Below are 57,671 nucleotides of genomic sequence, written 5' to 3' on the forward strand. Positions count from 1 at the left end.
TATGAACTATAACTACTGTTGTATTCATAAGCAAAGGACGCATGAAAAACTTTCGTTTTTTCACACGCCCTTTTTTATATTCCTATTTATTTCTGAAGATGATATCATGTCTTCCCGGTCCATTAGAAACCATTGTGATCGGATATCCGATTTCTTTTTCGATAAACTCAATGTAGTTTCTGCAGTTCTCCGGAAGATCTTCGTATTTCTTGATTCCTCTGATGTCGCATTTCCATCCCGGAAGTGTCTTGAATACTGGTTTTGCTTTCTCAAGAAGATGTGTTGTCGGGAATTCTGTTGTAACTTCTCCGTCAATCTCGTATCCTACACATACCGGAATTTCATCCAGGTATCCAAGTACATCAACAACAGTAAATGCTACATCTGTAGCTCCCTGCATACGGCATCCATATTTGGATGCTACACAGTCAAACCATCCCATACGTCTCGGGCGACCGGTTGTTGCGCCGAATTCCCCGCCGTCTCCACCGCGTCTTCTAAGTTCATCTGCTTCTTCGCCAAAAATCTCACTTACAAAGGCACCTGCTCCTACTGCACTTGAGTATGCTTTACATACTGTAACGATCTGTTTGATCTCATACGGCGGGATTCCAGCACCGATCGCACCATAAGCTGCCAGTGTAGAAGAAGAAGTTACCATTGGGTAAATTCCATGATCCGGATCCTTTAATGTTCCAAGCTGTCCTTCAAGAAGGATTTCTTTTCCTTCCTTGAGGGCTTCGTCAAGATACAGAGAAACGTTACATACATACGGTGCTACCATTTCTTTGTATTCCATCAGTTCGTTATATAAATCATCAGGATTGATTAACGGTTTGTGATAAAGGTGTTCCAGCATAACATTCTTCTGCTCTGCTACACGATTTACCTTTTCTCTAAGTTCAGCTTCGTCTTCAAAAAGCTCGCTGATCTGGAAACCGATCTTTGCATACTTGTCTGAATAGAACGGTGCAATACCAGACTTTGTAGATCCGAACGACTTTCCGCCCAGTCTCTCTTCCTCATATGCATCAAAATTCTTGTGATAAGACATCACCATCTGTGCACGGTCTGACACCAGAATCTTCGGCATCGGAACATCTCTGTCAATGATTGACTGGATTTCCTTGAAAAGAACCGGGATATCTACAGCGACACCATTGCCGATGATACTGGTTGTATGTCCGTAGAAAACTCCTGACGGTAATGTATGAAGAGCGAATTTGCCGTAATCATTGATAATTGTATGTCCGGCATTTGCTCCACCCTGGAAACGAATGATAATATCTGCTTTTTCGGCAAGCATATCTGTGATCTTACCTTTTCCTTCGTCTCCCCAGTTCGCACCTACTACTGCTTTAACCATAATAAATCCTCCTGCGTGTTCTTGGCTATCTGTGAAATATCTCCACAGTGTCATCCCTCTTTTCATCGGGATAACTCCTACTTATAAATATAATCAATGTCCCTTATAAAGACACCGATTGAATTATACTACATTTCAAATAAAAAGTACACTCTTATTTTCAGCTACTTCCCGAAAATTCCGCATTTTTCTTGATTTTACTGCTCTCTGAGTGTTTTCCTACATCAGCGGTGCCACAATTCTTAAAACCTGACCATATATTTTCACAAAAGTGCTCCGGTTTCTGACCTCCGTCATCGTCACCTTCTGGCATTTTGCAAGGGTCTCCTGGAAATCTTTTTCAATATCACGCACCACCGGATTGCGGTAAATGAAAACACCGCATTCAAAATGCAGATAAAGACTACGGTAATCCAGATTGATACTGCCTACTGTCGCCGTATCATCGTCTGAAGTAAATACTTTCGCATGGACAAATCCAGGCGTATATTCATAGATCTCTACCCCGCCTGCGATCAGTTCCTCATAATAAGTCTTCGCAAGATAAAATGCATACGGCTTATCCGGAATATGTGGCATAATAATCTGCACTTCTATTCCACCTTTTGCAGCTCTTGTCAGCGCATCAATCATCTCATTGTCCAGGATCAGATACGGTGTCATAATATGCACATACTTCTTGGCATGATTCAGGATGTGAAAATACACTTCTTCTCCTACATTCTCATGGTCAAACGGACTGTCTCCATATGGGATGATGTAACCGTCTTTGCGGCTGAACCCCGGCTGCTTTTCTGTCAGATACTTTGCATAATCCTCCGGCTGTCTCTCCGTAATATTCCACATCTGCAGGAACATCATGGTAAAACTCTGCACGGCATCGCCTTCGATTTTGATCGCTGTATCTTTCCAGTGTCCGAACCGGACTTTCTTGTTGATATATTCATCTGCCAGATTGACACCTCCGGTAAATGCAACCTTTCCGTCAACCACACAGATTTTCCGGTGATCCCGGTTATTCTGGCTGGTAGAAAGGATGGGTACGATCGGTCCAAATTCCTTGCACTGGATTCCATATTCCCTGAGCTGCTTCGGATACTCATACGGCAAAAGGCTGATACTGCAGGTTCCGTCATACATCAGGCGTACTTCCACGCCCTCTTTCACCTTTTTACGCAGGACCTCCAGGACAGTGTCCCACACATATCCTTCTCCGATAATAAAATATTCCATGAAAATAAATTTTTCTGCCTTATTCAATTCCTCGATCAGAATCGGAAATTTGTCATCTCCCAGTGGAAAATACTGTGCCTGTGAGTTCCCATAAGTCGGAAATCCCACCTGGTTATAAAGAAAATGTGACAGATTGGCATTCGCAACCCTTCCACCTTTCATCGCATGGACAACATATTCATTCTGCTGCATATAAGGTTCAGTCTCCACTCGAAGCTTCTCCAGTCTGGCACCCAGATATTTGGTTCCGATCCCTGCTTTTGTAAACAGATAAAATCCAACTCCAACCACCGGGACAAGGAACACAAACAGGATCCACGTCATCTTAAACGCCGGATTCCCTTTTTCATTAAAAATATAAATCGCTGTAATAAAGGAGAGAAGGGACATCACTCCGTTCATATAGGTACTGTAATTTCCCAGATATGTAAAAGTGAGGACCATAATACCAATCTGAAGAAGGATTAGTAAAAGAATAATTGCAGTATGGCTGTACACTGCACCAAATAATTTGTTCTTGGCACGTTCTTTGACTGTCTTACTGGTATCATGGTATTTTGTAATTTCTCTCATGCGCGGTCTTCCTCTCTTTAGATACTATTGTATATCGTAACACAATTTTTATTCTTTCACAACATTCCCGCTGCTTATAATCGTACAACACTTCCTTATTTTTGTTGTTTTTCTGGTTCTTTTATAAATATTTTACTTTCCCTTTTCAAATAAAAGTATTACAATAAAATTATTCATGTATACTATATTTCATGACGAACTATCTCATCTGCCATATCTGACAGGACGAGATCAAGAAAGGAGCAGCAACATGGCTAAAAATTTTGGTAAAATCCTGCTCGGACTGACTGCCGCAGGCGCAGCTGGTGCCGGTGCATATTACTGGTTAAAGAACCGACATAATGAAGAACCGGAAGACGAGTTCGATGACTCTTTTGAAGAGGATGATTTTGAACTGGATGATGATCTTGGCGAAGTGCCTGAGCGTGGTTACACAACTCTTACGCCAACATCTGCAAAAGAAGAAGCTTCTGAAGAGCCTGTAGAAAAAAATAAAGATGCAGAAACCGAATCAGAAAAAGCAGCTTCCCAGACGCAGGAAGATGATTCCGAAGAATCCGCCCCTGCTTCTGAAGAAATTTAAAAAAGCACTTTTCTTGCAGATTATCATTTTCTGCATAAAACAAAACCCGGAAGAAAATTTATTTTTCTTACCGGGTCTTTTATTACCATTCCGTTATTTTGGAAGTCTAAACGAACTCTTCAGCGAAACGATTCTGTTAAATACCAGATGTTCTTTAGACGAATCATGAAAATCCACGCAGAAATATCCCTGACGTACAAACTGGAAGCTTTCATATGCTTTTGCATCTGCAAAGTTTGATTCTACAAAGATTTCTTTCTCTGTAAGAGAATTCGGATTCAGGTTCAGGGAACCGTCTTCTTTATTGTAGACACCCTTTTCTTCGTCGATCAGATTCTCATACAGTCTTACGGTTGCCGGAAGTGCTGTACTTGCCTCTACCCAGTGGATCGTTCCTTTTACTTTTCTTCCTGTGAATCCGGAACCGCTCTTTGTCTCCGGATCATAAGTACAATGTACAACAGTTACATTACCATCTTCATCCTTTTCAAATCCTGTACAAGTTACAAAGTAAGCATTCATCAGACGTACTTCGTTGCCTGGGAACAGACGGAAATATTTCTTCGGAGGCTCTTCCATAAAGTCTTCTCTCTCAATATAAAGCTCTCTTCCAAATGGAAGCTGACGGCTTCCAAGTTCTTCATTCTCAAGATTATTCGGTGCATCCAGATATTCAATCTGTCCTTCCGGATAGTTATCGATCACAAGCTTGATCGGATCAAGAACTGCCATCATACGTGCTCTCTTAAGCTTCAGATCCTCACGGATGCAGTACTCGAGCATTGCATAATCTACAGAGCTCTGTGCTTTGGAAACTCCACACAGGTCAACGAACATCTTGATAGATTCCGGTGTGAATCCACGGCGCCGAAGTGCTGCGATAGAAACCAGTCTCGGATCATCCCATCCGTCTACGATCTTATCTTCTACAAGTTTCTTGATGTAACGCTTTCCTGTAACTACGTTCGTCAGGTATAATTTTGCAAATTCGATCTGACGCGGTGGATTTGCAAATTCACATTCTCTTACTACCCAGTCATAAAGCGGTCTGTGATCTTCAAATTCCAGTGTACAGATAGAATGAGTGATTCCTTCGATTGCATCCTCGATCGGATGTGCAAAGTCATACATCGGGTAGATGCACCACTTATCACCGGTATTATGATGTGTCATACGGGCTACACGGTAGAGGATCGGATCTCTCATATTGATATTCGGTGATGCCATATCTATCTTCGCACGGAGAACCTTCTCTCCGTCTGCATACTTGCCTGCACGCATATTTTCAAAAAGCTCCAGGTTCTCTTCCACACTTCTGTCACGGTACGGGCTGTCCTTTCCCGGCTCTGTCAGAGTTCCTCTGTACTCACGGATCTGATCCGCTGTCAGGTCACAGACATAAGCTTTTCCTTTCTTGATCAGTTTGATTGCATACTCATACATCTGATCAAAATAATCAGATGCAAAGTAAAGGTGATCTCCCCAGTCAGCACCCAGCCATTTGATGTCGGCTTTGATGGATTCTACGAACTCTGTCTTTTCCTTTGTCGGGTTGGTATCGTCAAAACGCATATGGAATGTTCCGTTATATTTCTGTGCAAGTCCGTAGTTTAAAAGGATAGACTTTGCATGTCCGATGTGAAGGTATCCATTCGGTTCCGGTGGAAAACGGGTACATACATGATCGTATACGCCTTCTGCAAGATCTTTTTCAATTTCCTGTTCTATAAAATTCTTTGATACAGCTTCTTCTGCCATTGAAGTTCCTCCTCGCATCTCTCTATTACTTCATAATCTGCCATTATATGGCAGTCTTTTTCTTGTCATGCATCTCAATCATTGTCCTGTGGACAGTTTTGATTCATGTCCTTTAGTTTATCACACTTTCCACACACGGACAAGTGAAAAAAAAGCAGACATTGTACCTTCCAACCGGAAATACAACTCTGCTTCTTAAATATATAAGCTGCCTAGCGGAATCGAACCGCCGACCTCCGCCTTACCAAGGCGACGCTCTACCGACTGAGCCAAGGCAGCCTGCGCATTTTCGCGACTCATTTAATATAGCATATCACTGCTTTGCTTGTCAACAATTTTAAAACTATATTTTTACTTTTTTTCAGACCGGCGCATTTCTTCCAGAAGCTGGCGTGCTTTCGCTTTGATCCGCTGCAGGGCATTGTCGATCGTCTTCGGACTTTTGTCCATAAATTCTGCAATATTCATATATTCCATTCCCTGCAAATGAAGATACAGCACCTTTCGCTCCAGCTTACTTAATTTTTCTTTCAGTTCCTCTTCAAATGCATTCGTATACTCTTCTCCAAGAATCATCAGCTCCGGATTACTCTCTTTCCCTGCTTCGATCGTATCTACTATAGAAAGCCCGTTCTCCTCCGGATTGTCACTGGCAGATGCGTAAATCGACACATAGGAATTGAGCGGCAGATGTTTTTTCCGCTGTGAAGCCTTAATCGCCGTATACATCTGGCGTGACACACAAAGTCCGGCAAAACTTGAAAAGCTTGCACCTTCTTTCGGATCATAATCCTGCACCGCTTTAAAAAGACCGATCATCCCCTCCTGGATCAGATCGTCATTTTCTCCGCCCCACAGATACATGGCACGCGCTTGTTTGCGTACCATGTCTTTGTATTTTTCCATCAGATAATCCGTGATCTCGGTCTTACCTTCCCGAAGCAGTTCAATCAGCTGCTCATCCGTCATTTTCCCCAGATCCATTTTCATTCTCCGATTTTCCTAACTCATGCGCTGACGCACGATCTCATAGGCAAGGACACCTGCTGCCACAGACGCATTCAGGGAGTCAATATCTCCCTTCATCGGAATGGCTGCCGTCATATCACAGGTTTCTTTTACCAGACGTCCAACACCTTCGCCTTCGTTTCCGATCACCAGACCAATCGGTCCTTTCAGATTCACGCGATACATCACATCCCCATTCATATCTGCACAGACGAACCAGAGTCCCTTTTCTTTCAGTTCTTCCATGGTTTTCACCAGATTGGTAACTTTTGCTACCGGTGTGTAATTCAGCGCACCTGCTGATGTCTTTGCAACGGTTGCAGTAAGACCTGCTGCGCGGTGCTTCGGAATGATCACACCATGCGCACCTGCAAGATTGGCAGTACGGATGATCGCGCCGAGATTATGTGGATCCTCAATATTGTCCAGAAGGATCAGAAAAGGATCTTCCCCTTTCTGTTTTGCAAGCTCCAGCATATCTTCCACCTGCGCATACTCGTAAGCCGCTGCCTGTGCAATGACCCCCTGATGTCTTCCGGTCTCTGAAATCTGGTTCAGACGTTCTTTGGTTACAAAATTCAGGATCGTATCATGCTTTTTTGCTTCTCTTACGATACTTCTGATCGGTCCGTCCTGACATCCGTCAAGAATATATACTTTGTCAATCGGTTTCCCGGAGCGAAATGCTTCCATTACTGCATTTCTTCCCTCGATCTGCTGACTGTTCATCTTTTTTTCTTCCATTCTATTTCTCCTGCTTCTTTTCTTCTTCGCATTCGCTTAAGTGATCCAGACCGATCTTGATCAGATCTGCCATTCTTTTCCATTCTCTTTTCAGGTAAAGCCATCCCATCAACGCTTCAAATCCGGTTGCACGTCGGTAATCGGTCAGTGACTGGTTCTTTGCCGGCGATACTGATTTAGCATTTCGGCCTCTTCTGTAAACAGCATGCTCTTCTTCAGTAAGCAATGGCTGAAGGACACGCATCATCTCTGACTGGGCAGACGCCTGCACCATACTGCTTGTCTCCTGATGTAATTTTTTTACCTGTTTATTTCCTTCGCTGATCACCTTTGTCTTGATGATCAGATCATAAATGCTGTCCCCTATATAAGCCAGGGTAAGAGGTGAATAGCCTTCCGGCTCCACCTCTTTCATCTCAAGCACTTCTTTTATATAGTCAGCAATTTCAAATTCTACGCTTTTTTCCATTGTACTCCTTCTCTGGTATCCTTCAGGATAATTCCCTTTTCCAGAAGCTCGTCACGGATCGCATCGGCTCTTGCAAAATCTTTTGCTTTTCTTGCTGCCTGACGCTCTTCGATCAATTTCTCAATATCTGCATCCAGAAGTTCTTCCTTCTTATCCAGGATCAGTCCAAGAACATCACCGAGTTTTACGATTCTGTCCAGTAATCCCCGGAGATATTCCTTTGAGCTTTCTGCTGTCGCAGTGGTATTTGCATATTTTACAAGTTCAAAGATTGCTGCGATTGCGTCTGCTGTATTGAAATCATCATCCATTGCTTTTTCAAATTCTTCTACATATGCATCAGTTTTTGAAAATGCTTCTTTTTCTTCGGCACTCATCTCTTCTGCTGCCACTGAAGCGATAAGATGTTTCAGATTATCGGTTGCATTGAGAATTCTCTCCAGACCGTTCTTGGATGCTTCCATCAGCTCTGCACTGAAGTTCAGCGGGCTTCTGTAATGTGCGCTCAGCATGAAGAAACGAAGCACCTGGAGATCATACTGCTCGCTGATCTCTCTTACCGTACGGAAGTTTCCGAGTGATTTTGACATCTTGCGGTTGTCAATGTTCAGGAATGCATTGTGCATCCAGTATCTTGCAAATTCTTTACCGTTAGCGGCTTCACTCTGTGCGATTTCATTTTCATGATGTGGGAATATCAGATCTTCTCCACCTGCATGGATATCAATCTGTTCACCAAGATATTTCCTCGACATCACAGAACACTCAATATGCCATCCCGGACGTCCATCTGACCAAGGTGACTTCCAGAAAGGTTCTCCTTCTTTTTTCGGCTTCCAGAGTACGAAATCCAGCGGATCTTCTTTTTCATCCTCACCGCTTACCAGAAGAGAACGTCCACCGGAACGGAGATCATCCAGATTCTTGTGGGATAATTTTCCATAGTCTTTGAATTTTCTTGTGCTGAAATAAACGGTCCCGTTCTTTTCATAAGCATAACCCTTGTCGATCAGTTCAGAGATCATCTCTACCATACCGCAGATCTCCTCTGTAGCAAGCGGATGCTTGGTTGCAGGTTTTACATTCATTCCTGCCATATCTTTTTTGCACTCTGCAATATAGCGCTGTGAAATTTCCTGCGCGGATACCTGTTCTTCAATTGCCTTTTTGATGATCTTGTCATCCACATCTGTGAAGTTCGATACATAATTGACATCGTATCCTTTGTATTCAAAATAACGGCGGACGGTATCAAATACGATCATCGGTCTTGCATTACCGATATGGATGTAATTGTATACGGTCGGTCCGCAGACATACATTCTTACCTTTCCTTCTTCCAGAGGAACGAATTCTTCTTTCTTTTTCGTAAGTGTGTTAAATACTTTCATAAAGCTACTCCTTCTTTTTTCTATGCTTCCTCGATTATTTTTTCTTTCGCGAGTTTTTCTTTCAATGCTTTCAGCTCTTTCTTCAGACGGATATTGTCAGTCTGAAGCTGACGGATATCATTCAATACCGGATCTGGCAGATGGATCTGATCCAGGTCAGCACTCGGAACTTTCTGGTCACCCATGCGTACAATTCTTCCCGGGACACCGACAACGGTACAGTTCGGAGGTACTTCCTCGATAACAACAGATCCTGCTCCGATCTTGGAATTCTTTCCGATCGTAAAGGAACCGATGACCTTCGCACCGGCACTGACCATGACGTTGTCTTCCAGCGTTGGATGGCGCTTGCCCTGCTCTTTTCCTGTACCACCCAGGGTTACCCCCTGATACAGTGTAATATTATCGCCCAGGATTGCAGTCTCGCCGATGATAACGCCGCTTCCATGGTCGATGAAAAGTCCTTTTCCAATGGTTGCTCCCGGATGGATCTCGATTCCTGTTTTTCTTACACCACGCTGCGATACCCAGCGCGCCAGAAAATAATGCTTTTTCAGATACAGCTTATGTGCAATCCTGTAATGAAGCATTACCTTAAAACTTGGATACAGAAGTACTTCTATATCCGATTTGATTGCCGGATCTCGTTCTTTTACTACTTTGATTTCTTCTTTGATATAGGAAATAACTCCCATTTCATTCACCTCTGATTTGGAATTTCCTGTGAAATTAAAAAACTCCGTCTCAAAAAGAGACGAAGTTTCCGCGGTTCCACTCTAAATTAAAAGCAGTTATCCTGCTTTTCTCTCACGGCCTGTAACGTCTGCCACACGTACCCGGCTACTTGTAAAATCTTCACTTTCACGTTCGCCCGGTCAACTCCCGAATGCACTTCATCATCCCTGCTCCCGGATCTGCTTTCAGCCGATGACAGATCCTCTCTGATGGAACTCTGAGGATAACTACTCTTTTCGTTCTCCGTCTTTTCAGTTTTATTCATATCTAGTACATATAGTATGCGATTTTTTCTTTTTTGTCAACCCGCTTATCAGACAATCTCGTTGATAAAAACAGGAGAAAACGGCATCAATTTACTGATTTCTTCTTTGAATTCTGCTGAAAAGATCTCCTTTTCTTCCTCTTCAATCTTTTCCAGCTCTTTATAGCCAAATACAATCGATGTAAGCGCATCAATACTGATCTTCTGCACAGCATCATCTTTGCCGGTGTGTGCTGTCCTTGTCCGGACTACAAGATGTTCTTCATTGCCTTTTAGCATAAACAGACGGTTATTCTCCCGGATAATCGGATCATACAGAACAAACTCCAGATCCATCTCTTCTTTGCACACCATTGAAGACAGAAGACTTTCTACATTCAAAAGCCGTGCCATGATCAACGGTTTTTTCTTTTCTTCTTTTTTGAGGATGACTCCTGCCTTATCAAAAACATCTTCATATCCCTTTCGGATCAATGGTTCTCTTACTGCAAGCCCATCTTCTTCATCAAAAACAAGGATTCCTCGCATCTCTCCATCCTGCTCTGCGATCAGGATTCCGCCTTTTTCACTTTCCTCTTCCTTCAAAAGGCGCATATAATAAGCTGCATCCCGCTTGGTATATACCTGTATTTTCTGTTTTTCCAGAACTTCTTCCGCAAAATCCCCCAGCTTTTTACAGTCTTTTTCCTCTGCCTTTCTGAGTCTCACGCCGGAATCGTTCTGCAATTCCACGATCTTCTGTATTGTCAGTTCTTCCCCGTCTGTTCCTTTTGCACTCCACACATCGGCTGCATAAATAAACCGGTAATTATGTGGATAGTAAATTTTCTCACTTGCGGGCATCAGGAAAAAGAATGGCATTTTTTGCTGATACAGATCTCTTGCTGTCTTGCTTAATAATTCTGCCATATAACCTCTGTGCCGATAAAGAGGCTCTGTTGCAACTGCAACAATGTATCTGCTCTCTACTGCCTTTTTCCCCATCTGTATTACATAAGGATTCAGCTGCATCATCGCCCGGATATCGTGATCTGTCTCAATCACATAGATTTCGTTATTCTTCGTCTTTTCTGTGTAATAATAGTCCAGAAATTCTTTCGTATCTTCTGTAAATACCTGTTCCCACAGTGTTCTTGTAAGCCCACGTTCTTCCGGCTTCAGTTTTTTCAGTATCTTCATTTTACTTTTTCGCCGTGCCTTTCTATTCAGACTTGATCTACATCTGTCTTGCTGCACAACCTCCACAGCCTGCGCAGCCACCTGCAGGTGCTGCTACGTCTACACTGCTGAAATTAGTCAGTTTTTCGATTGCACAGATTGCCTGGGAAGAAATTCCTTCCCCACTTCCGGTAAATCCAAGACCTTCTTCCGTCGTTGCCTTGACATTTACCTGATTCGTTTCAATATGCAGTGCTTCTGCAATATTCTTTTCCATCTGCTCGATATGTGGGCGCATCTTCGGTCTCTGCGCAATGATCGTCGCATCAATATTCTCAATTACATACATATGATCATCCAGCAGCTTTCCTACATGCTCCAGAAGCTTAATACTGGAAATTCCTTTGTATGCAGGATCTGTATCCGGAAAATGCTTTCCGATATCTCCAAGTGATGCCGCCCCAAGCAGGGCATCCATGATTGCATGCAGAAGTACGTCTGCATCCGAATGTCCAAGAAGCCCCTTTTCGTATGGGATCTCCACCCCACCAAGGATCAGCTTTCTTCCTTCTGTCAGTTTATGAACATCATATCCCATTCCAACACGCATCTTCTACACTTCTCCTTCCTGTCTGGCATCTGCTTTTTTGTCGCTCTTTTCTTCCGGCACATCTTCTGCTTTCTTATCTTCTTTTTCCTCCACAGTTTTCTTTTCTTCGTCTTTTACCGCTTCTGTATCATCTTCTGCTTTCTTTTTCTCTTTTTCAACGTCTTCCGCTTTTTCTTCAGCAGCTGTTTCTTTCCTTTCCTCTTTATCCGCAGACTTCTCTTCTTTTGTATCAGCTCCTACATGAACGTCTGCAACTCCTTTCCCTGAAGAAACCTTTTTTGCCGCTTCTTCGTCATCTTCGTTTTCTTCTGCCCCTGCAGTTGTACCCTGAATTTCTGCCTTTGTCTCTTTTACGATTGTTCTTATATTCCAGATAATCGTAGCCAGTCCAAACAGTGCAAAAAATACTCCGACCAGAATAAAAAGGATCTGGTTTTTCGGTTCTCCGACAATTGTGTCCTGCACAAGTGAAATGCCGGTATATACCAGATATGCGCCGATTGCAGCCATGATGATCTGCTTTGTCTTAGATGTCATATGAAAATTCCTCCGTTTTGTCGTAATCTAGGGATATTTTATCACATCTTGGGGGGATTGCATAGGTTTTGTTGGGATACAGACGAAATGGAGCGGGTTCAGAGGGGACGCAGGAGGAGAAAACGGCAGCGCTTGGGAGCGACTGCCTGGGAAATGTTGAGTTTAAGCACCTATGCAATTGGGGATTTATCAATGGCTTTTGTATTGGAGGGGTACTTTGTTGGGAAATTTTAAGGCAATGGATCGCTTGTAGTTTAATATTTGTGAATTTTATAGTTTGAGTATAAAAGTTGGAATATGGCAAATGATATTCAGCGTTTTCATGAATGATAATATAGATATAACGCAAAAAGAAGCCCCACACAAGGACTCCTTCTTGTAGTAGCGGGAACTGGATTTGAACCAGCGACACCGCGGGTATGAACCGCGTGCTCTAGCCAACTGAGCTATCCCGCCATATAATATGTTTTTGTGCCAGCTCTTCAGAGCCGTGTGCATCGCACGAAGTGCTCGTCACATTTCGCGTTCAATGTTTTCGACTTTAAAAAACTTTCTCGCGAAATGGGACCAATAGGGCTCGAACCTATGACCCTCTGCTTGTAAGGCAGATGCTCTCCCAGCTGAGCTATGATCCCATGTGTTCGTCCGTTTTACAACCGACTTCGTTATTATACAATTATCTACTTCTAAATGTCAACTATTTTTTTCATTTTTTTGTTTTATTTTTACCATTTTTCATTCGATACCATTGAACAGACAAGCGCCGGAAAAAGAATCGTTTGGATTCTTTTTCCAGCGACCGCCCACACAACCTATATCATTCAACATTTTCGCATAAATCAGAAAAATCTCCGGATTGCTCCGAAGATCTTTCTGATTATATTTTACATAGAGGATATGTCTTATACAATTCCCTGAGCCTGCATTGCGTCTACAACTTTTTCAAATCCGGCAATGTTAGCACCTACTACATAGTTTCCTTCTGCTCCATAACGTTTTGCTGCGTCTGCTGCGTTATGGCAGATATTTACCATGATGTTCTGAAGTTTTGCATCAACTTCTTCGAATGTCCAGCTGAGACGTTCGCTGTTCTGTGACATCTCAAGTGCTGATGTAGCAACACCACCTGCATTAGAAGCTTTACCAGGTGCGAATATTACACCGTTCTCCTGCAGATACTGTGTAGCTTCCAGTGTGGTAGGCATGTTAGCTCCTTCTGCTACTGCAATGCATCCGTTTGCAACAAGCTGTTTTGCATCTTCAAGATGAAGTTCGTTCTGTGTTGCGCAAGGAAGAGCGATATCAACTTTTACTGACCATACACCGCGTCCTTCATGATATTCTGAATTTGGACGGTAATTCTTGTATTCTGTAAGTCTTGCTCTCTTCACTTCTTTGATTTCTTTCAGTGCTGCAACATCGATTCCTTCCGGATCATAAACCCATCCTGTAGAGTCGCTGCATGTTACAACTTTTGCACCCAGCTGCTGTGCTTTTTCAATTGCGTAAATAGCAACGTTACCGGCTCCGGAAACAGCAACTGTCTTGCCAGCGATGTCTTTTCCTGCAAGTTTGAGCATTTCGCGTGTAAAATACAGAAGTCCGTATCCTGTAGCTTCTGTACGTGCAAGGGATCCACCATAGCTGAGTCCTTTACCTGTAAGAACACCTTCTGATAATCCACGGATTCTCTTGTACTGTCCGTACATATATCCGATCTCTCTTGCACCTGTTCCGATATCTCCGGCCGGTACATCTGTGTCTGCTCCGATATATTTGCAAAGCTCTGTCATAAAGCTCTGGCAGAATGCCATAACTTCACGATCTGATTTTCCTTTCGGATCGAAATCTGATCCACCTTTACCTCCACCGATCGGAAGACCTGTCAGAGAGTTTTTGAAGATCTGTTCGAATCCAAGGAATTTGATAATTCCGATATTTACTGAAGGATGAAGACGCAATCCTCCTTTATATGGTCCAATTGCACTGTTAAACTGTACACGGTATCCTGTATTAACCTGAACCTGACCTTTATCATCTACCCACGGTACGCGGAATTTGATCTGTCTTTCCGGCTCAACGAGTCTTTCAAGAAGAGCGTCTCTTCTGTATTCTTCTTCATGAGCTTCTACAACTGCACGAAGAGATTCCAGAACCTCTTTTACTGCCTGATGAAATTCTGGTTCATCTGGGTTTTTCTTTACTACAAGTTCAATTACTTCATCAACATAAGACATACTACTCAATACCTCCTGAATGTTCTTTTACAAAAATGTGACTTTGCACACTTCTTTGCTAAAAAAAGAGGGACAAACAAATGTCTGTCCCTCCGGAACACCTTTGTTCTTTAACAGAGTAAAGCATTCAGGCGCCTGTGTCAAGATTTTTTTTCATATTTTTCAATTTTTATGAATTTCCACTACATTTTTGTTTCAAATACAGCTGATTTTCATTTTTTTTCTTGATACTTCTTCTCTTTTTTGCAAGTTCGTGTCGACAATCTTGCATTTTCGTCTCATTCGAAGCATTTTATGCCAGATTTCCCGTCTTATTTGAAATATTTCACACCGGATTCAAAGATCTTCATATCCTGCTCACCATAAATATTGATTGCCACGGAATCTGCACGACGTTCTGAATGTGCCATCTTACCAAGCACACGGCCATCCGGACTTGTGATACCTTCAATTGCGCGATAAGAGCCATTGACGTTCCATTCTTCGTCCATAGATACATTTCCATCAAGGTCACAGTACTGTGTTGCAACCTGTCCGTTTGCAAAGAGCTTGTCAAGCCATTCTTCACTTGCAACAAAACGTCCCTCTCCGTGGGATGCCGGATTGGTATAAACTCCGCCAAGCTCTGCCCCCTGCAGCCATGGTGACTTGTTGGTAACAACTTTCGTGTAAACCATCTTGGAAATATGGCGTCCGATGGTATTGTAGGTCAGTGTCGGAGAATCCGGTGTCTGTCCCACAACTTCTCCGTAAGGAACCAGACCAAGTTTAACCAATGTCTGGAATCCGTTACAAATACCAAGTACAAGACCATCTCTTTCGTTCAGAAGTTTTTCTACTGCTTCTTTGAGTTTTGCATTCTGGAATGCAGTTGCAAAGAATTTTGCTGAACCATCCGGTTCGTCACCGGCTGAGAATCCGCCCGGGAACATGATGATCTGGGATTTTGCAATTTCTTTTTCAAATGTATTCACAGAATCTACGATATCTGCTGCATCCATGTTACGGAATACTTTTGTGATGACCTTTGCACCTGCTCTTTCAAATGCTTTTGCACTGTCATACTCACAGTTTGTTCCCGGGAATACCGGAATAAATACAGTCGGCTGTGCAATCTTGTGTCCGCAGATCACAATGTCTTTTGTATCATACAGCGGAGATTCTACCTTTTCGTCAGAAGCTTCGTCAGATACCGTACGGAATACCTGTTCCAGAGTTCCTGTCCATGCATCTTCTGCTTCTTTCAGTGTGATTTCTGTATCTCCAAATGCGAATTTCGCATCATCTGTCACTTCACCGATCACAGTGTAAGAGATGGAGAGTTCTCCTACCTTGTCTGCCGGAACTTCTGCTACGATATCACCGAATGCAGGTGCAAAAAGTTCTCTTGCATCCATGCTGTGTTCGATCTTCACACCCATTCCGTTACCGAATGCCATCTTGCTGACAGCTGCGATCACTCCATGACGGTCAAGTGCGTAAGCAGATACGATCTTTCCGTTATGGATATCATCAGCGAACTTACCGTATTGATCCATTACCTGTTCATATACCGGCAGCTCGTATTCATCTTTTTCAATCTTCATCCATACAAGCTTATTACCTGCTTTTTTCAGTTCCGGAGTAATGATATCTCCTTCTTTGGCAATGTCAACTGCAAAGGATACCAGTGTCGGCGGTACATCGATATGTTCAAATGTTCCGGACATGCTGTCCTTTCCTCCGATTGACGGAAGTCCGTAAGCAATCTGTGCCTTATATGCACCAAGCAGTGCTGCAAATGGCTGACTCCATCTTTCCGGATCCTCTGTCATTCTGCGGAAATATTCCTGGAATGTAAAACGGATCTTGCTGTAATCTCCACCACAAGCCACGATCTTAGCCATAGACTCTGTGACAGCATAGACAGCTCCGTGATACGGACTCCAGCTTGACAGATACGGATCAAATCCATAACTCATCATCGTAACGGTATCGCATTTACCATGCATAACCGGAAGCTTTGCAACCATACTCTGTGTCTCTGTCATCTGGTATTTTCCACCGTGAGGCATGAAAACCGAGCCTGCTCCTATGGATCCGTCGAACATCTCAACCAGACCTTTCTGCGAGCATACATTCAGATCTTTCAGAGTATCCAGCCATTTTTCTTTTACATCGCCAACCTCAACCTGTTTCTTAAGGATGGTATCTTCTCTTGAAGGAATATCAACTTTAACCGTTGTCTCCTGGTGTGCACCGTTAGTGTTCAGGAAGGCACGGGAAATATTTACAATCTCTTTTCCTCTCCATGAAAGAACAAGTCTCGGATCTTCGGTAACAACTGCAACCTTTACCGCCTCAAGATTCTCTTCTTTTGCATAGCCAAGGAATTCATCTACATCCTTCGGATCTACCACAACAGCCATACGCTCCTGGGATTCAGAAATTGCAATCTCTGTTCCGTCAAGACCTGCATATTTTTTCGGTACTTTGTCCAGATTGATCTGAAGACCATCTGCAAGTTCTCCGATTGCAACAGATACTCCGCCTGCTCCGAAGTCATTACACTTCTTGATCAGCTTGCTGACTTCTTCTCTGCGGAACATTCTCTGGATTTTACGTTCAGTCGGCGCATTACCCTTCTGAACCTCAGCTCCACATGTCTCGATGGATTCTTCGGTATGAACTTTGGAAGAACCGGTTGCTCCACCACAGCCATCACGTCCGGTACGTCCGCCAAGAAGAATGATGATATCTCCCGGATCCGAATTTTCACGGATAACTGCACGTCTCGGAGCAGCACCCATAACCGCACCGATCTCCATTCTCTTTGCCACATAATCCGGATGATAGATCTCTTTTACCAGTCCGGTTGCAAGTCCGATCTGATTACCATATGAGCTGTATCCATGTGCTGCACTACGCACCAGTTTCTTCTGCGGCAGTTTTCCTTTCATCGTCTCTTTTACAGATACGGTCGGATCTGCTGCACCGGTTACACGCATTGCCTGGTATACATAAGTACGTCCTGACAGCGGGTCACGGATTGCTCCACCAAGGCAGGTAGCTGCACCACCAAATGGTTCGATCTCGGTCGGATGGTTGTGCGTCTCGTTCTTGAAGTTGACAAGCCACTCTTCTTCCACACCATCTACTTCAACCGGGACAACGATACTGCAGGCATTGATCTCATCGGATTCTTCCTGATCCTGAAGTTTGCCTTCTTTTTTCAGCTTCCGCATTGCCATCAGTGCAAGATCCATCAGGCATACAAATTTGTCTTCGCGTCCTTTAAAGATCTCACTGTGTGTCTGAAGGTATTCTTTATAAGTATCTTCCATCGGCTTTCTGTAATCGCCATCACCGAAGGATACTTCTGTAAGTTCTGTTGAAAATGTAGTATGACGGCAGTGGTCAGACCAGTAAGTATCCAGAACACGGATCTCTGTCATAGATGGATCTCTGTGTTCCTCCCCTTTGAAATAATTCTGGATGTGCTGGAAATCCTTGAATGTCATAGCAAGTCCAAGAGAACTGTATAACTCTTTCAGTTCCGCTTCCGGCATATCTTTGAATCCGTCAAAAATCTTTACATCTGCAGGTTCCTCGAATTTCGTAACCAGTGTCTCCGGTTTTTCAAGTCCTGTCTCTCTGGAATCCACCGGATTGATGCAGTGCGCCTTGATAGCTTCCATCTCTTCTTCGCTGATCTCACCTTCGATCACATAAGTGGTCGCTGTCTTGATAACCGGCAGCTCATCCTCTTTGATAAACTGTACGCACTGAACAGCAGAATCTGCTCTCTGGTCAAACTGTCCAGGAAGAAATTCTACAGAAAAAATGTGGTCACTTTCTTCGCGCGGGAAGTCCTCTCTGTAAAGCACATCTACCGGTGGTTCTGCAAACACACCGTTGCATGCTCTTTCAAATGTTGCATCAGAAAGATTTTCCACATCATAGCGGATCAGTACACGTACATTCTTCACCGTCTTAATTCCAAGATAACTCTTCACCTCATGGCGAAGTTCTTTAGCCTGTACTGCAAATTCTGGTTTTTTCTCCACATATACACGTTTTACGCCCATAATTTCCTCCATTAGCTTTGGTAGTAATATTGAAACCGCATGCCTTGATCCGGCATAACGGCAGTTTCCTCGATTTTTATTTTACCACATCACCTTTTATAAGTACAATAAATATAACTAAATCTTTTTATAAGTATATCTTATTTATTACAATTACCGTGAACCGCATCTCTTATTTATCTTTTTCTGAACAATACTGCAGACAAGAGATATGATTAAAAACACAGCAAAAATACTTCCGATCCTCATCACCATATCATAGAAAAAGCCCTCCGGAAGCATCCGGATCATATAGTCTTCTGCCGGATCAAGGATCCATAGGTTATTACTGAAGAAAATATGATGAAAGATCACAAAATATTTGTTAAAGTCTCTTGAAAACAGAAATCCTGCCACCGCGGTAAGTGCCAGAAATACCGCCAGCACCCGCTGATACATCTGCGGGATCAGCCTCTTCCAGTCTGCTTTCATAAGCACAAGTGCCGCCATTGAAAAAAGCAGTACGATGATCGCTCCCCTCCGGATTGCAAGTCCGCCAAGAAAAAGCCCCTGCACATCTGCCATATGAAGCCGGTCCTTCTCATTGAAAAAATCCTGTATATTTCCTTCCACTTCCGTCTCAATACTCAGTTTCTTCTCGTTGCCCCGCAAATAAGACATCATGAATTTTGTCACCTTCATGATATCCGGCATCTCCATATAAAGTTCATCCGCTACCTTATATTTTTCATATTCTTTTTCATAAAAATTCCAGTCTCCGTATGCACCGATCTCAAAACTGCTGATCAGCAGGATCACGATCAGTGAAATACTCGGCAAAATCGCCAGGATTTTATGCAGCCATTTCTTTTTTGCCATCCTTTTTCTCCTTCTCTTTTTTGTCTATAGTTTAGCAACCCTGTCTTCATTTGTCAAAAATGGTTTTCTCTTGAAATTTTATTTTTTATCACTTATAATACTAATAGGTTTTATAAGGAGGACTAATAATGGATATCAACTATGAATTATATAAAGTATTTTATTATGTTGCAGACACACTCAGCTTTTCTGAGGCTTCCAAGCAGCTCTTTATTTCACAGTCCGCTGTCAGCCAGTCCATTAAAGCACTGGAAAAGAAACTGGATCAGGTTCTTTTCATCCGAAGCACAAAAAAAGTTCAGCTCACCCCGGAAGGTGAGATCCTTCTGCGTCATATCGAACCGGCGATCAATCTGATCAAGCGCGGGGAATCCCAGATCATGGAAACAGCCTCTACTGGCGGTCAGATCCGCATCGGTGCCAGCGACACCATCTGCCGGTATTTTCTGGTCCCTTATCTGGAACGTTTCCACAAAGCTTTCCCTAACGCACATATAAAAGTGACCAATGCCACTTCGATCAAGTGTACGGAACTTCTGGAGAACGGTCAGGTAGATCTCATTGTCGCTAACTATCCGAACGTTTACCTTGGCAGTCTTGCCTCCTTCCGAAAGATCCGTGATTTTCACGATGTCTTTATCGCAAACCAGTCCTTTGCGGAACTGCAGGGGAAAAAGCTTTCCCTCAAAGAACTGCAACGTTATCCGATCATCATGCTGGACAGAAAAAGTACAACCAGTGAATTTCTGCATTCTCTCTTCCAGCAGCATCAGTTGGATCTGGTTCCTGAAATCGAGCTGAGCAGCAACGATCTTCTGATCGATCTCGCACGGATCGGACTTGGCATCGCTTTTATTCCGGACTACTGTGTACCAAAGAATTCCGACCAGCTCTTTGTCGTCCAGACCGAAGAACAACTTCCAAAGCGTCAGCTGGTTGCCGCATGGAACGGACATGTTCCGGTTTCACGCGCGACACAGGCATTTCTGGATTACTTTAATGCATAAAAAGTTTCTTAATTATCCGTCTGTTTTTCCCAGAACAGACGGATTTTTTCTTCCACAATGTCTAACCGGCATCTTTCACAGTCCGCCCATTCTTTCGGGAAAATCTCTTTCCCCTTCTCCCTCTGAAAACGCTCATCCAGAAGAAGTATCACTCCGCGGTCATCCTCTGTTCGGATCACCCTTCCTGCCGCCTGCAAAACCTTGTTCATCCCCGGATACCGGTAAGCATAGTCAAACCCGTAAAGTCCCTTCTGGTCAAAATAGCTTTTCAGGATTTCCCGCTCATTGCACACCTGCGGCAGCCCTGTTCCGATGATCAGTGTCCCGATCAGCTTCTCATTTGTCAGATCGATTCCTTCTGAGAAAATCCCGCCAAGAACTCCAAAACCGATCAGACTTTTCTCTCTTCCCATTTCAAATGCACGCAGGAAATTTTCCCGTTCTTCTTCATCCATGTGCTTCTGCTGAATAACCAGTTCCATCTCTTCTTCATCTGATGCAAGAAGCTGTGTAAATTCCTGATACACATCTTCCATAAACTGGTAAGACGGGAAAAAGATCAGATAATTCCCCATTTTTGCTTTCACTACCCGGAAAATGTATGTCGCATATCGTTGATACATTTCCCTGGAACGCATGGTGTAACGGGTACTCACATCCACACCATTCATAAGCAGTCTCTTCTTTGTATCAAACGAAGAATCAATGTAGACCGCATAGTTGTCTTTTTCCGTACTCAGAAGTCTTTTGTAATACTGGATTGGCAGAAGTGTTGCCGAAAAGAATACAGCACTGTTCCCCTTATCCAGACATTTCTGCAGATTTGCCGCCGGGTTAACACAAAACAACTTCAGAACAAATCTTCCATTCTCCTGATACTCCGTATAGATGACATAGTTCTCATCCAACCCATCATATATATTCAGGAAAGACCTCACTTGAAAATAAAAATCCAATACGGTTTCCCGGACTTCTTTATCCACACATTCCTCGAGATACCGGTCTGTCTCAGATAGTACATTCATAAGCTGGATTCCAAAATGCGAAATATTGTCCAGCACCTTATAGTTTTCACACTCTTTTTTCATTGCCAGAAGAATCTTATTACATGCCTCCAGTCTTTTTGCAAACCGCGGTGCTTCTCCCTTTACCAGTTTCTTCACCGCAAGAAAGTCCTCCTTGCATAACTCTGCACTGTACATCTGCCGTCCACGTTCTACCAGATTGTGTGCCTCATCGATCAGAAACAAATATCCTCCAGCGCCACCTTCTGCAAAGAAACGCCTGAGCCGGGCATCCGGGTCAAACACATAATTATAATCGCAGATCACACCATCCACCCAGGTCGACACATCCAGTGCCATTTCAAATGGACAGACCTTATGCTTTCTTGCCTGCGCTTCCAACACTTCCCGGCTCATCACATCTTCCTGCATCAAAAGCTCATAGACCGCGTCATTTACCCGGTCAAAATGCCCTTTGGCATATGGGCAGTCATCCGGATTGCAGCTTGTCTCCTCACAGAAACAGATTTTTTCTTTTGCCGTTAAAGTGATCACCTTGAACTTCAGATTCTGTTCCCGTAAGGTTTTGAATGCCTGCTCCGCCACCGTCCGGGTGATTGTCTTTGCCGTCAGATAAAAAATCTTCTCACCCAGTTCTTCTCCAACCGCTTTCACTGCCGGAAATACCGTTGAAATCGTCTTCCCCACTCCGGTTGGTGCCTGGATGAACAACTTTTTCTTCCGAAGAATCGTCCGGTAAACAGATACCGCAAGCTCTCTCTGCCCTTTACGATATGGAAACGGAAATTCAATCCCTTTAATAGATGCATTTCTTGCCTTTCTCCATTCAATCTGGAACTTTGCCCATTTTTTATACTGTCGAATCACTTCATCGAACCAGACTTTCAGTTCGTTACTCTGATAAGAATACTGAAACCTTTTCACCTCTTCCGTCTCCATCTGGCAATAGGTCATCTGTACCCCGATCTCATCCACCCCTTCCTGTTCTGCTACCATGCTGGCATAACATTTTGCCTGTGCCAGATGAATGCCTGACGGTTCCTGCACCCGGTCAAGTTCCCGCAGAACACCCTTGATCTCATCTACCATGACCTGCTCTTTTGTATGAATCAGTCCGTCGGCACGTCCTTCTATTTTCAAAATAAACCCATCACAGACGATCTCTGTCTTAAGAGGTACCTCCGCCTGATAATCCGATCCCATCTGTCTCTGGATCTTCCGGTGAATCCGACTTCCCATCTGCATATTCTCCGGATCTTGTCCGCCTCCTGTTCGATTGTCAATATCCCCTTCTCTTAAAATAAACTCCACAAGGTTTCGCACCGAAATCCGGATCACCGGGAGATTCTCGTCCATGTTCTTTCTGCCTCCGCTTTTTGCTACTTGTTATCATACCATAAACACATGTTCCTTGCCAATTGTATCCGTCCTGTCATGATATGGCTTTTCACATTTTCCGTGCCTCTATAGCTAAAAAGCCCCGGCGATCATCACCTCGCCGGAGCTTTCTTCTTAATTGAACTTGTCAATGATGTTTTTAAGATACTGGTTGTCTGCCTCATAGAACTTCTCCTGTTCTACAATCTCGGCAAGTTTCGGATCGATCGGCATCTTTCCGAGTACTTCTACCCCAAGTTTTTCTGCAATCTCGTCAATGTGGCTTTCCCCAAATACAGATATTTTCTTTCCACAGTCCGGACATTCCAGATAACTGTAGTTTTCCACCAGTCCGAGAACCGGTATGTTCATCTTCTTTGCCATATTGTAAGCTTTCTCTACGATCATCTGTACCAGATCCTGTGGCGAAGTCACGATCACAACGCCGTCTACCGGAAGTGACTGGAATACCGTAAGAGGAACATCCCCTGTTCCCGGTGGCATATCAACAAATAAGAAATCCAGATCTCCCCACATTACATCAGTCCAGAACTGGGTTACTACTCCTGCGATCACCGGTCCTCTCCAGATGACAGGATCTGATTCGTGTTCCAGAAGCAGATTAACCGACATGATCTTCGTGCCATCTTTTGCAACGCACGGGAACATTCCCGCCTCGCTTCCGACTGCACTTCCATGCACTCCATACATCTTCGGGATAGATGGTCCTGTGATATCCGCATCCAGAATACCAACTGAATATCCCTGCTGTACCATCATACGTGCAAGAGATGCTGTCACCATTGATTTGCCGACTCCACCTTTACCGCTGACTACTCCAATTACTTTTTTTACCTGTGAATACGGATTTGCCGGTGCTTTCAGATCTTTCTTCGCACTGCTGCATGAACCCGCATGTGCACAGGAAGAACATGATTCCGGCGAACATCCGCTGCTTTTTTCTTCTGCCATAATGCCAAACCTCCTACTTTTTCAGGATATCTCTCTATCCTATTCTTCCACTGCTGCGATCACTTCAATTTCGCAAAGAAGGTTCTTCGGAAGTGTCTTAACAGCAACACAGCTTCTGGCTGGTTTTGATGTGAAATATTTTGCATAAACTTCGTTAAATGCGGAAAAATCTCCCATATCAGCAAGGAAACAGGTTGTCTTTAATACTTTGTCAAAAGAAGTTCCTGCTTCTTCAAGGATTGCTCCGATGTTCTTGCATACCTGGTCAGCCTGTCCTTCGATAGTATCAGCTTCTACAGTATCTGTAGCCGGATTGATCGCAATCTGTCCTGCCGAATAAAGAATTCCCCCATGTACATATCCCTGGGAATATGGTCCAAGTGCTTTTGGTGCTTTTTCTGTTGATACTAATCTCATGTTGCAAATCTCCTTTTCAAATATATTCTTTCTCTAGCATATCACATCTACCTCAAAATTCCAAATTTATTTTCGCATACAATGTTATGCCAGCTCTGCTTTTTCTCTCGTCACATTCTGAATCCATTTATAGCTTCGGTAGCGCATGACTGTGATCGGTACTTTGATCACCTCATCACTCATCAGAAGGATATAAACAACCTGCACCGGCGCATGAAAGACAAAGGCAGCGATCATACCCAGCAGAATAGAGCATCCCCACATGGTAGACACATCCAGGATCAGACCAAACCTGGTATCTCCTCCTGCCCGGAATACACCCACCACAAGGGTCGTATTGATCGCCTGGCAGAGTGTAAAGTAAGACATAACAAAAAACATAAAATAAAGATACCCCTGCGCTTCCTGTGAGAGTGTCATCACATGATTTGCAATCGGAGCAGCTATCAGAATGATGCCGCCTCCTACCGCACCGGTAATAATACTCAGCCACAAAAATCTTTTTCCATACTCTTTTGCCAGATGAAACTCTTTTGCACCGATGGTCTTACCAAGATAAATGGCAGTCGCATTGGATACACCAAAGGCAACCACCGTTGCCAGCTGTCTTGCGACCTGAGCAACAGAATTTGCTGCCACCGCTGCACTTCCCAGATGACCGATCACTGCTGTATTCGCAGTAGAACCAAGTCCCCACATCATTTCATTCAAGATCACCGGACTCGCATAAATCAGAAAGTCTTTTAGAAGCACCTTGTCGATCTTACGCATATAGACCGGGTGAAATCTAACGTCATGGTTTTTTACTTTTGCATACCAGATTACAATGATAAGTTCTACGATCCTTGCTGTCAGAGTTCCGATTGCCGCACCCATAATTCCCATCTTCGGTAAACCAAATAAGCCAAAAATAAGAAGCGCATTTACCAGGACATTACAAATTAGTGACGCGCTGTAGACAACCGTTGCAATCACAACCTGCTCGATACTCCGCATAATGTAAAGATAGACCTGCGTTGCCGCCATCAGGACATAGGAAAGCGCCACGATCCGCAAATATTTCACACCTTCTGCGATCACGGCCGGGTCACTGGTATAGATATGAAGCAGCACTTCCGGAATGATTTCCGCAACAATGGTAAAAAGAGCTGCACAGCTGACACCGATGGTCATTCCCATTCCAAGGATTTTTTCAATCGTCTGTGTATCTTTCTTTCCCCAGTACTGTGCGGTCAAAACCGTTGCACCTGATGTTGTACCGAAAAGGATCAGTGTCATGACAAACTGTATCTGCCCTGCAAGGGATGCACCTGAAAGAACTTTTTCGCTGACTCTTCCAAGCATCAGCACGTCTGCCGCCGTCACACCCACATTGATCAGATTCTGAAGTGCCATTGGGATTACAAGTGCGAACACTTGTCTGTAAAATTTTCTCTTATTTATTTCCATCTTATTTTCCTGCTGCTTTCCGAAAAATCTGGTATACATCTTCGGCAGTAAGTTCTTTGATTTTTGAAAGTTTTACAGTATCATTTAATGTCGCAGCCATAGCAAGTTCCCGCAGATCTTCCTCTGATACTTCTCCGATCTCCAGTTCCTTTAAATTTGTCGGCATATGAATCTCACGGAAATATTCTACCGTCCGGCGAATTCCCTCTTTTGCGGCTTTCGCCACATCTTCTTCCTCTACGCCCCATACTTTTTTTGCGTAATGCGCAAATCTTTCTTCATCGTTTTTATAGACATATTCTGCCCAGGATTCCCAGACAGCTGAAAGGGTTGCACCATGCGCCTTATCATATTTTGCACCAAGTGCATGTCCGAGCTTATGTACAGAAAAATCTTTTGCTCTTCCGAGACCTGTCAGACCATTATGTGAAAGACTTCCTGCCCACATGATTTCACTCATGGCATCGTAGTCTGTCGGATTCTCCAGACCTTTCTTTCCATTTTCAATCACAACCCGCAGAACTCCCTCTGCAATCTCATCTGTCATCTGATTTCTCGTATTCGAAATAAAATAACGTTCCAGCGTATGCATCATGATATCTACGACTCCACATGCAATCTGATATTTTGGAAGCGTATAGGTAAGAACCGGATTCATGATCGCAAACTTCGGGCGGTTCAGGCCGGTGCTGATTCCTCCCTTTTTCCCTGTTTCTTCGTTTGTCAGAACTGCGGAATCGCTTGTTTCACTTCCTGCTGCCGCAATCGTAAGTACGCATCCTACCGGTGTCGATCTGGTAAGTATGATTTCACCTCCCCAGATTTCCTCCAGAGACCAGTCCGGGTTTGCCACACCATGGGCGATCGCCTTTGCTGTATCAATAGAACTTCCACCGCCTACTGCAAGAAGAAAATCCGCACCGAACTCAATTGCTTTCTCAACGCCTTCCTGTGCATATGCCATCCGGGGATTTGGCTTTACTCCGCCAAATTCCGCATAAGCAAGTCCTTCTTTTTCCAGTGCTTCTTCTATCTGCGCAAGAAGTCCGCTTTTTTTTACACTTCCACCGCCATATACGATAAATACACGGCTTCCGCCCCATTTCTTAACTTCTTTCCCAACTTCTGCCTGTGTGTTTTCTCCAAACAGGATTTCTGTCGGGGTATACTGTATAAATTTTTGCATTTTACCTCTCTCCTTAAAAAAATCCGAACCGTTCAATAAAGATTGCGGTTCGGACTAAATCTTTCAGTCTTATCTTATAACCATACTTTTCCGGTATGTTCGCCATTGATTACATAGTATACTGCATAATCTTCCGGTTTTACATAAAGCTCAATACTCTTGATCTCGGAAATTTTATGTTTCTGTTTTGTCCAGTCTTTTTTTACTGAAGCAATCATATCTTTTGTGTTTACTTCTTTTTCACCATACTGAAGAACAACTTCTGTTTTGATTTCTTTCTTTGCCGCAGATTTTTTTGCTGTTGTTTTTGGTGCTGCTTTCTTTACTTCTTTTGTAACTTTCTCTGCAGTTTTCTTCACTTCTTTTGCAGCTTTTTCAGCTGTTTCTTCTACTGTTTTTTTCACTTCTCCTGCAGCTTTTTTTACTTCCTGCGCTTTCTTTTCAACAGTAGCCTTTACTTCTTTCGGCTGTGCTTCTTTTTTAGCAGTTTCTTTTACTTCTTCTACTTTTTCGCTGACTTTATCTTCTGCTGCTTTAACTGCTGTTTTTACTTCTTCTTTAGTTTCTGCCGTTGCCTTTACCTCTGCTGCCTTTGTTTCTTTTATCTGTTTTTTCAGTGCCATATTGGTTTGCCCTCCTTAACCGCTAAGCCTTACTATTTTAAATCCGCAAAACTGACAATACGCTGTGTTATCATTTGCTCTTTGACATTATAGCATACTAAATGAAAAAAGTCACATTTTTTCATTTAATTTTACATGCCTCCGTGTTATACTATAAAAAGGACGAGAAAAGGAGGTACGTGTTATGGGTATTTTATTAGTAGCACTGATCGGTGTAGCAATCATCGCCGCTGTCGTTGTTGCTTCTTTCACTGCCGTTCTCGGAGGTGTCATCGGAGGAGAACTGGAAGACGAAGAAGAATAGTAAAAAAGTGGCTGCGAAAAACTCAATCGGGTTTTTCGCAGCCACCTTTTTATTATTCTTCAAATGTTTCTTTTAACTTATCCATGAACCCTTTTTTCTTAGCTTTACCCTTCGATTCAGAAGCCGGCTCTTCCTGGTTCAGTGTATTTCCTGTCAACTGATCAAAATGTCTAAGCACTTCTTTGGCTTCCGGACTTAATTTTTCCGGGGTCTGAATAACCAGCGTCACATAATGATCACCTCTGACCTGAGGATTTCTCAAAGAAGGTACCCCTTTTCCTTTCAGGCGTACTTTTGTATCAGTCTTAGTTCCCGGTTTTACGGTATAGATCACATCACCATCAACCGTCTTGATTCGCACATCACCACCAAGTGCTGCCTGCGCAAACGAAATTGGTGCAGTTGAGAAAATATGAACATCCTGTCTCTGGAAGATTGGATGTCTGGAAACCGTAACTTCTACCAGAAGGTCTCCCCTCGGTCCGCCATTCACACCTGGTTCACCTTTCTCACGGATTCTTACGCTCTGACCATTGTCAATACCTGCCGGGATTGTGACTTTGATCTTCTTGCGGCTTGAAGTATAGCCTGTTCCACCACAGTCCGGACATTTCTCACGAATGATCTTACCTGTTCCATGACAGTCCGGACAGGTCTGCACATTCTGCACCGTTCCGAAGAACGACTGTGATGTATAAACAACCTGACCTTTTCCACCACATTTTGAACAAGTCTCCGGACTTGTTCCCGGTTTTGCTCCTGTTCCGTTACACTTTGTACATGGATCTTTCAGAACGATATCCAGTTCCTTCTCGCATCCAAAAATTGCTTCCTCAAATGTAATCCGGACACCTTTACGGATATTGGCGCCTTTCATCGGACCATTGTTCGCACGTCCGCCTCTTCTGCCACCGCCAAACAGATCACCGAAGATATCACCAAAAATATCACCAAAGTCTGCCCCGTTAAAATCAAAACCGCCATATCCACCGGCTCCGCCTGCACCGCCTTCAAACGCTGCATGACCAAACTGATCGTACTGACGCCGTTTGTCTGCATCACTCAGAACAGCATAGGCTTCAGAAGCCTCCTTGAACTTCTTTTCGGCTTCTGCATCTCCTGGATTCATATCCGGGTGATATTTTTTCGCCAAAGCTCTGTATGCTTTTTTCAGAGTCGCATCATCCGCATCTCGTGATACGCCCAGGATCTCATAATAATCCCTTTTTGCCTCTGCCATAATCCTACCTCACTTAGATATTTCTCAAAGTATTTTAATACAGAATGTACCCTGGCACATTCTCATGCCCGCGCCGGCTCTCTGCAACATCTTCTTTGCACATGCAGTTCACCTAACCGGAGGCTTTTTATGTCATAAAAAACTATTTTTATTTATGATACATGAAATCTGCAAGACGGTATAATGCCGCCTTGCAGTTTCTCATCTTATCTTACGGATTAAACTTCTTTGTAATCTCCGTCAACTACGTCATCTCCGTTAAATCCTTCCGGAGCCGGTCCTGCTTCTGGTGCAGGTCCAGCCTGTGGTCCTGCCTGACCAGCCTGTGGTCCTGCCTGACCAGCCTGTGCGCCTGCCTGTTCGTAAACCTTTGTGAACAGTTTCTGAGCGCTTTCCATCAGTTTTTCTTTTCCTGCTTTGATTTCTGCAACCTGAGCATCTGTAAGTTCTTCTGTATTCGCTTTTGCAAGCAGATCTTTCAGAGCCTGTACGTCAGCTTCTACTGCTGCTTTGTCTGCTGCATCGATCTTATCTCCAACTTCGCCAAGTGCTTTTTCTGTCTGGAATACCATAGCGTCGGCATCGTTCTTAGCATCGATTGCTTCTTTACGTTTCTTATCCTGAGCTTCAAATTCTGCAGCTTCTTTTACAGCTTTGTCGATATCTGCATCAGACATATTAGATCCTGCTGTAATTGTGATGTGCTGTTCTTTTCCTGTTCCCAGATCTTTTGCAGATACATTTACGATACCGTTTGCATCAATATCGAATGTAACTTCGATCTGTGGGATTCCACGTGGAGCCGGCGGAATTCCATCCAGTCTGAACTGTCCGAGGGACTTGTTATCTCTTGCAAACTGTCTTTCACCCTGTACAACATTGATATCAACGGCTGTCTGGTTATCAGCTGCTGTAGAGAAGATCTGGCTCTTCTTTGTCGGGATTGTTGTGTTTCTCTCGATCAGTCTTGTAGCTACACCACCCATTGTTTCGATAGAAAGTGAAAGTGGAGTTACATCAAGAAGAAGGATGTCGCCTGCACCTGCATCTCCTGCAAGCTTACCACCCTGGATAGAAGCACCAAGTGCTACACATTCATCCGGGTTAAGAGATTTACTTGGTTCTTTTCCTGTCAGACGTTTTACTTCTTCCTGAACTGCCGGGATACGTGTAGATCCACCAACAAGAAGTACCTGACCTAAGTCTGCTGCTGTAAGTCCTGCATCAGAAAGTGCACGTCTTACCGGTTCCTGTGTCTTTTCTACAAGGTCACGTGTCAGTTCATCGAATTTAGCTCTTGTAAGAGTCATATCAAAATGCTTCGGTCCTTCAGCTGTTGCTGTGATGAACGGAAGGTTGATGTTTGTTGTTGTTGCAGAAGAAAGTTCTTTCTTTGCTTTTTCAGCTGCTTCTTTCAGTCTCTGAAGTGCCATTCTGTCTGTTGACAGGTCTACGCCTTCTTTTGCCTTGAAATCTGCAAGCATATAATCTGTGATCTTCTGGTCGAAGTCATCTCCACCAAGTCTGTTGTTACCAGCTGTAGAAAGAACTTCGATAACGCCGTCACCGATCTCGATAACAGATACATCAAATGTACCACCGCCAAGGTCGTATACCATGATCTTCTGTTCTTTTTCATTGTCAAGTCCATATGCAAGAGCTGCTGCTGTAGGCTCGTTGATGATACGTTTTACATCAAGACCTGCAATCTTACCTGCATCTTTTGTAGCCTGACGCTGAGCATCGTTGAAGTAAGCCGGAACAGTGATAACTGCTTCCGTAACTTTTTCTCCAAGATATCCTTCTGCATCTGCTTTCAATTTCTGAAGGATCATAGCTGAAATTTCCTGTGGAGAATATTTCTTTCCATCGATGTCTACTTTATGATCTGTACCCATCTCACGCTTGATAGATGAGATTGTCTTTTCTGCATTTGTTACTGCCTGACGTTTTGCAGGTTCACCTACAAGACGTTCTCCTGTCTTTGTAAATGCTACTACAGATGGTGTAGTTCTTGCTCCTTCTGTATTTGCGATTACGACCGGCTGTCCACCTTCCATAACCGCTACACAACTGTTTGTTGTACCTAAGTCAATACCAATGATTTTGCCCATTATGAAGACCTCCTGTTAATATAATAAAAATTGTATTTTGCTTTGTTATTTATATAAAGTGTATCGTAAATGCGGTACACGGTATATCTTAGTTTGCTACCTTTACCATGCTGTGTCTTACGACTGAGTCACGGTACATATATCCTTTCTGGAATTCCTCGGCTACTACATTTTCACCAAGTTCTTCATCCTCCACATGCATCACTGCATTGTGGAAATTCGGATCGAATTCCTGACCAACTGCTTCGATCGGTTTTACTCCGATTCCTTCCAGTGTGCTCATCATTTGTTTATAGATCTTATCCATTCCATCTACGAACGGATCATCTTTCTTTTCTTCCGGTACGGACTGAAGTCCGCGTTCAAAGTTGTCTACAATCGGAAGAATTTTTTCTACAACATCTTTGGCTCCGATCTCATACATCGCTGACTTTTCTTTTTCAGTACGCTTTCTGTAATTATCGAACTCAGCCATGTGTCTCGTAAGTTTGTCTGTCAGATCTGCGATCTGCTCATCCTTTTTATCTTTTTTATTCTTCTTTTCAAACAGCTTCTTTTTCTTTGGTTCTTCAGCATCTTCGGAATTCGTCTCTTTACCAACAGCTTCTTCCTCTGTTGCTTCGGTTTCTTCCGGTTCCTGCCCTTTTGCCTTCTGCTCTTTGGCTTCTGCCTCCGCAGCTTTCTTTGCTTCTTCCACCGCTTCTTTTACCATTTCTTCATTACTCATCTTTTTATCCAATGGTTCTTCCACCTTTCTTACTTCTTATTCGAGCTTTTTCGGCTCATCCCTGTGGAATATGTCATCCAGCTCTGCCATCAGTGTCTTAAGCGTCTTCATGACATGTTCATAATCCATTCGCTTCGGTCCGATGATTCCGATGGTTCCCTGCATGCCCTCGCCCAACTCATATGTTGCTGTGACTACGCTGCAGTCTTTCATGTTCTCCACATTCGATTCATCTCCGATGTATACCTGGATGTCTCTGTCTTCACCGCCGTTTGCCATTGACTTTGTTACCAGAGCGGCAAGCTGCTGCTTTTCTTCAAAAGCACTGATGATCTCCTGTGCGCTCTGCTTATCACTAAGCTCCGGATACTTGAAAATATTCGTCGCGCCACTGGTGTAAATCTCCATGTCGTCATCCAGCTGGATCACATTCGCTACTGCATCCAGGACACTGCTCATCACACCACTGTGGATCCCTGCCTGTTCTTTCAGTCTTGCGATCACTCCCAGATTGATCTGCTCTAGTGAAGTTCCGTTCAGCGAAGTATTCAGAAGCATATTCAGCTTCAATAGTGCTTCATTGCTGAGCGGCTCATCCAGTGTCACGATCTGGTTCTTTACAATGTTGCCTTCCATCACGATCACAACGATCAGCTGATGGTCATCAACCTGTGAAAGCTGGATAAATTTTAATTTGTTCCCGTTGTAAGTCGGAGTCGAAATCATCGTCGCATAATTCGTGTTGTTCGCAAGAACCTTTGCAACCTGCTTCAGAAGTTCTTCCATCTTGTCAGCCTTCTCAAGCATCTGACCTTTGATTTCGGTAATCTCCTGTTCTTTCTGGCTCATCAGCATATCCACATACCATCTGTAACCTTTATCCGACGGAATCCTTCCTGCTGATGTGTGAGGCTGCATGATATAACCAAGCTCTTCGAGATCTGCCATCTCATTCCGGATCGTTGCCGAACTTAAATTCAGATCCGTATACTTGGAAATCGTTCTGGATCCCACAGGCTCTCCGGTCTCAAGATAGTTCTTAATGATTGCATGTAAGATCTTCGTCTTCCGCTCATTAAGTTCCTGTATGGCTTCCATATGCTACCTCCTTTTTGTTATTAGCACTCGTTATGTCTGAGTGCTAACATTTTCTACGCTTATAAATGTACCACTTACTATTCACTTTGTCAACAGGGTTTATGATTTTTTTATTTTTAGTCCGGTTCCACCCGGATATGCTGTCGGATTCCAATTCAATCGGCAAACCATTCCGATGAGCCTCTGAAAGCGAACATTATGTCAGCAAAGGTTTCCATAATGTTCTGAGTCTCATCTCCATTGCCTCAAATGAATTGGAATCCGACAGCATATCCGGGTGGAACCTCACTCAAGCCTATAATAATCGACTTGATTTGGGCGCTTACAGGACATACTATAAAGGATTTACTTGCTTTTTTAACAATACTGTATTGCGTGGGGCGGGACTTAATGGCTGCGCCATTTTCGTCCGCAAATATTGGGATCGGACTGTTTGAAGATGATGTATTTTCTACTTCCTGGGATTAGGCTGTTTTGAGATGATGCATTTTCTACTTTCTGGGAGCTCCACACTTCCACTTAAACAACAACTGGCTGGAGCAACCGGTTTTTTCCGCACATCATCAGACTGGGGCGTCCCGTCTGTATGTTTTCTGTCTTCCAGGAAGAGGGTGGGGAGTTTTGGAGGAAGGGAGCGGGGCGACCAGGCAGAAAAGAAGGGATTCCAATTCATTTGAGGCAATGTAGATGAGACTCAAATCATTGTGGAAGCCATTGCTGACACAATGATTGTTTTCGGAGGCTCATCGGAATGGTTTGCCGATTGAATCGGAATCCCTTCTTTTCTGCCTGAACCGCCTGTTCCCTTCCTCCCAAACTCCCCACCCGACCGTCAAACCAAAAAATACACACCTCAGCCTCCCGGTCTGATGGTGTGCATTTCTTCTATTATATATAGTACATATCCTGACTGTATTCACTGTATTCCTGATATTTTTGTTCGAGGTCAGAGAGAAACAGATTCTCAAGGATATCCTGTAGTCCTCTGTTCAGACGTTCGATAACTTCACTCTGTACAGCCTGAGCCGCAGCTCTTCCGTTCTCGGCGCCTTCTACATCCTCTTCTTCGATGAGATAATCACCTTCCAGCGCACGTAATATTTCCGCAACCGAAATCTTTGTGGCAGGCTTCGCCAACAGGTATCCCCCCTGCGGTCCTTTCACGCTTTTAATGATTCCGGCTTTTCTGAGTGCCGCAAATACCTGTTCCAGATACTGCGGTGAAATACTGTTACGCTCTGCAATTGCTGCAAGTGCAACATGGGATTCTTTCGAGTATACGGACAGGTCGATCAGTGCCCGAAGTCCGTATCTGCTTTTCTTTGAAAAATTCATATTCTACTCCGTGAAGAGCGGTGTGGAGTAATATCTGTCTCCGGTATCCGGAAGCAGTGCCACAATCGTCTTTCCTTTGTTTTCCGGACGTTTTGCAAGTTCGATCGCTCCATAAAGTGCGGCTCCCGAAGAAATTCCTACCAGGATTCCTTCTTTCTTTGCAAGCAGCTTTCCTGTTGCAAAAGCGTCATCATTTTCTACAGTAAATATTTCATCATATACAGTTGTGTTGAGTACGTCCGGTACAAATCCTGCTCCGATTCCCTGAATCTTGTGAGGACCACCTTTTCCTGTAGAAAGTACCGGTGAGCTTGCAGGCTCCAATGCAACGATCTTCACATCCGGATTCTGGGATTTCAGATATTCGCCGACACCGGTCAGTGTTCCACCTGTACCAACACCTGCGATAAACAGATCTACTTCTCCGTCTGTATCCTTCCAGATCTCTGGTCCGGTTGTCTTTCTGTGTACTTCCGGATTAGCCGGATTAACAAACTGTCCAGGAATATAGCTGCCCGGGATCTCTTTTGCAAGTTCCTCTGCTTTTTCAATCGCACCCTTCATTCCCTTTGCGCCTTCTGTCAGAACAATCTCTGCTCCGTATGCTTTCAGGATGTTTCTTCTTTCTACACTCATTGTCTCCGGCATAGTAAGAATGATACGGTATCCTTTGACTGCTGCAATCGATGCAAGGCCGATTCCCGTATTTCCCGAAGTAGGCTCAATGATAACAGAACCTTCTTTTAATAATCCTTTTTCCTCAGCATCCTCGATCATTGCTTTGGCAATTCTGTCTTTTACACTTCCGGCCGGGTTAAAATATTCCAGTTTCACAAGGATTCTTGCCTCTAATCCTAATTCTTCTTCAATATTTTTCACCTCTACAAGAGGAGTATTTCCAACAAGCTCTAAAGCACCATTATAAATTTTTGACATCGTAAGTTCTCCTTTCTTTCCTACTGTTTTGATAGGTTTAACTCGATGATGTCATTATATGCCTATAAAACCTATTTGTCAAGTATACTTTATATTTTTCTGATTTTCCAAATTTTACTCTTCCAGCAGAAACTCTACAAACACACTGTTGCTGACATCGATCCCCCGTTTTGTAAGCCATACTCTGTCATCATCTTGCTCAAGAAGCTTTAAGCTTTCCAGTTTGCAGATCGGTTCACCGTAAATATCCTCCAGACTCTTCCCAAAATACTCTGAAAATTCTTTTTTTGAGATTCCGTTCATTTTCCGCAGTCCAAGAAACATAAATTCCTCCATCTCCTCAGTTTCTGTCAGAAGCTCTGCCTGAAATTTGTTCCTGTAGGAATGTGCATACTCCCTTAGCTGATCCGGGTTCGTGTAGCGACTCATTTTTCCTTCCAGCTTCCTGCATTTTCCAATCAGATCCCCGGGAACCAGAGATGCCGCACCAATTCCAAATCCCAGATACGGAATTCTCTCCCAATATCCCAGGTTGTGCCGGCAGGCATATCCCTCCTTAGCATAATTGGAAATCTCGTAACGGTGATATCCGTTCTTCTCCATCAGCGTTTCCGTATCCCAGTACATCTGACGCTCCGCATCCTCATCCGGAAGCTTTGGTCCTTCTTTTGCCTCGTCTTCTACATATTTTTTATAGAAAGTTGTTCCCTCTTCCAAGATCAGACTATATGCAGAAATATGCTCCGGGGAAAGTGCCATTACCCGCTCCAGTGTACGCCTCCAGCTTTCCACCGTCTGCCCCGGAATTGCCGAGATCAGGTCTACATTGATATTTGAAAAGCCATTGGCTCTCGCCAGATGATATGCTTCCCGAAATTCTTCATAAGTATGGATTCTTCCAAGCAGACGAAGTTCCTCATCATTGACCGACTGCAGACCGATACTCAGACGGTTCACCCCTGCCTGTCTGTACTTTCGCAGTTTTTCTTCCGTTACCGTTCCCGGATTCATTTCCATAGTGATCTCTGCGTCCTCATCCAACGTAAATATTTCCCTGACCGTATCCATCAGCCGCCCAATCTGCTCACCGGTAAGAAGAGATGGGGTTCCGCCTCCGAAAAAAACGGAAATCACCCTGTAATTCTGCACTGTATCCGGACAGTTTCTGATCTCGTCGACCAGCATTTTCACATATTCCTCTTTTTCCTTTTCTCCGGCCGGACCGGAAAGGAAATCACAATATGCACACTTTTTCACACAAAACGGAATATGAATATATAGTTCTAAAGGCTGCATCTGCTTTTCTCCTTTTCTGTGCAAAAGGCAGGAACCTTTCCTCGGAAATCGCTCCTGCCTTTTTGTGTATACGATGAGCCAAGTACAGATTTGTGCTTGCACAAGAATCTGTACTTGGCGAATGTACATCATCGAGCTGTTAAGCGAGATAGTGTACAAAGTATACGAATCGAGTAGGAGTCAGCCTGCCCGATTATCTTTTGTCTGTCTATTTGTCGTCCAGTTTTAATACACTCATAAATGCCTTCTGTGGAATTTCTACATTTCCAACCTGGCGCATACGCTTCTTTCCTTCCTTCTGCTTTTCCAGAAGCTTCTTCTTACGGCTGATATCACCGCCGTAGCACTTGGCAAGTACGTCCTTACGCATGGCTCTTACTGTCTCACGGGCAATGATCTTGCTTCCGACAGCTGCCTGGATCGGAATTTCAAAAAGCTGTCTCGGAATCTCTTCTTTGAGCTTCTCACACATCTTTCTTCCTCTCTCATAAGCACTTCCCGCAAATACAATAAAGGAAAGAGCATCCACTTCTTCTTTGTTGATCAGGATGTCCAGCTTGACCAGATCAGATTTGACATAGCCGAGCATTTCATAATCAAAAGACGCATAACCGCGGGATCTGGATTTGAGCGCATCAAAGAAATCATAGATGATCTCATTCAGAGGCAAGTGGTATTTCAATACCGCTCTGGTCTCTTCGATGTATTCCATTCCCTGATATTCGCCACGTCTTTCCTGACACAGATCCATGATCGCACCGATAAATTCGGATGTCACCATAATCTCTGCTTTTACCATCGGCTCTTCCATAAAATCAATTTCTGACGGATCCGGAAGATTAGACGGATTGGTCAGGTCGATCACTTCTCCGTTGGTCTTGTGCACCTTGTAGATAACACCCGGCGCAGTTGTCACCAGATCCAGATTGTATTCTCTTTCCAGTCTCTCCTGAATGATCTCCAGATGCAAAAGTCCAAGGAAACCACAGCGGAAACCAAATCCCAGCGCAAGAGAGGTCTCCGGTTCAAACTGAAGTGCCGCATCGTTGAGTTGCAGTTTTTCCAGTGCATCTCTCAGATCCGGGTATTTGGAGCTGTCTGCCGGATACATTCCGCAGTACACCATCGGGTTGACCTTTTTATATCCCGGAAGAGGCTCAGAACATGGATTTTCCGCACCTGTTACGGTATCACCCACACGGGTGTCCTTTACATTTTTCAGGCTGGCTGTAAAATATCCAACCATTCCTGCTGAAAGCTCATCACAAGGGATAAACTGTCCGGCACCAAAATATCCAACCTCCACAACATCAGCAGTTGCACCTGTCGCCATCATATGAATCGGCATTCCTTTCGTGATACATCCTTCTTTGATACGGCAGAATACGATAACGCCTTTATACGGATCATAGAGGGAATCGAAAATCAGTGCCTGAAGCGGTGCATCCGGATCTCCTGTCGGAGAAGGGATCTTTGTCACGATCTGTTCCAGAACCTGATCTACATTAAGCCCTGTCTTTGCCGAGATCAGTGGTGCATCCTGCGCTTCAATTCCGATCACATCTTCAATCTCTTCGATCACACGCTGCGGCTCTGCGCTTGGAAGATCGATCTTGTTGATAACCGGCATGACATCCAGATCATGGTCCAGTGCCAGATATACATTTGCCAGTGTCTGCGCTTCTACGCCCTGTGCCGCATCAACGACCAGGATCGCTCCATCACAGGCTGCAAGACTCCGTGACACTTCATAGTTAAAGTCTACGTGTCCCGGAGTATCGATCAGATTAAAGATATATTCCTCCCCATCCTTTGCCTTATAAACCGTGCGGACTGCCTGTGATTTGATTGTGATACCACGTTCTCTTTCCAGATCCATGTTATCCAGCACCTGGGCCTGCATCTCTCTGCTGGTCAGAAGACCTGTCTGTTCGATAATACGGTCCGCCAGTGTGGATTTTCCATGGTCAATATGTGCAATAATACAAAAATTCCGAATCTTTTTCTGATCCATATGCATATTTTCAGTCTCTCCTTTTTCTTCTTATCTATATCTGATTACTTTTCCCGTTTACTACTGTACTGCACCAGAAAGAGTTCCACCGAGAGGATATCTCCCATCTTTCCGGTTTTTACATCTTCTTCCGTCTGTACACCGGCTTCTACGATCCCACGCAGCTCTTTCCTGGTAAATGCCTTCGCCTGTGCCCGGTACTTTCCTACCAGGAATGGCATGATTCCCACCTTGGCGGCAATCTCTTTTGGCGGAACCCCAGTACGGTCCATCTCTTTTACCTCCATCAGGATACGGAACTGTCTGGTCAGCAGGTAGAGGATCCGCATCGGCGGTTCCTTCAGTGTCAGAAGATCATAATAGTAATCCAGCGCTTTTTTCTGCTCTTTTGCTGCAACCGCATCTACCATATCAAAAATATGGTTTCCGATCTGCGTAGTACAGATTTCATCAATATCTGCTGCCGTAATCTCCGTGTGGTTCATGCAGTAACAGAATAATTTTTCCAGCTCCTGCCCGAGATTCTCCATGTCATTACCAGTCTTTGCAAGCAGATAGCGCACTGCTGCCTCCGACATCTGAAGCTTCTCCTTTTTCGCCATCCCAAGGATCCAGCGGATCAGTGTCTTTTCATCCTGCCGCTTCAGTTCTACAATATGACCTTTCTCCTTGATCACTTTGTAGAGCTTTCCTCTCTTATCCAGCTCTGATTCCACAAAGATCATATAAGTGGTCTCCGGCATGTTCTTCAGATATTCTGCCAGCTCCGGTGTCGCATTTTTCAGAAAACCGGTATTTTCCAGAACGATCAGCCTGCGCTCTGCAAAAAAAGGTAAGGTCTCGGCAAGGTCGATAATCTCCTTCGGGTTCGTGTTCTTTCCCTCAAAATAACGATAATTCATCGTGTCACCTTCCGGAACCATCGCTTTGACGAAACGGTTTTTATATAATTTTTTCAGATAAGCTTCTTCGCCGTACAGAAGATAAATCTGCTTAAACTGTCCTGTCTTTAAATCTTCATTCAAACTTTTCATGGACTTTGGATACCATATTCCCTTCCATCTGTATACATACTGACAGCACCTCTGTCTTTCGTATTATATAGGCTTACGCCCCATTTTGCAAGTCTTTCCAGTGTTTCCGCATGCGGATGTCCATAACGGTTTTCTTTTCCGGATGAACAGAATGCTGCCCGTGGTCGGATCACTTCCAGAAGCTCTTCGCCGGTCGCATTTCTTGATCCGTGGTGTCCGACTTTCAGCAGATCATAACACGCCGGAAGTTCTCCTTTTTTCCGGAGATTCTTTATTCTCTCTGCCAACAGCTCTTCTCCGGTATTTTCCAGATCTCCGGTAAAAAGCATGGTAATTTTTCCATATTGCAGGTGAAGTACCAGAGAATTTTCATTTCCATTTTCAGATGGCTCACCTTCTCCAGGCCAGAGACAACGCATCTTCAATTTTCCAGACAGAAAAATAGTATCCATCTCCATTACCCGTACCTTCGTTCCTGCCTCTTCTGCCAGATTACATAATTTAATAAGCCTTTCATCCCAATATTTCTGTTCCGGAAAAATCAGATACTGGATTTCTACTCCATACTTTCTCCGTTCCAGAAGTTCTTCCACTGCATTTAAGTGATCCACATCCCCATGCGTCACCCACACATAATCCAGCCTCTTCACGCCCCGGAATTTTAAAAATGGTTCCAACCGGTATCTTCCTGCTGCATCTACCGAACTGCTTCCGCCGTCGATCAGGTAATTTTTTCCGTTTCCGTCCCGAAAGAAAAAACAGTCGCCCTGTCCCACATCCAGCATAGTCAGCTCCATCTGCCCTCGTTTCCACTTTGGGATCCCGAGCAGGATGAGCAGGATCCCAGCTGTCGCGAGCTGTCTTACCACCTGTTTCCCGGTTTGTCTGCCCTCTTTCTTTTCCTTCCTTTTTCTCCACAAATAAAATAGAAGAACCCCATAATAACAGGCAATCTGCCAGAGCCGTGGTCTTCCCGGAATCCACCTTGCCCCCGGAAGTTCCAGGAGCAGACCGCTCCCTTTTTCATAAAAAAGCAAAATCCACTCTGTTATTTTCCAAAGTGCACTCTGCATTATATCTCCTGCCCCACACGGAATCAGCATGACTGCCATCCCTGCACTCCCGCAAAGCAGAAGCACGGATGCCATCGGAATTACCAGAAGATTCCAGGCTGGCGCATACAGGCAGGTTTCATAATAGTGCCACAATGTAACTGGCAGCAGAAAAAACCAGAGCCTCACCGCCATCCGGACACTGTCTGAAAATCTGCCTTTTTTATTTTCCGAACCAATCAGATAGATACCGAGAACCGCAGCAAAAGAAAGCTGGAACCCTGCCGTAAAAAGCCGCAACGGATTTGTCAGAAGCAGACCAATTTCCGCAATCCCAAGTGCCGTCAATCCATCGTATTCCCTTCCTGTCAGCTCTGCTCCCATCCGGATCAGAAACATGGTAAACGCCCGCAGTGCCGAAACACTCATTCCGGTCATCACCACATAGCTCCCAAGAAGCAGACTTCCCACTACACCGGCCTGTAAAATAGAAAATCCGGTTTTCCTAAGCCCCCGGTAAAGTCCGTTGCCAAAAAAAGAAATATGCAGACCGGATATGGCAAGCAGATGCCCGATCCCTGCCACCCGGTAAAGTTCTTTCACTTTCTCTTCTGTATAAAAAGAATCTCCCAGAAGAACCGCACACAAAATACCCCCTCGATGCTTTCCCATCTCTCTGCAGATCTCATCTGCGGTCCGGTTCCTAAACTGCCACAGCTTTTCCCGGAAGAAAGTCTTTTTCACCTGTTTTTCCAGAACCTTCCCTTTCCATAAGACTGCCTGGATATTCTGCTGCTTATAATAATTTTTCTGGTCAAAATTGCCCGGATTGGCCGCCGGATCAAAAAATCCCACATTGCCTTTAACCAGGATCCGCTGTCCGATTTCCGGACCATTTCCCTTTTCATCCAGATAGACAAGCAGCCTCTCGTCAGCGACTGCTTTTCCATTCCCCATTTCTCTGATCTGTATTTTTTTCAGATACAGGATCAGTTTTTCTTCTTTTCTGGTTTTCTGATAAACCTCTCCTTCCACCATCACTTCTTCCGACTCTTTCCAGAGCTTCTCACACCTTGACACACCGAGTCTTCCAAAAATCTTTCCTCCCCCTGTCAGATACAGTACCAGAATCAGTCCTGCCAGAAGTATTCCGGCAAAACCAAGTCTTCGCTTGATCAACCGATCAATCCTCCTTTATCATTTCCTGGTTTCTGCTCAGAGGTTCATCCAGCTTTATACTCTCCTGATATACAATACTGCTGTCTCCGTTGATTGAAATCTGTACTTCAGAGACATTTCCACCATCGATCACTGAATTTACGATGGAATAGATCACCGTCTCCGGACTGACTCCCGGAGCAATGTTCCGAAGTCCTTCATCAAAATTCAGATAGCAGATATGATCTTTGATCGACACACCCAGCAGCTTTGTTCCTTTTGGTATGGTAGCAAGCAGTCTGTTATTGGATGGTCCTCGCATCAGCTGTTCCACTACAACCCGTTCCTTCGACTCATTGCTGTTATACCGCACCGTATCCTCTTCCTTTTGCAGCTTTTCTCCAGATGAACCTGCATAATACAGCGTAAGCTTCATCTCCTGGAAAGAGTTAATAGAAGAGCCTGTGTTCTGTACAAAATCTTCTGCCTGCTGGTATCCATAAGTATTCCCTTTTTTATCCGTAAGTGGCGTTCCATCTACACAGATCATCACCAGATCCACTCCATCGATCTGCGTCAGTGAACGGACAAGCGCTGCCCTGCACAGAACCTCTCTTACCGTATCCATCTTTCCGTAAGCCGCATTATAGTACAGGATCAGCTTTTCATCCTCCAGAGTGTATCTCTCCAGTTTTACCTTTTTCGGCAATGCCGCCTGTGCCTTCACCTCGTCATCACACTTCTGCAGCGCAGACAGCATTCCTTTTACTTCTTCGTCCACCGACTTTCCTGTTCCATCGTAGTCCTTCGGAACCAACGCCGTTCCGCTCTGGTTAATCTGGTAAATCGTGTATTTTGCATCTGCTTTCTGTTCCTTTTTACTGCATCCCACAATGCCTGTAAGAAGACACACCGCAAGAAGAATGCTTATGATCTGGTAAATTTTTTTCATTCTTCTCATCCTTCCCTCTTGATATAAGTAAGCGGGATCCGGACTGTAAATGTCGTTCCCTCTCCCGGTTCACTGTAGACCTTGATCGCACCGCGGTGCATGACAACCGCATTTCTTGCAATCGAAAGCCCAAGACCGGTTCCGCCGATCTCACGAGAATGGGATTTGTCCACACGGAAAAATCGCTCGAATATATGATCCGTATCTTCTTTCGGAATCCCGATTCCAGAATCCGCAACCTTCAGATAAAAATACTTATGATCCGCATTTAACGACACGTGTACCCATCCGTTCTCTTTATTGTACTTGATCGCATTTTCCACCAGATTCGTGATCACAAGTGCAATCTTTACCTCATCAATCTCCGCTGTCACCGGACGAAAACTCTCAAATACCAGTTCAATATTACTTTTTGCCGCAAGTGGCTGTAATCTTTTGAGAATCCGTTCTACCAGTTCATTAACATCCTGACTCTTAATATTTAAGTTTGCACCCTTCTTATCCAGTTTTACAAGATCCAGAAGGTCATTGATGATCTTATTCTCCCGCTCGATTTCTTCGGACAAATCACCCATAAATTCCCGGTAAAGCTCCGTCGGTGCATCCGGCTGCATCAGCAGTGAATCCGCCAGCACCTTCATAGAGGTCAACGGTGTCTTCAACTCATGGGATACATTTGCCACGAACTCTTCTCTCGATGCATCCAGTACTTTATAGCGGTCCCACAGCTTATTAAATGCATTGGAAATCCGTTCCGTTTCATCGTAAGCATTTTCATGGAGATAATTATCTCCATAGCCTCCTGCCATCTCCTCGATCGATTGAGACATCCTTTTCAGCGGCCTTACAAGCAGCATACCGATGACTGCTGATAAAAAGATCCCGATAATACTGATTGCAACCGTTGCAATTCTTGCCTTTGTCTGCAATGCCTCTACATTGTCACGCAGACTGTCTGTAGAAACACTAACCAGAATCATTCCTTTTACCGGCTCTTCCCCTTTTTTGACCGGGACTGCCACTTCAATGTACCGGCTCTTTCTGTCATAACTTGCCGGCTTCTCGCCGCGGAAGCATTTGACTACATCCTCGGAAATGATCGTCTTTCCCTCCTCCAGATCATAGGTATCTTCCACAATCCGGAATTCATCATCAATAACAAGCACTCTTCCATTGTAAATATTGGATAACTGTGATAGTTCTGTATCGATCACATCAGAAACTCCCGTTTTCAGATAATCAGAATTGACCAGCTGATTACTCAGAATCGTACACTGGTTTTGAATCTCTGCTGTGCGCACGGATACGGTTCTCTGATCATAGCTTTGCAGAATCGCATTCATCAGGATCACACTGGATAATATGACAAATACGCTCAGGATCACCGTTACCCGCACTTGCAGACTTTTTATGAATTTTGGTACAAAAAATTTAACCCCTGAAATAATAGCCAACTCCCCACTTTGTGTAAACGTATTTCGGATCACTTGGATTTACTTCAATCTTCTCGCGCAGTCGTCTGATATGTACATCTACCGTTCTTGCATCTCCCGGATACTCATATCCCCAGACAATATTCAAAAGACTTTCCCTGCTGTAAACCTTGTTCGGATTCATTGCAAGAAGCTCCAGAAGATCAAATTCTTTTGCGGTAAGATTCAGTTCCCTGTCCCCGGAAAAAACTCTCCGGCTTTCACAGTCGATCTTCAGATCTCCCTTTACCACAACTTTACCGCTCGCGCTCATCCCGTCTTTTTTAGCGACCCTGCGCATGATTGCCTTCATTCTGGCCTTAACCTCAAGAATGTTGAACGGCTTTGTGATGTAATCATCTGCGCCATATTCCAACCCGAGGATCTTGTCCATATCCTCGCCCTTCGCAGTGAGCATGATGACCGGTACATCTGAAAAATCACGGATCTGTCTGCATACTTCAAATCCATCGTATTTTGGAAGCATGACATCCAGAAGAATCATATCATACTCTTTTCTTTTTACCATCTCAAGTGCTTCCTCACCGTCGTATGCGCAGTCAACTTCCATATCATCCTGTTCCAGACTGAATCTCAGTCCTTTCACGATCAGCTTTTCATCATCTACTACCAATACTTTTCTGCCCATCTTGCGCACTCCTCTACTCTACCGTTATCTGCTCCCGGATCTTCTGAAAGATTCCTTCCTTGATCCCGTCCACTTTCTTCAGATCCTCTATCTTCCTGAATCCACCGTTTGTCTCTCTATAAGCAATAATTGCTTCCGCGCGGGACTCGCCAATCCCGCTTAAGCTTAAAAGTTCAGCCTTTGTCGCGGTGTTCAGGTTTATTATTCCTGTGTCTTTTCCCATCCCGGCATCTGCCATATCCGATGGTGAACCTTCTTCTTTCAAAGTCTGTTCTTCTTCTCTGGATGGCACATAAATCCTTTGTCCATCTGTCAGATGTGCTGCCTGATTCAGATAAACCTGTCCTGCTGCCTCCGTCAGACCTCCCGCTGCTTCTATGGCATGCGTGATGCGGTCTCCTTCCTGCAGTTCATATACACCGGGTGATGCCACCTCGCCACATACATACACCCAGATCGAACCTTCTTTTTCTTCACCACCCGGATCTGCTTTTGCCTTATCCGGCTTTTCTTCGGCAGCCTTTGATTCTGCCTCGTTTTTCTTATCCCCGGCATCCGCTTCTGCAACAGCCACACTGGTAAAGGTCTCTTCTTTTTCATGGCATGCTGACAGCATACAGCTGATTCCAAGGAAAATTCCACATATTTGATATAAAATCCGTCTTCTTTTCCGCATACATACTCCTTTTCCGCAGAGCATGTCCCCTCGTACTTCCAAGACATGATTATTGTAACGAATTTTTTTCCAAAAGACAACCTATTTCCACTGAAAAATTGTCGTGCCGATCAGAGCGATCCCCATACCGATCACTTTTCTCCAGGAAAATGGCTCTTTTTCCACACCAAATAATCCCACCAGTTCAATCAGATACGCCACACTAAGCTGAGACATAACGATCAGAAGTGCCGCCTTTGCAGGCCCGAGCTGCGCCATACTTTTGATCACGGTCCAGGTGATCCCTGCTCCGATCACACCGCCAAGCAGCATATATTTAGGCTGCACCTCTCCTATCGTGGCAATACTGTCCCTTCCCATGATCAGCCACATTACCAGGCAGATGGCAAATGCACTAAGCTGCACCCAGGCATTGCTCACCCACATTCCTGTCGTCTTTGTTACCTGTGTGTTAAATACCCCCTGCACACTCATCAGCGCTCCCGACAGCAGGGCAATAAAAAATCCGGTCATCTTTCATACCTCCTTTTCTTCTGAAAGTATATCCGATGACCGGCTCTTTTATTCTCTTATTTTTATCAGGCACCGACTTTATGCAAGTGCTTTTTTCAGGATCTCTGCCATCTCATCTACCTGTTCTTTACCGATAACAAGCGGTGGGATCATTCGGATCACATCTGTTCCAGCTCCGATGATCAGAAGTCCTTCTTCCAACGCTTTGGCTGTCACTTCACCCAGCGGCTTGGTGACCTGAAGTCCCTGGATCAATCCTCTTCCCTTTACTTTAACGGCTGCATCGCAGGTATCCACGATTTCCTGCAGTTTCTGTGTCAGATATGGTGCGATTTCATTGACATGATCGAGCATATGCTCTTTTTCAAAGATCTCAATAGTCTTGCTGACCGCTGCACAGCAAAGTGGGTTTCCACCATATGTAGTTCCGTGATCCCCCGGTACCAGCGAATTATCTGCAACTTCTTTTGTCATCGCAAATGCGCCGACCGGAACACCGCTTCCGATTGCTTTCGCCATTGTCATGATATCCGGTGTGATTCCCATCTGCTGCCATGCAAACCATGCACCACTTCGTCCCATACCACACTGTACTTCATCGCAGATCATCAGGATTCCGTTCTCATCACAGATCTTACGAATTCCCTGCATAAATTCTTTTGTCGCTGCGTTGATTCCGCCTTCGCCCTGGATTGTTTCCAGAATGATTGCGCAGGTCTTATCATTTACCAGTGCTTTTACACTGTCAAGATCATTGTAGATTGCAAAATGTACACCAGGCATAACCGGTTCAAATGGCTCTCTGTATTCTTTGTGTCCGGTAAGTGCTACTGCACCCATACTTCTGCCGTGGAATGAATTCTCCATTGCAATAAATTCATAACGTCCGGTTTTTTTTGTGTACGCATATTTTCTTGCAGTTTTGATCGCACCTTCGATTGCTTCTCCACCACTGTTTGTGAAGAATACCTTGTACATACCGGTGATCTTTTTCAGATCTTCTCCTGCTTTACCGCAGGTTGTATTATAATACAGGTTTGATGTATGGATCATCTTGTCAATCTGAGCCTTTAATGCATCATTAAATTCCTTGTTGTTATATCCCAGAGAAGATACCGCATATCCTGCTGAGAAATCCAGATATTTCTTTCCTTCCGGATCATAGAGATATGCGCCGTCTCCATGGTCCAATACAACCGGATAACGGTTATAAGTTTTTAAAATCGCGTCGTCCTCTTCCTGCATATACTGATTTGTCATAAGAATTACCTTCTTTCTTTGCCTTCCCCTTAATCTTCTTCACCGTTTCTTAAAATTGCAGTTCCGATACCTTTCTTCGTGAAAATCTCAAGAAGCAGGCAGTGCGGAATTCTTCCATCCAGAATATGGACTCTGGACACTCCGTTTTCAATCGCTCCTACACAGTTCTGCAGTTTCGGGATCATTCCTCCGGAAATTGCTCCGCTTTCGATCAGTTCATTCGCCTGATCTACAGTAAGAGCTGTGATCAGAGAAGATTTATCCTCGTAGTCTCTGTATACCCCTTCAATATCAGAGAGGAACGCAAGCTTCTCAGCATGAACCGCTTTTGCGATCGAATAAGCTGCATCATCCGCATTGATATTATAAGTGTTGTAATCATCATCGATTCCAACCGGGCATACGATCGGGAGAAAATCTTTATCCAGAAGATCCAGAAGAACCTCTGCATTGACCTTCTTGATATCTCCTACAAATCCAACGTCCTGTCCTGTCATGGAAAGCTTTTTATCAACTCTTAAAAGTCCGCCGTCTTTTCCACTGACACCGATAGCACGGACACCAAGTTCTTCGACCATACGAACCAGATTTTTATTAACCTTGTTCAGTACCATCTCTGCAATTTCCATGGTCTCTGCGTCCGTCACACGAAGTCCGTCGATGAATTTCGGCTCCATTCCAGCTTTACTTACCCATTTACTGATCTCTTTTCCACCGCCGTGAACGATGATCGGTTTGAATCCAACCAATTTCAAGAATGTAACATCCTTGATGACATTTTTCTGGAGTTCTTCGTCCAGCATTGCACTTCCACCGTATTTTACAACGATGATCTTACGGTTGAAACGCTGAATATAAGTAAGCGCCTCAATCAGAACTTCTGCTTTGTCCAGATACTGCTGCATATCCTGATCCATTTTGCTTACCTCCTAGCTTCTGTAATCTGCATTGATGTCAATATATCCGTGAGTCAGGTCACATCCCCATGCGGTTGCACTTTCGCTTCCCATCTTCACATCAGCAACTGCTTTTACTTCTTCCTGTGAGAGGATCTCCGTTGCTTTTTCTTCACTGTAATCTACCGCTGTACCATTTTCGATGATCTGGATCTTTCCTGCCTTGCTCTCGAAGAACAGATCCACCTTTTCCGGGTCAAACTGTGCTCCGGAATATCCCATTGCACAGAGGATTCTTCCCCAGTTTGCATCATGTCCTGCAATTGCTGTCTTGGTAAGATTTGAGCATACGATTGATTTTGCAAGTGTCTTTGCAGTCTCTTTTGTATCTGCGCCAACTACAGTTACTTCAAATAAAGCAGTTGCTCCTTCTCCGTCCCCTGCGATCTTCTTTGCAAGGTATTCGTTGATCTCATGCAATGCTTCCGCAAAGGTCTTATAGCTTTCACTGTCTACCGTGATCACTTCATTTTCAGCCATTCCGTTTGCAAGAAGAACTACAGAATCATTTGTAGAAGTATCTCCGTCTACGGAAATCATATTGTATGTATCATTGACATCATCACTGAGGGCTTTCTGAAGTGCCTCTTTTGTGATTGCTGCATCTGTTGTGATAAAGCTGAGCATGGTGCACATATTCGGATGGATCATACCAGATCCTTTTGCCATACCACCGATGGTAACGGTCTTTCCGGCAACCTCGATCTCTACTGCGATCTGTTTTTCACAGGTATCAGTCGTCATGATTGCTTTTGCTGCCTCAGTTCCGTTTGCCAGTGTATCATTTTTCTTTTCAGCAAGAGCCTTTACCCCTGCCACGATGCGATCAATTGGAAGCTGCTTTCCGATGACACCGGTCGATCCAATCAATACACCGTCTGCATTAATTCCAAGAGCTTCTGCTGCCACATCTGCTGTGTCCTTGCAGTAGCCAAATCCTTCCGCACCGGTACATGCATTGGCAATTCCGGAATTGACGATCACAGCCTGTGCTTTCGCACCACTCTTTACAACCTGCTGATCCCATTTTACGCACGCTGCCTTTACAACGTTTGTAGTAAATGTTCCTGCACATTCACATGGAACCTGGCTGTAGATCATTGCCATGTCGGTTCTGTCCTGATATTTGATCTTTGCTGCTGTTGATGCTGCCTCAAATCCTTTTGCTGCGGTCACACCGCCTTCGATAATCTTCATCGTATATAGCCTCCTTTAGCCCTCTTCGATAAATGCTGTAATATTTTCCTCATTTAAAACAAACTCATAGTAGTTGACATCCGGTCTCTTGGTCCATCCGATCGTATTCCAGAACGTATTGCCGATATCATTCTTGGTAAATGCGATCAGTGTGATCTTGTTGATATGTTCCTCTTTCAGAGCTGACATTGCATAGGCAACCATGCTCTTTCCGATCCCATGACAGCGGTACGCCGGATCTACACATACATGATAAAAACATCCGGTTCTTCCGTCGTGTCCGCAGAGGATTCCTCCTACTACTTTTCCGTCTATTTCGGCGATCACACTGGTTGTCGGATTCCTTTTCAGGAATCGTTCCACGCCTTCTTTTGAATCATCTATGCTCCGGATTCCAAATCCTTTGATCCGCATCCAAAGTGCATGAAGCTGGTCATAATCTTCTACTGTCATCGCACGAATAATTGTTGTCATATATTTTCCATTCCTTTTCTTTTTCTGCCGTGTTCTACGGGAACATCGGAACCAGATCAAGACCTTCACTTTCCGGAAGTCCAAAGATCAGGTTCATGTTCTGTACAGCCTGTCCTGCTGCACCTTTTACCAGGTTGTCGATCGCACCCATCATAATGATACGGTTTGTTCTCGGATCGATCTTAAATCCGATATCGACATAATTGCTTCCTTCTACCCATTTTGTTTCCGGGTAAACATCTTTCTCCAGAACGCGGACAAATTTTTCATTTGCATAATATTTATCGTAAACTGCTTTTACTTCTTCCCAGGTAACATCCTTTGTAAGCTTCGCGTACTCTGTTGCCAGGATTCCTCTGTTCATCGGAACCAGATGCGGTGTAAAGTTGATCACAACCTCTTTGCCGCTCGCATATCCAAGCTGTTCCTCGATCTCCGGTGTGTGTCTGTGTGTTGCCACACCGTATGCTTTCATATTCTCATTGACTTCACAGTACAGGTTCGGAACCTTTGCCCCTCTTCCTGCTCCGGATGTTCCGGACTTGGCATCAATGATCAGCGTATCCATATCGATCAGTCCTTCTTTTGCCAGCGGATAAGCAGTCAGGATGGAGCATGTTGTATAGCATCCAGGATTGGCGATCAGTCTTGCGCCTTTGATATCTTCTCTGTTCACTTCACACAGTCCGTAAACTGCTTCTTCGATAAACTGCGGGCTCTTGTGCTCAATACCGTACCATTTTTCGTAAGTTTTGACATCTTTGATACGGAAATCTGCGCTCAGGTCGATGATCTTAACCTTTGATAAAATTTCTTCATTAACTAATGATGCGCACAGTCCCTGTGGAGTTGCTGTGAAAATCACATCTACCTGATCTGCAAGTTGTTCCATATTATCATCTAAACATACCGCATCTACGATCTGAAACATATTGCGGTATACATCTGCATATTTCTTATCGATATAGCTTCTTGAGCCAAACCATTTAATTTCTACGTCTTTATGTCCTGTTAAAATGCGAACCAGTTCTCCTCCGGCGTAACCGGTAGAACCGATGATTCCTGCTTTAATCATGTAAACCATCCTTTCGTAAATGCCGTATTTGTGTATAGATAGGCATAATCATAAATACTATAAACCCATTAATCCCTATTGTAAAGGGGTTCGCGGGAATTGGAGGAATGTTTTTTTGATTGATGCGGGGACGCTCCTGCGCGAAATATGTTTGCACGCAACCGCGCTTGCGCTTGCCATGCCTGCCTAAAGAAATATCCAGTGGATATTTCTTCGGCGCGTCTCAAACGCAGCGGTACTAGGCTCGGCTTTGCTTACGCTCGCCTTGCCAAGTGCCGGCGTTTTCGAGGGGTTGCTTAGCAAAGATATTTCGCGCAGGAACTGTGCACTGACGAATGGGAACATTTTCCGATTGGTTTAGTATACATGGTTTTATTTGGAAAAGCAAGTGGTTTTTTGATTTTTATGCATGTTTCTGTACATTTTTATGTATAATTTCTTATTTTTATGCATTTATATTTATTTTTATGCATTATTATGCATTTTTATTATTATAAGATGCATTAGGTCTGTATTCTTTTTATTGACTATTGTGGGAAAATTCAATTACTATTAAGGAAGTGATTGTAAAGGAGTTGTTATTTTATGGAACGGGATCTTACTTCGGGGAGTGTTTTTCGGAATGTGATTTATTTTTCGCTACCTTATTTTTTATCTTATTTTTTGCAGACGCTTTATGGGATGGCGGATCTTTTTATTGTTGGGCAGTTTGATGGGGTTGCCAGTACAACAGCTGTTTCGATTGGGAGCCAGGTGATGCATATGTTGACGGTGATGATCGTGGGGCTTGCGATGGGGGCTACGGTTTCAATCGGGCAGTCTATTGGAGCGGGCGATAAGAAAAGGGCTTCTGTATTTGTGGGAAATACGGTGATTTTGTTTATGGGGATTTCTCTGGTGCTGGCGGTTTTGCTTCTGTTTTTTGTGAAGCCGACTGTTGCCGTGATGTCTACACCTGCGGAGGCTGTGTCAGGAACGGCAGCTTATCTGACGATCTGTTTTCTCGGGATTCCTTTTATTACGGCGTATAATGTGATCAGTTCGATTTTCCGCGGACTGGGGGATTCTAAAAGTCCAATGTATTTCATCGCAGTTGCATGTGCGGTGAATATTATACTGGATTATCTGTTTATCGGATTTTTCCATCTGGGAGCTTCCGGTGCTGCGCTTGGCACAACACTTTCCCAAGCGTGCAGTGTTCTGTTTGCACTGATTGCCATTAAACGTAAGCAAACCGGACTTTCTCTTTCCGGAGACTGTTTCCGCCCACAGAAAAAAACGCTTGGCAAAATTCTGAATATTGGGATTCCGGTAGCGCTTCAGGACGGATTTATTCAGATTGCTTTCATTATTATTACGATCATTGCCAACCGGCGCGGACTGAACACAGCCGCTGCTGTCGGCATTGTGGAAAAAATCATCAGCTTTCTGTTCCTGATTCCGTCTTCCATGCTTTCGACTGTTTCTGCACTCGCAGCTCAGAATATCGGTGCCGGAAAGTATGACCGTGCAAAGCAGACACTTCGCTATGCCATGATGATCGCCATTGGATTTGGCCTGGTCGTCTCTATATTGATCCAGTTTATCGCAGCTCCGGTTGTCGGACTTTTCACTGCAGACGCAGCCGTTATTCTTCTCGGCGCACAGTACATTCGCGGATATATCTGGGATTGTATTTTTGCCGGCGTTCATTTCAGTTTCAGCGGATACTTCTGTGCATGCGGAAAATCTGGAATTTCATTTTTACATAACCTGATCGCTATTTTGTGCGTGCGTATTCCGGGTGTTTATCTGACTTCAAAAATTTTCCCGCATACACTGTTTCCGATGGGACTCGCAACCGCTACCGGCTCCTTATTGTCTGTGATCATCTGCATCATTGCTTACCGATGGTTATATGAAAAATCCGGAAAATAGAATACAGGATCGGACTCTTACGGATTTCTCCAAATCATCAAAAATGGTGACTCACTACGAGCCACCATTTTTAATGATCACTTATCTGATATGCGCTTCTTCATGTGCAAGCAGCCATTCTTTCTTTTCAAGTCCACCGGCATATCCGGTCAGGCTTCCGTCGCTTCCGATGACCCGGTGACAGGGAATAATCACAGAGATCGGATTATGTCCGACCGCACCTCCGACTGCCTGCGGCGAGATACTTTTCGCGCCCCGTTTTACTGCAAGGATCTTTGCGATCTTTCCATAAGTAATGGTACATCCATATGGGATTTTTGCGATAATCTTCCATACTTCTTTTCGGAAATCACTTCCTGCAGGTGCAAGAGGAAGTTCTTCCGGATCCGGATCCTGCCCTGCAAAATACCGATCCAGCCAGTACTCTGCCTGATCCAGTACCGGCAAGTCTTTCTTCTCCTCAAAATCTTCTATAATCTTGTCCATATAGTATTTCTGTCCTTCAAACCATGCACCGACAAGTACATTCTCCCGTGCTCCAAGCGTAATTTTCCCGATCGGCGAATCATAGTAGCTTACATACAGCATTTTTCATTCTTCCCCTTTTTCATCCGTCCTGATACCCATGTTTTTGAGGATTGCGAGAGTGCAAAGCACGTAGCAATCTGGTATCAAAGGGGTCAAAATATCTTTGGACCCCAACATCTTAAAAATAAAAACAAAATTCCTTAACTTTTGTACCATTCAAATTATAAAATGGAGATTTTTTCCTGTCAATCTTCTTATCCGCGAATTTGTCCATTTCCAAAGATCACATACTTTTTCGCGGTAAGGGCTTCCTGCCCCCAGTCGCTTTCCTATGCCCAAGCGATCCGCTCATCAATCTGCCTTGCTGCTTCGTCTCCCCGGATCTCTACCCCTTTTGCCGAAAGCCGGTCACAAATCACCGGAAACGCCTCCTCTGCAATTTTCCGGATTCTGTTTTCATTTAGAAGAAGCCGGTCGATCAGTGGCTCTGTCATCTTATTTTTTCTTGCAAGCATAATATCCTTTTGGTTTTCTTCTATTATATATGCCTGTTTGACAGAACCAGCCGGCTTCTCGCTGATTCCAAGGACATTTTTCCCGATACCGACTACACCGGAAGATACTACGATTATTTCTTTTCCTTTAGAGTGGCTCTTAATTCCATTTCGTTTTTCCTCTTTTCAATTCATATTCTTAGTAGGTATAAATAAAAGAAGCAGAAAAAGAGTATGCGGCGATACCTTTTTCTGCTTCTTTTTTCACTATCGAATCATAATACTTCAATGACTGAACAAAACCTATCACTTTTTCATTCCATCCGAAATGAACATTTTGAGCTGTATATATTGGATACACGCATTCCCTGATCTGCAATATTGAATTTTCTGTTCTGTGCCCTTGAAGGACACGGTCGATGCGGGAATGTAGGAATGAAAAATACACTGCCTTCTGCCGGCAATGTCAGAACGAAATCAATTATGTTATTCTTATTCATTTTATGCATATCACTCATCTCGCCGGTTCCTTTCTTCCTTTAGCGTGTTACCTTGTTACTTTTTGTTATATTTTACGGATTTTTGTGCAAATGTCAAGTATTTTTCTGATTTATCTTTATATTTTCTGTTTAATCTTCTTCTATCCTTCTTTTTTCTTATTACTCTCTTTCCTTTTTTATACATAATTATGCATATTTTATGTATATTTTTACTTTTATTTGCATAAAATAACATTTTTAAAAGTTTTTTCATTTTATTATTGCATAAATATAAAAAATGGTGTATAGTGGGTTGTGAATTGAATACAAAAGAAAATTTTTAGGAGGTTTATATACAATGAAAGAAAAAGTAGTTCTTGCATATTCTGGTGGTCTTGATACTACCACACTGATCCCTTGGTTAAAGGAGACATTTGATTATGAAGTAATCTGCTGCTGTATCGACTGCGGACAGGGCGAAGAGCTGGATGGTCTTGATGAAAGAGCAAAACTCGCAGGTGCTTCTAAATTATACATCGAAGATATCACTGATGATTTCTGTGACAACTATATTATGCCATGTGTACAGGCAAATGCTGTTTACGAAAATGCATACCTTCTCGGAACTTCTATGGCTCGTCCAGCAATCTCCAAGAGACTTGTTGAAGTAGCAAGAAAAGAAGGTGCTACTGCTATCTGCCACGGTGCTACCGGAAAAGGAAATGACCAGATCCGTTTCGAGCTTTCTATCATGGCTCTTGCCCCGGATCTTAAGATCATCGCTCCTTGGAGAATGACAGATCTGTGGACACTTCAGTCACGTGACGATGAGATCGCTTACTGTAAAGCTCACGGAATCGATCTTCCGTTTGACGCAAGCCACAGCTACAGCCGTGACCGTAACTTATGGCACATCAGCCACGAAGGACTGGAACTTGAAGATCCATCCTGCGAACCAAATTATGCTGATCTTCTTGTTCTTGGAAATACACCGGAAAATGCACCGGATGAAGATGAATATGTAACTATGACATTTGAAGAAGGTGTTCCGAAGACAATCAACGGCGAAGCCATGAAGGTTTCTGATATCATCCGCAAACTCAACGAACTTGGCGGCAAACATGGTATCGGTATCGTTGATATCGTTGAAAACCGTGTTGTTGGTATGAAATCCCGTGGTGTTTATGAAACTCCTGGCGGAACAATCCTGATGGAAGCTCACAAACAACTTGAAGAACTGGTTATCGACCGTGCTACCATGGAAGTTAAGAAAGATCTTGGCAACAAACTCGCTCAGGTTGTATACGAAGGAAAATGGTTCACACCACTTTGTGAAGCTCTTCGTGCTTTCGTAAAATCTACCCAGAAATATGTTACAGGTGAAGTTAAATTCAGACTTTACAAAGGAAATATCATTAAAGCCGGAACTACTTCTCCATACTCACTTTACAATGAATCTCTGGCAAGCTTCACAACCGGTGATATGTACGATCATCATGATGCAAGCGGATTCATCACTCTGTTCGGACTTCCGCTGAAGGTTCGTGCGATGAAGAATCTTGAGGTAAACAACAAATAATTGTATATCCCAATACTGACAGATTTAAAGGACGTTGATATGAAATTATCAGCGTCCTTTTTCTGAACAAGCCAACGCTTAAAAGGTTCCGCTTTTGGCGAGGGTCTACATGAAATGTAAGTTTCACTCCAACAGGCTCGTCAGGCATAAAATGTCATTTTTATAATTATGCTATAGTAGTTATCAGCCATTTATGATTCATATAAAGGCATATCCACCCTGTATTCTCTATCAATCCCCATACAGATCTGCTCAAATATCTGATTTGGCAGATATACACCTTACTTTCCGCTTTCAGGCAGCTCTCCCAGTGATAGTTTCCCCGGCACAACGCAGTTCCAAGACCGGGAGACGCGCGCAAAGTGAGATCATATTTCAGGCGATACTCCCCTGGTTTTATTTCGGGAAGTTCCTTACAAAATTGCAGATCTGGCATGAATTTCATTCCCATTTCTTCTGCTTTCTATCATTATATGATACCACAGGCACAGTCGTTCTTATTCTGTCAGTTCTTGCTCTTTAATCTTCAACCAGTCCTCTTTCCACTACATTTTCCACGGCATCCATCTGTTCCAGGATTTCTTCACGGCGTTCATCCAAAAGTAAACCTTTGTTGTATTTGTAATACATCGCACAGTCATTTTCCCGCAGGAACGCAATGCTGTACACATTACTGTTGAGTTCCGTGACAAATACTGCCATTTCCTGGCTCTCGCCGAAAGCAGATTCCAGGAATTCAAAGCAGTGATTCAGCGTTTCCAGTGTCTTATCTGCCATTTGCTCTCTCTGCTCTTCTTCGCTGTCAAATGTGGCCTTTACAGACTCAAATTCCGGAGCTTTCTGGTATTCTTCCAATTTGCATAAAATACGCTCCATACGGTGCATTTCCGCCTTTGTAAGCTGTCCGGCGGCCTTCTTCTGTTCAACTTCCCGCCTAAGAGACTGAATTTTCGCAGCAAGGACCTCTCCCGGAACTGCACCTTCCTTTTGCAATTCCTCTTTATAAGCACACAGCTGAGCAAACAGTCCCTCCACAAATTTTTCCATCTCATATTCTTCTTTAAAAAGATCTGCCATCTTTCCGACCAGGAGATTTACCACACTCAGCCGCTCATCAAACGACGCAAATTTCAAACGTTCTAAGGTATCTTTTTCATAATATCCTGCAAGGATCCGCTCCAGTCCATACTCCTTCTGATACTTTCGGTAAAGCTCCAGATAATTTGCAAAATCCTTCGCTGTCTTCCAGTGCTGGAGGTACTGATGCACAACCTCACGATCCACCTCTTTACCAAGCTTTTCATAAACCTGGAGCAACCTTGACAGGTCTTCCCATCCTCTGGCTGTGACAAACATTTTTCCATCTACTGTATTTTCCATACGATAGAAATTCTCTTTTCGAAGTTCCAGATAAGAAAGCACTGCAGAATGGATTCCAACCTGATACGCATATTCCTTCCAGACATCAAAATCAGCTTCCACATCGATCCGCTT

Annotated in this window: 48 protein-coding genes, 3 tRNA genes and 1 other annotated feature (1 of these 52 running past the window's edge); of the genes, 4 read left to right on the forward strand and 47 right to left on the reverse strand. The window is 43.9% G+C overall.

Annotation, left to right across the window (positions count from 1 at the left end; genetic code table 11):
- Nucleotides 1-82: 82 nt before the first annotated feature.
- Both AB5213_RS13440 and cls read right to left on the reverse strand, forming a co-directional pair.
- A complete protein-coding gene (locus AB5213_RS13440) occupies nt 83-1,366 on the reverse strand; it encodes an adenylosuccinate synthase (RefSeq protein WP_055157598.1) in 1,284 nt (427 codons plus the stop codon).
- A 219-nt stretch (nt 1,367-1,585) separates the two neighbouring features.
- Complete coding sequence (cls, locus tag AB5213_RS13445) at nt 1,586-3,172, reverse strand: cardiolipin synthase (RefSeq protein ID WP_172676493.1); 1,587 nt, start codon at nt 3,170-3,172, stop codon at nt 1,586-1,588.
- 250 nt (nt 3,173-3,422) lie between these two features.
- Here cls and AB5213_RS13450 point away from each other — a divergent pair, with 250 nt between their 5' ends.
- The gene (locus AB5213_RS13450) at nt 3,423-3,755 is read left to right on the forward strand and encodes a hypothetical protein (RefSeq protein ID WP_055157596.1); all 333 of its coding nucleotides are present in this window, start codon (nt 3,423-3,425) and stop codon (nt 3,753-3,755) included.
- 93 nt (nt 3,756-3,848) lie between these two features.
- On the opposite strand, the gene AB5213_RS13455 is transcribed toward AB5213_RS13450, so the two are convergent.
- The 15 genes from AB5213_RS13455 to AB5213_RS13525 form a co-directional block, all read right to left on the reverse strand.
- Complete coding sequence (locus AB5213_RS13455) at nt 3,849-5,513, reverse strand: glutamine--tRNA ligase/YqeY domain fusion protein (RefSeq protein ID WP_055246595.1); 1,665 nt, start codon at nt 5,511-5,513, stop codon at nt 3,849-3,851.
- Between the two features lie 206 nt (nt 5,514-5,719).
- Nucleotides 5,720-5,792, reverse strand: a tRNA-Thr gene (locus AB5213_RS13460).
- A 72-nt stretch (nt 5,793-5,864) separates the two neighbouring features.
- Nucleotides 5,865-6,503: a sigma-70 family RNA polymerase sigma factor gene (locus AB5213_RS13465; protein ID WP_156339406.1), complete on the reverse strand. Its 639-nt coding sequence runs from the start codon at nt 6,501-6,503 to the stop codon at nt 5,865-5,867.
- A 12-nt stretch (nt 6,504-6,515) separates the two neighbouring features.
- Nucleotides 6,516-7,265 (reverse strand): 23S rRNA (guanosine(2251)-2'-O)-methyltransferase RlmB, encoded by a 750-nt coding sequence (rlmB, locus tag AB5213_RS13470; RefSeq protein ID WP_055260992.1) that lies wholly within the window; start codon nt 7,263-7,265, stop codon nt 6,516-6,518.
- A 1-nt stretch (nt 7,266) separates the two neighbouring features.
- Nucleotides 7,267-7,734 carry a Mini-ribonuclease 3 gene (locus AB5213_RS13475; protein ID WP_055157593.1) on the reverse strand — a complete coding sequence of 156 codons (468 nt, stop codon included), beginning with the start codon at nt 7,732-7,734 and terminating at the stop codon, nt 7,267-7,269.
- The gene (gene cysS / locus AB5213_RS13480) at nt 7,719-9,125 is read right to left on the reverse strand and encodes a cysteine--tRNA ligase (RefSeq protein WP_055157591.1); all 1,407 of its coding nucleotides are present in this window, start codon (nt 9,123-9,125) and stop codon (nt 7,719-7,721) included. The genes AB5213_RS13475 and cysS overlap by 16 nt, the downstream gene beginning before the upstream one ends.
- 20 nt (nt 9,126-9,145) lie before the next feature.
- Nucleotides 9,146-9,820, reverse strand: coding sequence for a serine O-acetyltransferase EpsC (gene epsC / locus AB5213_RS13485; RefSeq protein WP_008374760.1), 675 nt, complete (start codon nt 9,818-9,820; stop codon nt 9,146-9,148).
- Nucleotides 9,821-9,872: 52 nt separating this feature from the next.
- Nucleotides 9,873-10,113 (reverse strand) — a binding site (T-box leader).
- 60 nt (nt 10,114-10,173) lie between these two features.
- Complete coding sequence (locus tag AB5213_RS13490; protein ID WP_055246599.1) at nt 10,174-11,304, reverse strand: GNAT family N-acetyltransferase; 1,131 nt, start codon at nt 11,302-11,304, stop codon at nt 10,174-10,176.
- Nucleotides 11,305-11,341: 37 nt separating this feature from the next.
- Nucleotides 11,342-11,893, reverse strand: a complete 552-nt coding sequence (gene ispF / locus AB5213_RS13495) for a 2-C-methyl-D-erythritol 2,4-cyclodiphosphate synthase (protein ID WP_008374755.1) — start codon at nt 11,891-11,893, stop codon at nt 11,342-11,344.
- Nucleotides 11,894-11,896: 3 nt separating this feature from the next.
- Nucleotides 11,897-12,430, reverse strand: coding sequence for a hypothetical protein (locus AB5213_RS13500; protein ID WP_055246601.1), 534 nt, complete (start codon nt 12,428-12,430; stop codon nt 11,897-11,899).
- A gap of 382 nt (nt 12,431-12,812) precedes the next feature.
- Nucleotides 12,813-12,886: transfer RNA gene (locus AB5213_RS13505), tRNA-Met, on the reverse strand.
- 106 nt (nt 12,887-12,992) lie between these two features.
- Nucleotides 12,993-13,065, reverse strand: a tRNA-Val gene (locus AB5213_RS13510).
- Nucleotides 13,066-13,332: 267 nt separating this feature from the next.
- The gene (gdhA, locus tag AB5213_RS13515) at nt 13,333-14,667 is read right to left on the reverse strand and encodes an NADP-specific glutamate dehydrogenase (RefSeq protein ID WP_055157580.1); all 1,335 of its coding nucleotides are present in this window, start codon (nt 14,665-14,667) and stop codon (nt 13,333-13,335) included.
- Nucleotides 14,668-14,978: 311 nt separating this feature from the next.
- On the reverse strand, nt 14,979-18,737 hold the full coding sequence (locus AB5213_RS13520; RefSeq protein WP_117823988.1) for a phosphoribosylformylglycinamidine synthase: 3,759 nt from the start codon (nt 18,735-18,737) through the stop codon (nt 14,979-14,981).
- A 150-nt stretch (nt 18,738-18,887) separates the two neighbouring features.
- Nucleotides 18,888-19,592 (reverse strand): TIGR01906 family membrane protein, encoded by a 705-nt coding sequence (locus AB5213_RS13525; protein ID WP_270223160.1) that lies wholly within the window; start codon nt 19,590-19,592, stop codon nt 18,888-18,890.
- Nucleotides 19,593-19,720: 128 nt separating this feature from the next.
- On the opposite strand from AB5213_RS13525, the gene AB5213_RS13530 reads away from it, so the two are divergent.
- Entirely contained in the window at nt 19,721-20,599 is an 879-nt protein-coding gene (locus AB5213_RS13530; RefSeq protein WP_008374739.1) for a LysR family transcriptional regulator, read from the forward strand.
- An 8-nt stretch (nt 20,600-20,607) separates the two neighbouring features.
- Here AB5213_RS13530 and AB5213_RS13535 read toward each other — a convergent pair whose 3' ends face one another.
- The 26 genes from AB5213_RS13535 to argC form a co-directional block, all read right to left on the reverse strand.
- Nucleotides 20,608-22,980, reverse strand: a complete 2,373-nt coding sequence (locus AB5213_RS13535) for an ATP-dependent DNA helicase (protein ID WP_270223159.1) — start codon at nt 22,978-22,980, stop codon at nt 20,608-20,610.
- Nucleotides 22,981-23,136: 156 nt separating this feature from the next.
- Nucleotides 23,137-23,973, reverse strand: a complete 837-nt coding sequence (locus tag AB5213_RS13540; RefSeq protein ID WP_022220556.1) for an Mrp/NBP35 family ATP-binding protein — start codon at nt 23,971-23,973, stop codon at nt 23,137-23,139.
- 39 nt (nt 23,974-24,012) lie between these two features.
- Nucleotides 24,013-24,390, reverse strand: coding sequence for a RidA family protein (locus AB5213_RS13545; RefSeq protein ID WP_022220557.1), 378 nt, complete (start codon nt 24,388-24,390; stop codon nt 24,013-24,015).
- 84 nt (nt 24,391-24,474) lie between these two features.
- On the reverse strand, nt 24,475-25,839 hold the full coding sequence (locus AB5213_RS13550) for an MATE family efflux transporter (protein WP_227084508.1): 1,365 nt from the start codon (nt 25,837-25,839) through the stop codon (nt 24,475-24,477).
- Between the two features lies 1 nt (nt 25,840).
- On the reverse strand, nt 25,841-27,025 hold the full coding sequence (locus AB5213_RS13555) for an iron-containing alcohol dehydrogenase (RefSeq protein WP_368276824.1): 1,185 nt from the start codon (nt 27,023-27,025) through the stop codon (nt 25,841-25,843).
- A 74-nt stretch (nt 27,026-27,099) separates the two neighbouring features.
- Nucleotides 27,100-27,648, reverse strand: a complete 549-nt coding sequence (locus AB5213_RS13560) for a DUF6465 family protein (protein WP_070098902.1) — start codon at nt 27,646-27,648, stop codon at nt 27,100-27,102.
- A 356-nt stretch (nt 27,649-28,004) separates the two neighbouring features.
- Nucleotides 28,005-29,192 carry a molecular chaperone DnaJ gene (dnaJ, locus tag AB5213_RS13565; RefSeq protein ID WP_008374725.1) on the reverse strand — a complete coding sequence of 396 codons (1,188 nt, stop codon included), beginning with the start codon at nt 29,190-29,192 and terminating at the stop codon, nt 28,005-28,007.
- A gap of 218 nt (nt 29,193-29,410) precedes the next feature.
- On the reverse strand, nt 29,411-31,306 hold the full coding sequence (gene dnaK, locus AB5213_RS13570) for a molecular chaperone DnaK (protein WP_055246610.1): 1,896 nt from the start codon (nt 31,304-31,306) through the stop codon (nt 29,411-29,413).
- 88 nt (nt 31,307-31,394) lie between these two features.
- On the reverse strand, nt 31,395-32,033 hold the full coding sequence (gene grpE, locus AB5213_RS13575) for a nucleotide exchange factor GrpE (protein WP_055157615.1): 639 nt from the start codon (nt 32,031-32,033) through the stop codon (nt 31,395-31,397).
- A 36-nt stretch (nt 32,034-32,069) separates the two neighbouring features.
- Nucleotides 32,070-33,131 (reverse strand): heat-inducible transcriptional repressor HrcA, encoded by a 1,062-nt coding sequence (hrcA, locus tag AB5213_RS13580; protein WP_022220707.1) that lies wholly within the window; start codon nt 33,129-33,131, stop codon nt 32,070-32,072.
- 888 nt (nt 33,132-34,019) lie between these two features.
- Nucleotides 34,020-34,466: an Rrf2 family transcriptional regulator gene (locus tag AB5213_RS13585; protein ID WP_008374709.1), complete on the reverse strand. Its 447-nt coding sequence runs from the start codon at nt 34,464-34,466 to the stop codon at nt 34,020-34,022.
- A gap of 3 nt (nt 34,467-34,469) precedes the next feature.
- On the reverse strand, nt 34,470-35,402 hold the full coding sequence (cysK, locus tag AB5213_RS13590; RefSeq protein ID WP_195230648.1) for a cysteine synthase A: 933 nt from the start codon (nt 35,400-35,402) through the stop codon (nt 34,470-34,472).
- Nucleotides 35,403-35,516: 114 nt separating this feature from the next.
- Nucleotides 35,517-36,698: a radical SAM family heme chaperone HemW gene (gene hemW, locus AB5213_RS13595; RefSeq protein ID WP_195368161.1), complete on the reverse strand. Its 1,182-nt coding sequence runs from the start codon at nt 36,696-36,698 to the stop codon at nt 35,517-35,519.
- A 208-nt stretch (nt 36,699-36,906) separates the two neighbouring features.
- Nucleotides 36,907-38,712, reverse strand: coding sequence for a translation elongation factor 4 (gene lepA, locus AB5213_RS13600; RefSeq protein ID WP_243861568.1), 1,806 nt, complete (start codon nt 38,710-38,712; stop codon nt 36,907-36,909).
- A gap of 44 nt (nt 38,713-38,756) precedes the next feature.
- A complete protein-coding gene (gene holA, locus AB5213_RS13605; protein WP_175305892.1) occupies nt 38,757-39,746 on the reverse strand; it encodes a DNA polymerase III subunit delta in 990 nt (329 codons plus the stop codon).
- Complete coding sequence (locus AB5213_RS13610; protein ID WP_270223158.1) at nt 39,743-41,977, reverse strand: DNA internalization-related competence protein ComEC/Rec2; 2,235 nt, start codon at nt 41,975-41,977, stop codon at nt 39,743-39,745. The genes holA and AB5213_RS13610 overlap by 4 nt, the downstream gene beginning before the upstream one ends.
- A gap of 4 nt (nt 41,978-41,981) precedes the next feature.
- The gene (locus AB5213_RS13615; protein WP_195479463.1) at nt 41,982-42,908 is read right to left on the reverse strand and encodes a GerMN domain-containing protein; all 927 of its coding nucleotides are present in this window, start codon (nt 42,906-42,908) and stop codon (nt 41,982-41,984) included.
- A gap of 5 nt (nt 42,909-42,913) precedes the next feature.
- Nucleotides 42,914-44,395, reverse strand: coding sequence for a HAMP domain-containing sensor histidine kinase (locus AB5213_RS13620; RefSeq protein WP_270223157.1), 1,482 nt, complete (start codon nt 44,393-44,395; stop codon nt 42,914-42,916).
- Nucleotides 44,340-45,029, reverse strand: coding sequence for a response regulator transcription factor (locus AB5213_RS13625; protein WP_008374691.1), 690 nt, complete (start codon nt 45,027-45,029; stop codon nt 44,340-44,342). Before AB5213_RS13625 ends, AB5213_RS13620 begins: the two co-directional genes overlap by 56 nt.
- Before the next feature lie 13 nt (nt 45,030-45,042).
- The gene (locus AB5213_RS13630; protein ID WP_270223156.1) at nt 45,043-45,705 is read right to left on the reverse strand and encodes a helix-hairpin-helix domain-containing protein; all 663 of its coding nucleotides are present in this window, start codon (nt 45,703-45,705) and stop codon (nt 45,043-45,045) included.
- Nucleotides 45,706-45,786: 81 nt separating this feature from the next.
- Nucleotides 45,787-46,218 carry a DMT family transporter gene (locus AB5213_RS13635; protein WP_055157555.1) on the reverse strand — a complete coding sequence of 144 codons (432 nt, stop codon included), beginning with the start codon at nt 46,216-46,218 and terminating at the stop codon, nt 45,787-45,789.
- A 78-nt stretch (nt 46,219-46,296) separates the two neighbouring features.
- Entirely contained in the window at nt 46,297-47,478 is a 1,182-nt protein-coding gene (locus AB5213_RS13640) for an aspartate aminotransferase family protein (RefSeq protein WP_215634004.1), read from the reverse strand.
- Nucleotides 47,479-47,507: 29 nt separating this feature from the next.
- The gene (gene argB, locus AB5213_RS13645; protein WP_008374684.1) at nt 47,508-48,395 is read right to left on the reverse strand and encodes an acetylglutamate kinase; all 888 of its coding nucleotides are present in this window, start codon (nt 48,393-48,395) and stop codon (nt 47,508-47,510) included.
- A 12-nt stretch (nt 48,396-48,407) separates the two neighbouring features.
- Entirely contained in the window at nt 48,408-49,631 is a 1,224-nt protein-coding gene (gene argJ, locus AB5213_RS13650) for a bifunctional glutamate N-acetyltransferase/amino-acid acetyltransferase ArgJ (protein WP_270223155.1), read from the reverse strand.
- 15 nt (nt 49,632-49,646) lie between these two features.
- The gene (locus tag AB5213_RS13655; protein ID WP_044999341.1) at nt 49,647-50,096 is read right to left on the reverse strand and encodes a GNAT family N-acetyltransferase; all 450 of its coding nucleotides are present in this window, start codon (nt 50,094-50,096) and stop codon (nt 49,647-49,649) included.
- A 43-nt stretch (nt 50,097-50,139) separates the two neighbouring features.
- Nucleotides 50,140-51,180, reverse strand: a complete 1,041-nt coding sequence (argC, locus tag AB5213_RS13660; protein WP_022220715.1) for an N-acetyl-gamma-glutamyl-phosphate reductase — start codon at nt 51,178-51,180, stop codon at nt 50,140-50,142.
- Between the two features lie 585 nt (nt 51,181-51,765).
- On the opposite strand from argC, the gene AB5213_RS13665 reads away from it, so the two are divergent.
- Nucleotides 51,766-53,097: an MATE family efflux transporter gene (locus AB5213_RS13665; protein ID WP_195480050.1), complete on the forward strand. Its 1,332-nt coding sequence runs from the start codon at nt 51,766-51,768 to the stop codon at nt 53,095-53,097.
- A gap of 81 nt (nt 53,098-53,178) precedes the next feature.
- Here AB5213_RS13665 and AB5213_RS13670 read toward each other — a convergent pair whose 3' ends face one another.
- The 3 genes from AB5213_RS13670 to AB5213_RS13680 form a co-directional block, all read right to left on the reverse strand.
- The gene (locus AB5213_RS13670; RefSeq protein ID WP_195480051.1) at nt 53,179-53,685 is read right to left on the reverse strand and encodes a methylated-DNA--[protein]-cysteine S-methyltransferase; all 507 of its coding nucleotides are present in this window, start codon (nt 53,683-53,685) and stop codon (nt 53,179-53,181) included.
- A 269-nt stretch (nt 53,686-53,954) separates the two neighbouring features.
- Nucleotides 53,955-54,140: a hypothetical protein gene (locus AB5213_RS13675; RefSeq protein WP_173685029.1), complete on the reverse strand. Its 186-nt coding sequence runs from the start codon at nt 54,138-54,140 to the stop codon at nt 53,955-53,957.
- Between the two features lie 534 nt (nt 54,141-54,674).
- On the reverse strand, nt 54,675-54,872 hold the full coding sequence (locus AB5213_RS13680; RefSeq protein WP_271814117.1) for a hypothetical protein: 198 nt from the start codon (nt 54,870-54,872) through the stop codon (nt 54,675-54,677).
- An 84-nt stretch (nt 54,873-54,956) separates the two neighbouring features.
- Between AB5213_RS13680 and AB5213_RS13685 the strand changes: the two genes are divergently transcribed.
- The gene (locus AB5213_RS13685) at nt 54,957-56,177 is read left to right on the forward strand and encodes an argininosuccinate synthase (RefSeq protein WP_008374664.1); all 1,221 of its coding nucleotides are present in this window, start codon (nt 54,957-54,959) and stop codon (nt 56,175-56,177) included.
- 519 nt (nt 56,178-56,696) lie between these two features.
- On the opposite strand, the gene AB5213_RS13690 is transcribed toward AB5213_RS13685, so the two are convergent.
- A protein-coding gene (locus AB5213_RS13690; RefSeq protein WP_022220720.1) for an ATP-binding protein crosses the window boundary here: on the reverse strand, nt 56,697-57,671 show its 3' portion. The gene runs 534 nt beyond the window's last position; 975 of the gene's 1,509 nt are visible here — the last part of the coding sequence; the start codon falls outside the window, past its right edge; its stop codon occupies nt 56,697-56,699.

The organism is Coprococcus sp. RTP21204st1_G4_RTP21204_210225, from assembly GCF_040915385.1.
Lineage (GTDB): Bacteria > Bacillota > Clostridia > Lachnospirales > Lachnospiraceae > Allocoprococcus > Allocoprococcus comes.

Coding starts and splice junctions, on each gene's coding strand:
- AB5213_RS13465 (WP_156339406.1), bottom strand. CDS start 6,503: ATGAAAATGGATCTGGGGAAAATGACGGATGAGCAGCTGATTGAACTG.
- AB5213_RS13550 (WP_227084508.1), bottom strand. CDS start 25,839: ATGGAAATAAATAAGAGAAAATTTTACAGACAAGTGTTCGCACTTGTA.
- AB5213_RS13455 (WP_055246595.1), bottom strand. CDS start 5,513: ATGGCAGAAGAAGCTGTATCAAAGAATTTTATAGAACAGGAAATTGAA.
- cysS (WP_055157591.1), bottom strand. CDS start 9,125: ATGAAAGTATTTAACACACTTACGAAAAAGAAAGAAGAATTCGTTCCT.
- holA (WP_175305892.1), bottom strand. CDS start 39,746: ATGAAAAGTTTGAATGAAGATTTAAAGACAGGACAGTTTAAGCAGATT.
- AB5213_RS13545 (WP_022220557.1), bottom strand. CDS start 24,390: ATGAGATTAGTATCAACAGAAAAAGCACCAAAAGCACTTGGACCATAT.
- dnaK (WP_055246610.1), bottom strand. CDS start 31,306: ATGGGCAAAATCATTGGTATTGACTTAGGTACAACAAACAGTTGTGTA.
- rlmB (WP_055260992.1), bottom strand. CDS start 7,265: ATGGAAGAAAAAAAGATGAACAGTCAGCAGATCGAGGGAAGAAATGCA.
- AB5213_RS13615 (WP_195479463.1), bottom strand. CDS start 42,908: ATGAAAAAAATTTACCAGATCATAAGCATTCTTCTTGCGGTGTGTCTT.
- argB (WP_008374684.1), bottom strand. CDS start 48,395: ATGGATCAGGATATGCAGCAGTATCTGGACAAAGCAGAAGTTCTGATT.
- cls (WP_172676493.1), bottom strand. CDS start 3,172: ATGAGAGAAATTACAAAATACCATGATACCAGTAAGACAGTCAAAGAA.
- AB5213_RS13635 (WP_055157555.1), bottom strand. CDS start 46,218: ATGACCGGATTTTTTATTGCCCTGCTGTCGGGAGCGCTGATGAGTGTG.
- AB5213_RS13675 (WP_173685029.1), bottom strand. CDS start 54,140: ATGCTTGCAAGAAAAAATAAGATGACAGAGCCACTGATCGACCGGCTT.
- AB5213_RS13555 (WP_368276824.1), bottom strand. CDS start 27,025: ATGCAAAAATTTATACAGTATACCCCGACAGAAATCCTGTTTGGAGAA.
- AB5213_RS13670 (WP_195480051.1), bottom strand. CDS start 53,685: ATGCTGTATGTAAGCTACTATGATTCGCCGATCGGGAAAATTACGCTT.
- epsC (WP_008374760.1), bottom strand. CDS start 9,820: ATGGGAGTTATTTCCTATATCAAAGAAGAAATCAAAGTAGTAAAAGAA.
- AB5213_RS13640 (WP_215634004.1), bottom strand. CDS start 47,478: ATGACAAATCAGTATATGCAGGAAGAGGACGACGCGATTTTAAAAACT.
- AB5213_RS13450 (WP_055157596.1), top strand. CDS start 3,423: ATGGCTAAAAATTTTGGTAAAATCCTGCTCGGACTGACTGCCGCAGGC.
- AB5213_RS13500 (WP_055246601.1), bottom strand. CDS start 12,430: ATGACATCTAAGACAAAGCAGATCATCATGGCTGCAATCGGCGCATAT.
- lepA (WP_243861568.1), bottom strand. CDS start 38,712: ATGGATCAGAAAAAGATTCGGAATTTTTGTATTATTGCACATATTGAC.
- AB5213_RS13685 (WP_008374664.1), top strand. CDS start 54,957: ATGAAAGAAAAAGTAGTTCTTGCATATTCTGGTGGTCTTGATACTACC.
- hemW (WP_195368161.1), bottom strand. CDS start 36,698: ATGCAGCCTTTAGAACTATATATTCATATTCCGTTTTGTGTGAAAAAG.
- argC (WP_022220715.1), bottom strand. CDS start 51,180: ATGATTAAAGCAGGAATCATCGGTTCTACCGGTTACGCCGGAGGAGAA.
- AB5213_RS13585 (WP_008374709.1), bottom strand. CDS start 34,466: ATGAATTTTTCAAAGAAAAGCAGATACGGACTTCGGGCACTGATCGAC.
- AB5213_RS13630 (WP_270223156.1), bottom strand. CDS start 45,705: ATGCGGAAAAGAAGACGGATTTTATATCAAATATGTGGAATTTTCCTT.
- AB5213_RS13560 (WP_070098902.1), bottom strand. CDS start 27,648: ATGGCACTGAAAAAACAGATAAAAGAAACAAAGGCAGCAGAGGTAAAG.
- AB5213_RS13440 (WP_055157598.1), bottom strand. CDS start 1,366: ATGGTTAAAGCAGTAGTAGGTGCGAACTGGGGAGACGAAGGAAAAGGT.
- grpE (WP_055157615.1), bottom strand. CDS start 32,033: ATGAGTAATGAAGAAATGGTAAAAGAAGCGGTGGAAGAAGCAAAGAAA.
- cysK (WP_195230648.1), bottom strand. CDS start 35,402: ATGTCAAAAATTTATAATGGTGCTTTAGAGCTTGTTGGAAATACTCCT.
- AB5213_RS13475 (WP_055157593.1), bottom strand. CDS start 7,734: ATGGAAAAAAGCGTAGAATTTGAAATTGCTGACTATATAAAAGAAGTG.
- AB5213_RS13525 (WP_270223160.1), bottom strand. CDS start 19,592: ATGGCAAAAAAGAAATGGCTGCATAAAATCCTGGCGATTTTGCCGAGT.
- hrcA (WP_022220707.1), bottom strand. CDS start 33,131: ATGGAAGCCATACAGGAACTTAATGAGCGGAAGACGAAGATCTTACAT.
- AB5213_RS13530 (WP_008374739.1), top strand. CDS start 19,721: ATGGATATCAACTATGAATTATATAAAGTATTTTATTATGTTGCAGAC.
- gdhA (WP_055157580.1), bottom strand. CDS start 14,667: ATGTCTTATGTTGATGAAGTAATTGAACTTGTAGTAAAGAAAAACCCA.
- ispF (WP_008374755.1), bottom strand. CDS start 11,893: ATGCGTGTTGGAATGGGATATGATGTTCATAAACTGACAGAAGGAAGA.
- argJ (WP_270223155.1), bottom strand. CDS start 49,631: ATGAAGATTATCGAAGGCGGTGTGACCGCAGCAAAAGGATTTGAGGCA.
- AB5213_RS13625 (WP_008374691.1), bottom strand. CDS start 45,029: ATGGGCAGAAAAGTATTGGTAGTAGATGATGAAAAGCTGATCGTGAAA.
- AB5213_RS13680 (WP_271814117.1), bottom strand. CDS start 54,872: ATGAAAAAACTTTTAAAAATGTTATTTTATGCAAATAAAAGTAAAAAT.
- AB5213_RS13540 (WP_022220556.1), bottom strand. CDS start 23,973: ATGGCAGAAGAAAAAAGCAGCGGATGTTCGCCGGAATCATGTTCTTCC.
- AB5213_RS13490 (WP_055246599.1), bottom strand. CDS start 11,304: ATGAAGATACTGAAAAAACTGAAGCCGGAAGAACGTGGGCTTACAAGA.
- AB5213_RS13535 (WP_270223159.1), bottom strand. CDS start 22,980: ATGGACGAGAATCTCCCGGTGATCCGGATTTCGGTGCGAAACCTTGTG.
- dnaJ (WP_008374725.1), bottom strand. CDS start 29,192: ATGGCAGAGGCAAAAAGGGATTATTATGAGATCCTGGGCGTATCACGA.
- AB5213_RS13665 (WP_195480050.1), top strand. CDS start 51,766: ATGGAACGGGATCTTACTTCGGGGAGTGTTTTTCGGAATGTGATTTAT.